General features: G+C 69.2%; 56 protein-coding genes (2 of these 56 only partly in view). 37 read left to right on the top strand and 19 right to left on the bottom strand.

What is annotated here, in order from left to right:
* The 4 genes in view from ACFVBH_RS04770 to ACFVBH_RS04755 are tightly spaced (at most 60 nt apart) and all read left to right on the top strand, a layout consistent with a single transcriptional unit that may run on beyond the window.
* Positions 1–1,042, top strand: the 3' portion of a protein-coding gene (locus tag ACFVBH_RS04770) for a M24 family metallopeptidase (RefSeq protein WP_378999826.1). It extends 83 nt beyond the left edge of the window; only the last 1,042 of its 1,125 coding nucleotides appear in the window; the start codon falls outside the window, past its left edge; its stop codon occupies positions 1,040–1,042.
* A 60-nt stretch (positions 1,043–1,102) separates the two neighbouring features.
* Complete coding sequence (gene efp, locus ACFVBH_RS04765; protein ID WP_354991739.1) at positions 1,103–1,666, top strand: elongation factor P; 564 nt, start codon at positions 1,103–1,105, stop codon at positions 1,664–1,666.
* A 19-nt stretch (positions 1,667–1,685) separates the two neighbouring features.
* Complete coding sequence (nusB, locus tag ACFVBH_RS04760; RefSeq protein WP_354991738.1) at positions 1,686–2,198, top strand: transcription antitermination factor NusB; 513 nt, start codon at positions 1,686–1,688, stop codon at positions 2,196–2,198.
* A 17-nt stretch (positions 2,199–2,215) separates the two neighbouring features.
* Positions 2,216–2,473, top strand: a complete 258-nt coding sequence (locus tag ACFVBH_RS04755; RefSeq protein ID WP_378999822.1) for a YciI family protein — start codon at positions 2,216–2,218, stop codon at positions 2,471–2,473.
* A gap of 3 nt (positions 2,474–2,476) precedes the next feature.
* Here the strand turns inward: ACFVBH_RS04755 and ACFVBH_RS04750 are convergent, their stop codons facing one another.
* Both ACFVBH_RS04750 and ACFVBH_RS04745 read right to left on the bottom strand, forming a co-directional pair.
* Positions 2,477–3,340, bottom strand: coding sequence for an SDR family oxidoreductase (locus ACFVBH_RS04750; RefSeq protein WP_378999820.1), 864 nt, complete (start codon positions 3,338–3,340; stop codon positions 2,477–2,479).
* Positions 3,341–3,622: 282 nt separating this feature from the next.
* Positions 3,623–4,597 carry a zinc-binding alcohol dehydrogenase family protein gene (locus tag ACFVBH_RS04745; RefSeq protein ID WP_378999818.1) on the bottom strand — a complete coding sequence of 325 codons (975 nt, stop codon included), beginning with the start codon at positions 4,595–4,597 and terminating at the stop codon, positions 3,623–3,625.
* Between the two features lie 217 nt (positions 4,598–4,814).
* Here ACFVBH_RS04745 and ACFVBH_RS04740 point away from each other — a divergent pair, with 217 nt between their 5' ends.
* The gene (locus ACFVBH_RS04740; protein ID WP_378999816.1) at positions 4,815–5,399 is read left to right on the top strand and encodes a TetR/AcrR family transcriptional regulator; all 585 of its coding nucleotides are present in this window, start codon (positions 4,815–4,817) and stop codon (positions 5,397–5,399) included.
* Positions 5,400–5,472: 73 nt separating this feature from the next.
* On the opposite strand, the gene ACFVBH_RS04735 is transcribed toward ACFVBH_RS04740, so the two are convergent.
* The 6 genes from ACFVBH_RS04735 to ACFVBH_RS04710 form a co-directional block, all read right to left on the bottom strand.
* Positions 5,473–5,838, bottom strand: coding sequence for a DUF4333 domain-containing protein (locus ACFVBH_RS04735; protein WP_378999814.1), 366 nt, complete (start codon positions 5,836–5,838; stop codon positions 5,473–5,475).
* 112 nt (positions 5,839–5,950) lie between these two features.
* Positions 5,951–6,580, bottom strand: a complete 630-nt coding sequence (locus ACFVBH_RS04730; protein ID WP_378999812.1) for an NUDIX hydrolase — start codon at positions 6,578–6,580, stop codon at positions 5,951–5,953.
* Positions 6,581–6,590: 10 nt separating this feature from the next.
* Positions 6,591–7,844, bottom strand: coding sequence for an adenylosuccinate synthetase (locus ACFVBH_RS04725; RefSeq protein ID WP_378999810.1), 1,254 nt, complete (start codon positions 7,842–7,844; stop codon positions 6,591–6,593).
* A 24-nt stretch (positions 7,845–7,868) separates the two neighbouring features.
* A complete protein-coding gene (locus ACFVBH_RS04720) occupies positions 7,869–8,858 on the bottom strand; it encodes a hypothetical protein (protein WP_379001587.1) in 990 nt (329 codons plus the stop codon).
* Between the two features lie 5 nt (positions 8,859–8,863).
* A complete protein-coding gene (locus ACFVBH_RS04715) occupies positions 8,864–9,883 on the bottom strand; it encodes a hypothetical protein (protein ID WP_378999808.1) in 1,020 nt (339 codons plus the stop codon).
* Between the two features lie 277 nt (positions 9,884–10,160).
* On the bottom strand, positions 10,161–11,387 hold the full coding sequence (locus tag ACFVBH_RS04710) for a serpin family protein (RefSeq protein WP_378999806.1): 1,227 nt from the start codon (positions 11,385–11,387) through the stop codon (positions 10,161–10,163).
* A gap of 84 nt (positions 11,388–11,471) precedes the next feature.
* Here ACFVBH_RS04710 and ACFVBH_RS04705 point away from each other — a divergent pair, with 84 nt between their 5' ends.
* A complete protein-coding gene (locus ACFVBH_RS04705) occupies positions 11,472–12,029 on the top strand; it encodes a DUF4334 domain-containing protein (protein WP_354986341.1) in 558 nt (185 codons plus the stop codon).
* 11 nt (positions 12,030–12,040) lie between these two features.
* Here ACFVBH_RS04705 and ACFVBH_RS04700 read toward each other — a convergent pair whose 3' ends face one another.
* Complete coding sequence (locus ACFVBH_RS04700; RefSeq protein WP_378999804.1) at positions 12,041–12,748, bottom strand: GntR family transcriptional regulator; 708 nt, start codon at positions 12,746–12,748, stop codon at positions 12,041–12,043.
* A gap of 259 nt (positions 12,749–13,007) precedes the next feature.
* Between ACFVBH_RS04700 and ACFVBH_RS04695 the strand changes: the two genes are divergently transcribed.
* The 8 genes from ACFVBH_RS04695 (at position 13,008) to ACFVBH_RS04660 (ending at position 22,490) form a co-directional block, all read left to right on the top strand.
* The gene (locus tag ACFVBH_RS04695; protein WP_378999802.1) at positions 13,008–13,928 is read left to right on the top strand and encodes an ABC transporter permease; all 921 of its coding nucleotides are present in this window, start codon (positions 13,008–13,010) and stop codon (positions 13,926–13,928) included.
* On the top strand, positions 13,925–14,830 hold the full coding sequence (locus ACFVBH_RS04690; RefSeq protein ID WP_354986344.1) for an ABC transporter permease: 906 nt from the start codon (positions 13,925–13,927) through the stop codon (positions 14,828–14,830). The genes ACFVBH_RS04695 and ACFVBH_RS04690 overlap by 4 nt, the downstream gene beginning before the upstream one ends.
* A complete protein-coding gene (locus ACFVBH_RS04685) occupies positions 14,827–15,864 on the top strand; it encodes an ABC transporter ATP-binding protein (RefSeq protein ID WP_378999799.1) in 1,038 nt (345 codons plus the stop codon). Before ACFVBH_RS04690 ends, ACFVBH_RS04685 begins: the two co-directional genes overlap by 4 nt.
* Entirely contained in the window at positions 15,861–16,829 is a 969-nt protein-coding gene (locus ACFVBH_RS04680) for an ABC transporter ATP-binding protein (protein WP_378999797.1), read from the top strand. The genes ACFVBH_RS04685 and ACFVBH_RS04680 overlap by 4 nt, the downstream gene beginning before the upstream one ends.
* A 30-nt stretch (positions 16,830–16,859) precedes the next feature.
* On the top strand, positions 16,860–18,389 hold the full coding sequence (locus ACFVBH_RS04675) for an ABC transporter substrate-binding protein (RefSeq protein ID WP_354986345.1): 1,530 nt from the start codon (positions 16,860–16,862) through the stop codon (positions 18,387–18,389).
* 2 nt (positions 18,390–18,391) lie between these two features.
* A complete protein-coding gene (locus ACFVBH_RS04670; RefSeq protein WP_378999795.1) occupies positions 18,392–19,642 on the top strand; it encodes an amidohydrolase family protein in 1,251 nt (416 codons plus the stop codon).
* Positions 19,639–21,111, top strand: a complete 1,473-nt coding sequence (locus ACFVBH_RS04665; RefSeq protein WP_378999793.1) for a chlorohydrolase family protein — start codon at positions 19,639–19,641, stop codon at positions 21,109–21,111. Before ACFVBH_RS04670 ends, ACFVBH_RS04665 begins: the two co-directional genes overlap by 4 nt.
* A gap of 149 nt (positions 21,112–21,260) precedes the next feature.
* On the top strand, positions 21,261–22,490 hold the full coding sequence (locus ACFVBH_RS04660) for an FAD-dependent oxidoreductase (protein WP_378999791.1): 1,230 nt from the start codon (positions 21,261–21,263) through the stop codon (positions 22,488–22,490).
* 34 nt (positions 22,491–22,524) lie between these two features.
* Here the strand turns inward: ACFVBH_RS04660 and ACFVBH_RS04655 are convergent, their stop codons facing one another.
* Positions 22,525–23,412, bottom strand: a complete 888-nt coding sequence (locus ACFVBH_RS04655) for an aldo/keto reductase (RefSeq protein ID WP_378999789.1) — start codon at positions 23,410–23,412, stop codon at positions 22,525–22,527.
* A gap of 108 nt (positions 23,413–23,520) precedes the next feature.
* Entirely contained in the window at positions 23,521–24,147 is a 627-nt protein-coding gene (locus tag ACFVBH_RS04650; RefSeq protein ID WP_354986350.1) for an alpha-ketoglutarate-dependent dioxygenase AlkB, read from the bottom strand.
* Between the two features lie 165 nt (positions 24,148–24,312).
* On the opposite strand from ACFVBH_RS04650, the gene ACFVBH_RS04645 reads away from it, so the two are divergent.
* A complete protein-coding gene (locus tag ACFVBH_RS04645) occupies positions 24,313–25,884 on the top strand; it encodes a hypothetical protein (protein ID WP_378999787.1) in 1,572 nt (523 codons plus the stop codon).
* A 55-nt stretch (positions 25,885–25,939) separates the two neighbouring features.
* Positions 25,940–26,461, top strand: a complete 522-nt coding sequence (locus ACFVBH_RS04640; protein WP_378999785.1) for an AAA family ATPase — start codon at positions 25,940–25,942, stop codon at positions 26,459–26,461.
* A gap of 17 nt (positions 26,462–26,478) precedes the next feature.
* On the opposite strand, the gene ACFVBH_RS04635 is transcribed toward ACFVBH_RS04640, so the two are convergent.
* Complete coding sequence (locus tag ACFVBH_RS04635) at positions 26,479–27,147, bottom strand: phosphoribosylanthranilate isomerase (protein WP_378999783.1); 669 nt, start codon at positions 27,145–27,147, stop codon at positions 26,479–26,481.
* Between the two features lie 70 nt (positions 27,148–27,217).
* On the bottom strand, positions 27,218–28,090 hold the full coding sequence (locus ACFVBH_RS04630; RefSeq protein WP_378999781.1) for an alpha/beta fold hydrolase: 873 nt from the start codon (positions 28,088–28,090) through the stop codon (positions 27,218–27,220).
* Between the two features lie 488 nt (positions 28,091–28,578).
* On the opposite strand from ACFVBH_RS04630, the gene pyrR reads away from it, so the two are divergent.
* From pyrR to pyrF, 7 genes are read left to right on the top strand one after another with little or no spacing between them, the layout of a single operon-like run.
* Complete coding sequence (gene pyrR / locus ACFVBH_RS04625) at positions 28,579–29,220, top strand: bifunctional pyr operon transcriptional regulator/uracil phosphoribosyltransferase PyrR (RefSeq protein ID WP_354986357.1); 642 nt, start codon at positions 28,579–28,581, stop codon at positions 29,218–29,220.
* Positions 29,217–30,182, top strand: a complete 966-nt coding sequence (locus tag ACFVBH_RS04620) for an aspartate carbamoyltransferase catalytic subunit (RefSeq protein WP_354986358.1) — start codon at positions 29,217–29,219, stop codon at positions 30,180–30,182. The genes pyrR and ACFVBH_RS04620 overlap by 4 nt, the downstream gene beginning before the upstream one ends.
* Positions 30,179–31,534 carry a dihydroorotase gene (locus ACFVBH_RS04615; RefSeq protein ID WP_378999778.1) on the top strand — a complete coding sequence of 452 codons (1,356 nt, stop codon included), beginning with the start codon at positions 30,179–30,181 and terminating at the stop codon, positions 31,532–31,534. Before ACFVBH_RS04620 ends, ACFVBH_RS04615 begins: the two co-directional genes overlap by 4 nt.
* Positions 31,534–32,040, top strand: a complete 507-nt coding sequence (locus tag ACFVBH_RS04610; RefSeq protein WP_378999776.1) for a transporter — start codon at positions 31,534–31,536, stop codon at positions 32,038–32,040. Before ACFVBH_RS04615 ends, ACFVBH_RS04610 begins: the two co-directional genes overlap by 1 nt.
* Positions 32,037–33,155: a glutamine-hydrolyzing carbamoyl-phosphate synthase small subunit gene (gene carA / locus ACFVBH_RS04605; protein ID WP_354986361.1), complete on the top strand. Its 1,119-nt coding sequence runs from the start codon at positions 32,037–32,039 to the stop codon at positions 33,153–33,155. Before ACFVBH_RS04610 ends, carA begins: the two co-directional genes overlap by 4 nt.
* Positions 33,155–36,463: a carbamoyl-phosphate synthase large subunit gene (gene carB, locus ACFVBH_RS04600; RefSeq protein WP_354986362.1), complete on the top strand. Its 3,309-nt coding sequence runs from the start codon at positions 33,155–33,157 to the stop codon at positions 36,461–36,463. Before carA ends, carB begins: the two co-directional genes overlap by 1 nt.
* Before the next feature lie 4 nt (positions 36,464–36,467).
* Positions 36,468–37,292: an orotidine-5'-phosphate decarboxylase gene (gene pyrF, locus ACFVBH_RS04595; protein WP_378999773.1), complete on the top strand. Its 825-nt coding sequence runs from the start codon at positions 36,468–36,470 to the stop codon at positions 37,290–37,292.
* Between the two features lie 85 nt (positions 37,293–37,377).
* On the opposite strand, the gene ACFVBH_RS04590 is transcribed toward pyrF, so the two are convergent.
* From ACFVBH_RS04590 to ACFVBH_RS04575, 4 genes are all read right to left on the bottom strand, one after another.
* Positions 37,378–37,566 carry a hypothetical protein gene (locus tag ACFVBH_RS04590; protein WP_378999771.1) on the bottom strand — a complete coding sequence of 63 codons (189 nt, stop codon included), beginning with the start codon at positions 37,564–37,566 and terminating at the stop codon, positions 37,378–37,380.
* A 336-nt stretch (positions 37,567–37,902) separates the two neighbouring features.
* Complete coding sequence (locus ACFVBH_RS04585; RefSeq protein ID WP_378999769.1) at positions 37,903–39,018, bottom strand: DUF6973 domain-containing protein; 1,116 nt, start codon at positions 39,016–39,018, stop codon at positions 37,903–37,905.
* Positions 39,015–39,206, bottom strand: coding sequence for a hypothetical protein (locus ACFVBH_RS04580; RefSeq protein ID WP_378999767.1), 192 nt, complete (start codon positions 39,204–39,206; stop codon positions 39,015–39,017). The genes ACFVBH_RS04585 and ACFVBH_RS04580 overlap by 4 nt, the downstream gene beginning before the upstream one ends.
* On the bottom strand, positions 39,203–39,409 hold the full coding sequence (locus ACFVBH_RS04575) for a hypothetical protein (protein ID WP_378999765.1): 207 nt from the start codon (positions 39,407–39,409) through the stop codon (positions 39,203–39,205). Before ACFVBH_RS04575 ends, ACFVBH_RS04580 begins: the two co-directional genes overlap by 4 nt.
* A gap of 138 nt (positions 39,410–39,547) precedes the next feature.
* Here ACFVBH_RS04575 and ACFVBH_RS04570 point away from each other — a divergent pair, with 138 nt between their 5' ends.
* The 7 genes from ACFVBH_RS04570 (at position 39,548) to ACFVBH_RS04540 (ending at position 48,019) form a co-directional block, all read left to right on the top strand.
* Entirely contained in the window at positions 39,548–40,390 is an 843-nt protein-coding gene (locus tag ACFVBH_RS04570; protein WP_378999763.1) for a patatin-like phospholipase family protein, read from the top strand.
* Between the two features lie 601 nt (positions 40,391–40,991).
* The gene (gene mihF / locus ACFVBH_RS04565; RefSeq protein WP_067521651.1) at positions 40,992–41,315 is read left to right on the top strand and encodes an integration host factor, actinobacterial type; all 324 of its coding nucleotides are present in this window, start codon (positions 40,992–40,994) and stop codon (positions 41,313–41,315) included.
* A 7-nt stretch (positions 41,316–41,322) separates the two neighbouring features.
* Positions 41,323–41,904 carry a guanylate kinase gene (gmk, locus tag ACFVBH_RS04560; RefSeq protein ID WP_354986370.1) on the top strand — a complete coding sequence of 194 codons (582 nt, stop codon included), beginning with the start codon at positions 41,323–41,325 and terminating at the stop codon, positions 41,902–41,904.
* Positions 41,905–41,992: 88 nt separating this feature from the next.
* The gene (rpoZ, locus tag ACFVBH_RS04555) at positions 41,993–42,271 is read left to right on the top strand and encodes a DNA-directed RNA polymerase subunit omega (RefSeq protein ID WP_354986371.1); all 279 of its coding nucleotides are present in this window, start codon (positions 41,993–41,995) and stop codon (positions 42,269–42,271) included.
* A gap of 80 nt (positions 42,272–42,351) precedes the next feature.
* Entirely contained in the window at positions 42,352–43,572 is a 1,221-nt protein-coding gene (coaBC, locus tag ACFVBH_RS04550) for a bifunctional phosphopantothenoylcysteine decarboxylase/phosphopantothenate--cysteine ligase CoaBC (protein WP_378999760.1), read from the top strand.
* 202 nt (positions 43,573–43,774) lie between these two features.
* A complete protein-coding gene (gene metK / locus ACFVBH_RS04545; RefSeq protein WP_354986373.1) occupies positions 43,775–44,989 on the top strand; it encodes a methionine adenosyltransferase in 1,215 nt (404 codons plus the stop codon).
* Positions 44,990–48,019: a hypothetical protein gene (locus ACFVBH_RS04540; protein WP_378999757.1), complete on the top strand. Its 3,030-nt coding sequence runs from the start codon at positions 44,990–44,992 to the stop codon at positions 48,017–48,019.
* A gap of 255 nt (positions 48,020–48,274) precedes the next feature.
* Here the strand turns inward: ACFVBH_RS04540 and ACFVBH_RS04535 are convergent, their stop codons facing one another.
* Positions 48,275–49,120: an SDR family oxidoreductase gene (locus ACFVBH_RS04535; RefSeq protein ID WP_378999755.1), complete on the bottom strand. Its 846-nt coding sequence runs from the start codon at positions 49,118–49,120 to the stop codon at positions 48,275–48,277.
* 78 nt (positions 49,121–49,198) lie between these two features.
* Between ACFVBH_RS04535 and ACFVBH_RS04530 the strand changes: the two genes are divergently transcribed.
* Positions 49,199–49,795, top strand: coding sequence for a TetR/AcrR family transcriptional regulator (locus ACFVBH_RS04530; protein WP_354986375.1), 597 nt, complete (start codon positions 49,199–49,201; stop codon positions 49,793–49,795).
* Between the two features lie 162 nt (positions 49,796–49,957).
* Here the strand turns inward: ACFVBH_RS04530 and ACFVBH_RS04525 are convergent, their stop codons facing one another.
* Entirely contained in the window at positions 49,958–50,758 is an 801-nt protein-coding gene (locus ACFVBH_RS04525; RefSeq protein ID WP_378999752.1) for an ABC transporter ATP-binding protein, read from the bottom strand.
* A gap of 87 nt (positions 50,759–50,845) precedes the next feature.
* On the opposite strand from ACFVBH_RS04525, the gene ACFVBH_RS04520 reads away from it, so the two are divergent.
* The 6 genes from ACFVBH_RS04520 to ACFVBH_RS04495 form a co-directional block, all read left to right on the top strand.
* Complete coding sequence (locus ACFVBH_RS04520) at positions 50,846–51,541, top strand: HAD family hydrolase (RefSeq protein ID WP_378999750.1); 696 nt, start codon at positions 50,846–50,848, stop codon at positions 51,539–51,541.
* Between the two features lie 117 nt (positions 51,542–51,658).
* Positions 51,659–52,351, top strand: a complete 693-nt coding sequence (locus ACFVBH_RS04515) for a PadR family transcriptional regulator (RefSeq protein WP_378999747.1) — start codon at positions 51,659–51,661, stop codon at positions 52,349–52,351.
* Positions 52,352–52,417: 66 nt separating this feature from the next.
* Entirely contained in the window at positions 52,418–53,428 is a 1,011-nt protein-coding gene (locus ACFVBH_RS04510; protein ID WP_379001585.1) for an esterase/lipase family protein, read from the top strand.
* A gap of 85 nt (positions 53,429–53,513) precedes the next feature.
* Entirely contained in the window at positions 53,514–54,074 is a 561-nt protein-coding gene (def, locus tag ACFVBH_RS04505) for a peptide deformylase (protein ID WP_378999744.1), read from the top strand.
* Positions 54,074–54,997, top strand: a complete 924-nt coding sequence (gene fmt / locus ACFVBH_RS04500; protein ID WP_378999742.1) for a methionyl-tRNA formyltransferase — start codon at positions 54,074–54,076, stop codon at positions 54,995–54,997. The genes def and fmt overlap by 1 nt, the downstream gene beginning before the upstream one ends.
* Before the next feature lie 980 nt (positions 54,998–55,977).
* Positions 55,978–56,269, top strand: partial view of an RsmB/NOP family class I SAM-dependent RNA methyltransferase gene (locus ACFVBH_RS04495; RefSeq protein WP_379001583.1) — the beginning only. The gene runs 1,124 nt beyond the window's last position; the window shows 292 of its 1,416 coding nt (coding positions 1–292); it begins with the start codon at positions 55,978–55,980; its stop codon lies beyond the right edge, outside the window.

Below are 56,269 nucleotides of genomic sequence, written 5' to 3'. Positions count from 1 at the left end.
CGTCGACGCTCTGCTGGTGACCGATCTGATCAATATCAGGTACCTCACCGGATTCACCGGTTCCAATGCCGCGCTGCTGGTGTACGCCTGGGACAGCGGCGAGGACCGCACCGTGCTGTGCACCGACGGCCGGTACATCACCCAGGTCGGCGAGCAGGCCCCGGATCTGCGCGCGGAGATCAATCGCGCCAGCGCCCGCCGGGTCATCGAGATCGCGGGGGAGTGGCAGACCGGACGGGTCGGGTTCGAGAGTCACGTCGTGACCGTCGACCAGCATCGCGGTTTCGTGAATCAGGGCTGCGGCCTGGATCTGGTTCCGGTCGCGGGTCTGGTGGAACAGCTGCGCATGGTCAAGGACGCGGTCGAGGTGGAGTTGCTGCGCCGGGCCTGCGACGCCGCCGATGCGGCGCTGGCGGTATTGCTGGAACGTGGCGGCATCCGTCCCGGCCGCACCGAACGCCAGGTCGCCCGGGACCTGGAATGGCTGATGTTCGAGCACGGCGCGGACGCGGTCTCCTTCGAGACCATCGTGGCCGCGGGCGCGAATTCGGCCGTGCCGCATCATCGTCCGACCGAGGCCGTACTGGCCGCCGGCGACTTCGTGAAACTCGATTTCGGCGCGACGGTCGCCGGGTATCACTCCGACATGACCCGCACCTATGTCCTCGGGCAGCCCTCGGACTGGCAGCGAGAGATCTACGATCTGGTTCACGCTGCTCAGCGGGCCGGATGCGATGCACTCGCGCCGGGCGCGTCGACCCGGGCGGTGGATCGGGCCGCGCGGTCGGTGATCGAGGCGGCGGGCCACGGGGCGCTGTTCGTGCACGGCCTCGGACACGGGGTCGGACTGCAGATCCATGAAGCGCCCGGACTCGCCAAAACGGGCACGGGTACACTTCTCGATGGCGTGGCGGTGACCGTCGAGCCAGGTGTGTATTTCCCCGGCCGTGGCGGAGTCCGGATCGAGGATACGCTCGTGGTTCGCCAAGGGGGCCCGGAGCTGCTCACCCGCACCAGCAAAGACCTTACCGTCGTCGAATGACGTCGGTTTGCCAGCACGGCGAGCCGTGAATGGAAAACGAGAACAGGAGATCCGAGGACAGTGGCGGATACCAGCGACTTCAAGAACGGCCTCGTGCTGAAGATCGACAATCAGCTGCAGCAGATCGTCGAGTTCCAGCATGTGAAGCCCGGTAAGGGTCCCGCCTTCGTGCGCACCAAGCTGAAGAACGTCGTGTCCGGCAAGGTCGTCGACAAGACCTTCAACGCCGGCGTCAAGGTGGAGACCGCGACCGTCGATCGTCGCGACATGACCTTCCTGTACCACGACGGCTCGGACTACATCTTCATGGACGGCGACACCTACGACCAGATTCATCTGGGCGAGCAGTTGCTGGGCAAGAGCGCGGGCTTCCTGCTGGAGAACATGGGCGTGCAGATCGCGATGCACGAGGGCGAGGCGCTGTTCGTCGAGCTCCCGGTCTCCATCGAGGCCGTCGTCACCCACACCGAGCCGGGCCTGCAGGGCGACCGCTCGAGCGCGGGCACCAAGCCCGCCACCATCGAGACCGGCGCCGAGATCCAGGTCCCGCTGTTCATCAACGTGGGCGACAAGCTCAAGGTCGATACGCGCGACGCCTCCTACATCTCCCGCGTCAACTCCTGACGCGCGGAGAATGGTGACCGTGGCCAATCAGCCCCAGGACAAGAAGCCGGGCTTCAAGAAGCTCGGTGCACGGCACAAGGCGCGCCGCCGTGCCGTGGATCTGCTCTTCGAGGCCGAAGCTCGGGATATCGATCCCGCCGAGCTGCTCGCCGAACGCGTGTCGCTCTCGGTGCGTGACGATTCGGTGGCCCCGGTGAATCCGTACACCCGGGTGCTGGTCGAAGGCGTCGCCGACGATCTGGACCGGGTGGACGGCACCATCGAGTCCTATCTGCAGGATTGGACGCTGCCCCGGCTCCCCGCCGTGGACCGCGCCATTCTGCGGGTGGCGGTGTGGGAGTTGTTCCACGCCAACGACGTCCCGCCCGTGGTGGCCGTGGACGAGGCGGTGGAGCTGGCCAAGGAGCTGTCCACCGACGATTCCCCCTCGTTCATCAACGGGGTGCTCGGCCAGGTGGTGACGGTGGCTCCGCAGGTGCGGGCCGCGGCCGCCGCCACGCGCGCACCGCGCGCGGGCGACGAACAGCAGTAGCGAAGGAGAAGCGCAGGGTGCGCAAGTATTTGGTTCTGGCCATGCGCACCCCGCGCTTCGATTCGTCCGTGGCGCAGCCGCATCGCGAATGGCTCGAGGTCGTTCGCGCCAACGGCCAATTGGTCGAGACCGGCAAGTTCACCGACGGGTCCGGTGGCGCGTACGTCATTCTCGCCGAATCGCTAGACGCCGCACGGGATCTGGTTTTCACCGATCCCATTCACACGACCGGCGCGTCCGAACTCACCGTGTACGAGTGGGAGATCACCGGCTGATTCTCAGTGGTGGTGCTGGTGTTCCTCCACCCAGCCCGCGGTGACCATCTGCACCGCCGAGCCGTCCAGGTCGGCGAGTTTCACCCCGGTGAATCCGCGTGCCCAGGACGAGGTTTGCACCCGGAACGCGGGTTCTTCCGCGGTCAGGGTCGCGATGATGGGCGCGGCCGCCTCCTCGGAGGTCTGAGCGTTCCGGAACGCCCCCACGGTGCGTTCGACATAGTGCTTCAGCGCCGGCGCGTACGGGCCCGCCGCGGCGATCATCGCCGGGATGTCGAGTTGCTGGCCCGCGATGAATTCGCTTGCCACCGCGCCGGGTTCGACCACCGAGATCTGGACGCCGACCGTGGCCGCCACCGGAGCGAGGGATTCCATGAACCCCTCCACGGCGAACTTGGCCGCGCAGTACGCCTCGTTGAACGGCTGCCCGATCACGCCGCCGACGCTGGTCACGGTGATGATCCGGCCGCCGGATTCACGCAGCAGCGGCATGGCCGCCCGGGTGACCTCCACGACGCCGAAGTAGTTGACCTCCATGGACTTCCGGATGACGTCCATGCCCATCTGCTCGACGGTGCCCACGAAGCCCGCGCCCGCGTTGTTGACCACCGCGTCGAGCCGCCCGTGCTCGGCGACGACCTTCTTCAAGCAGCTCGCGATCGAATCCGGTTCGGTCACATCGAGTTCCTCGATCTGTAAGCGCTCGGTGACCCCGGCCCGCTCGGCCGCCGCCCGTAAGTCGTCACCGCGCCCGGTGTCGCGCATGGTCGCCACCGTGTGCCATCCGGCATCGGCCGCCGCGACCGCGGCGGCCAGCCCGATACCCGAGGAGGTGCCGGTAATGAGAACGATCTTCGAGCTGCCCATCGGGGCCTCGCTTCCGGACTCGTGATTCGACACTGCTGTCGCTGGTACGCACTCTATGCGCGGCCGGCGGGATATTCGGGCATTCCGTCCGGCACGACCGATATCCCCCGACTCGGGTGCCCGGGAGCGGGTCGGGTCTGCGCGCTGTGTGCCCGGGCCGGGTTCGGCAAGCTTGGACTGTCCGGGTCCCGAGGCGGGTGTGCCCCGGTCCCGGGTTCGCGCGCGGCGGGGCCGCACGGGCCGGAAGACCCGTGCGGCCCCGAGCTGGTCCCCGGAAAGGGGCTAACCGCGGGGGTGAAGGACGATGGTTCCCTTGACGGCTCGGTCGGCGATCAGCTGATGGGCGCGGGCCGCCTGATCGAGGGGCAGCACGCGGTCCACCAGGGGAGTGAGGGCGCCGGTCGCGGCGCGGGCGAGGACGGCGGTGCGGGCCGCGGCGACCCCGGCCAGCCAGGCCGGGCCGGAGCAGCCGGTGAGGGTCAGGCCGCGCATGATCAGGTCCATGGCGGTGACCTGGGCGGGTGCGCCGCTGAGCCAGCCGTAGCTGAGCAGGTGGCCGCGCAGGGGGGTCATGAGATCGAGTAGGGCCGTGGCGGATTCGCCGCCGATCGAGTCGAAGACCACGTCGAGGGTGGTGTCGCCGAGGAGCTCGCGCAGGCGGCGGGGCCACTCGGGGTCGTTGTGATCGATCACTTCGTCCGCGCCGTTCGCGCGGGCGAGGTCGGCCTTGGCCGGGCCGCCCGCCGTGGCGATGATCCGGGCCGCGCCGAACTCCTTGGCGAGCTGGGTGAGATAGGCGCCGACGCCGGTCGCGGCGGCTTCGATGAGGACGGTTTCGGTGCCGGTCAGGCGGGCGGTCTCGAGCAGCGGCAGGGCCACCGAGCCGCTCATGGACACCGCGGCCGCGGCCTCGGCGGTCAGGCCGTCCGGAATGAGCACCGCGGATTCGGCTGGGGCACAGACCTGTTCGGCGTAGGTTCCGAAACTGTTGCTGGCCACCAGTACTCGCCTGCCGAGCAGGGCGGGGTCGGTGTCCGGGCCGAGTTCGGTGACCACGCCCGCGGCCTGGGTGCCGAAGACCAGGGGCAGCGGGGCGGGCATGGGGAACGCGCCCGCGCGCAGCATGGTCTCCGGGAACAGCACGGGGATCGCCTCGGTGCGCACCAGCACTTCTCCGCGCTGCGGCCGGGGCGCGGAGACGTCGCGCACCTCGAGCACCTCGGGTCCACCGGTCGCGGTCATGACGATTGCCTGCATGTGAGATCCTAACTTGACTAGCGGTCAATATACGCAGGAGACGATATGGACCGACGGTCAAGTTGTCAACGGGAGTGTGCTGCCGAGCGGTTCGGTCACGCAGGCCCCGCGCCCATCGGTCGGCGGCATGCGCGAGCCCGGCATAATCCGCGGGACGGTGCGCGCGTGCGAGCCTGTGCGGGCGCCGTCGCGGACCGGTACCGACGAAAGTGGAGAGATGCCCGCTGAAAAGCCGAAAGAGCGTGCCGACGCCGCGCGCAACCGGCGCGCCATCCTCGACGCCACCCGCACGCTGCTCGCCGAGCACGGCGCCGAGGCGCTGACGATGGATCGGGTCGCCGCGGCCGCCGGCGTCGGCAAGGGCACGATCTTCCACCGCTTCGGCAGCCGCTCGGGCCTGCTCTACGCCCTGGTGGCCGAGCCCGCCGAAACCCTCATGGCCGCAATAGCTTCCGGCCCGCCGCCGCTGGGTCCCGGCGCCCCCGCTCCCGATCGTCTGCTCGCCTTTTTCGACGCGATGACACTCATGATGGCCGACAATGTCGAGCTGATGGCCGCCTACACCGGGTCTGCGATGCCACCCCATCCCCGCACGGCAGAGTTCCATGCCACCTGGGACGACCACATCACCGTTCTTCTGGGTGAGGCGCGGCCCGACCTCGACGCCCAGGCTGCCGGCCGTCTCCTGTTCAGCTCCGTCGGCTCGGAAGTGGCCCGGGCCATGGTCCGGGCGGACGAGGTCGACCGCCTGCGGACGGCGATCCGTCAGCTGGTGGAATCGGTTCTGCGCCAACCTCTCTGACGGCGAGCGTGATCCGGTCACGGCCATCCCGGCGAGAGTTCGGCCGGGCGTGGGCCGCCCCGAATGAAAACGCCTACTCGGGTCGCCCGACCTCGTAGGTTCCGTCCAGGTCCACGATCCGGATCGTGACATTCTTCGGCGCACCCGCGACGTTCACCGTGCACAGGTATTCGGAGCCGGGCGTGACCAGCATCCGTTCGGGGCAAGCAATATCGGTGACGTCGTCGATGCCGTAGCTGTCCCGCAGGATCAGGGTGATTCCCCGGCCGACGCTGTCGTTGTCCAGCCTGTCGGGCGCCCCGATGGACCCCAGATCGATTCCGCCCCCGATCGATTCGTTCGCCGCGGCGTGCGCCTGCCCCGGCAGCAGGCAGGCGGCGATCACCCCGGCCGAAGCGAGTGCACTGACGGTGGCGGTACGAACGGCGTTCTTGCGCACGGTCTCCCCCTGCTCGAATCCAGCTGCTATCGCGGTGGACGCTATCGGGTAACCGCCGTGGTGGACAGTCGTGCTGGTGACGACGGTCCACCGTGCGAGCGCACCCCCGCCGTCACTCCCGGTCGAAAGCCCAGAGCGCGGCGGGCCGGCCGGTAGCCTTCACGCGCACGCGTTCGCCGGTGCGGGACAGGCCGGGGAGGGCGGCGAGGGTGCGGTTCAGATTCCCGGGGTCGGGGCGGTCGCCGGTGAGGGCGGCGGTCAGGTCCACCGCGCGGGTCGCTGGGAAGTGTTCGCCGATCAGGGGGCGGGTGAATGTCAGGTTCTTCCAGAGCATGTCGGCGAAGAGGGAGCGGGCCGTGCCGAGGATGCGGTTGTGATCGAACGCCAGGGGCGGGACGTCGTCGAAGGACGGCCATCGGGCATCGTCGGCGTCGTGGTCGCCGATGACCGCCCACATCGCGATCGACAGGGTCGGGCCGCGGGGATCGCGGTTCGGCTCGTCGAAGGTCGCGAGCTGGCCGACCGCCAGGATCGCCTCCGCCGGCACCCCGAGTTTGGTGTGGACCGCGCGGCGCGCTGCCGCGTCCAGGCGCTCGCCGCGGCCGAGCAGCACGCCGGGCAGGGCCAGCTCACCGGCGAACGGCTCCCACGCCCGGGGGGCCACCCCGAGGGTGGGGACGGGGTCATCGGGCCCGTAGCGCAGGGCGATGACATCGATGGATACCGCGGACTGTTGCTCCACAAGTGGACAATCATGCCTCAGCGGGCACCCGTAGCGTGCGATCGGATCGCTTCGGGCCGTGCGCGGTGAGCACCACCGGCACGCCGAGGACGGTTTCGAGATAGGCGGGCACGTCCGCGGGCAGGTCGGTGAGGGCGGGAACGGCCTCGCAGAGCAGCTCGGTGAGCCGCTCCTGATGGCCGAGGTCGCGCCACGGCCCGCAGTCGAGCCGGTCGAGGAACCCGGTGCGGGTGAGATAGCCGGTGGCGGTGCGGATCTCGCCGAGTACGTCGAGGTGATTGACGGCCAGGCCGTCGATGCCCGCGCAGGCGTCCACGGCATAGCGCAGCAGCAGCGGATCCAGGTGCCCGATGCGAAACTCGCCCTGATAGCGCCCGGTTCCGTTGTGCCGCTCCGGAATCGACAGCGCGGCATCCTCGGTGGGAAACGGTCCCGCGCCGTGCCGGGTGAGGTAACCGCGCGTGACGCCCAGGACGTAGCCGGGCGCTCCGATCCGCGACAGCATGGCCCTGGCGTTGCGCGGCTCCACCGTCGACCAGGTCGTGTACGGGTGCAGCCCGCGCCATTCATCGAGCAGCACGCCCTGCGCGCCCTCGAAGACCAGTCGCCCGTGCGCGGCGAACCCGGCCAGCTGATCGCCGGGCAGAATGCGCACCGCCCGGGCGAATTCGGCGTACACCGCGACCAGATCGTCGATCGAGTCGTAGCGATGCGCTCCCGTGCCCAGCAACGGCCGGTAGTGCTCCTCGAGCGCGATCAGCTTGCGCCGCAACACCTCCGGCCGCCGGCAGTCCGCGACCCGGGGCGCGTCGTTGGTCAGCGCGTAACTCGCGGTCTCCCCGATGCCGACGCCGCACGAACCGTGCCGGGCGGCACCCCGCGTATCCTCCCGGCAACGATTGGCGGCCCCGTGAATCGGGGTGGTGAGCAGTGCGCGCTCGTCCACGTACAGCAGCGACAGCGGTTCGGGCACACCGAGTTCGGCGAGCGCCCGCGCCTCGGCCGCCAGCGCGAGGGGTTCGACCAGCATGTGCTTCGACAGCAGGGTCGGCACCCCGGAGAAGGTGCCGGACCCGAACTGCTGGAAGGTGTGATGCCGCCCGTCGGCGATCACATTGTGGGCGGCCTGTGCCCCGCCGTTGAAGCGCACCACCGCCGACACGTCCAGGCCCGCCGCGGGCGAGCACAGCCAGTCGACCGTGGCGCCCTTGCCCGCGTCGCCGAACCCGAGGTCGACGACGATCAGATGCCGGTCGCCGAACATCACAGTCTCCCTTGCTCGCCGGAACTACTTCGCGAAATCGACATCGTCGTCATCGGCGCCGGGCGCGGGCAGCGCACCGGTGCTGCGCGGGCGACGCACCGCGCCGACCGGAGCCAGTGCCCTGCCGACCGCGTCCGCCGCGGTCCCGGATCCGATGTCGCGCAGATCCGCCAGTCCCGCACCGAGATCGACGCGATCCTCGCCGATGCCGATGGTCAGCGCGATGAGCTCGCACACGGCCGCCGGATCGTCCAGTCGCAGGAAGCGCTCACCGAGCAGCCGCTGCCAGTGCTCGCCGATCTCGGGATCGTTGTAGTAGCTGGACTGATTGGGCAGGATGTAGTGCACATGCCAGCGGTCGGTGAGCTCGCGATAGACGGACTCGACGGAGATGTCCTGGTTCACCCTGTCCCCGATGACCTTCCGAATGTGCTTGCTCGCCAGGCGCGGCTTGTTCAGCTCGTCGCCGACGATGAACAGGTAACCCTTCTGCCCGCGCTTGTCCCAGGCGTCGGTGGCGGTGTGCCGGGCGATGAAATACGCCGCCAGCTCGTAGCTTTCGGACTTCTGCCCGCCGCCACCGCCCTCGAGCAGGATCAGCCGCAGCTGCTCGTCCATGCGGTTGTCGGACTCGAACTGACCGACCTGCAACGGAACCCGGTCGGTGTCGGCGTCGCCGATGCCGCCGAACAGGATCTGCGGATCCTCGGCATAGCCCTTGCGCTGCAACAGCCCGTGCAGCTTGCCGAGCTTCTCCTGCATGATGCGCGGTACCAGGCCCATCGAGCCGGTCACGTCGAACAGCACCGCGATGGGCAGCGAGTTCCCGTGATCGTCGGAGTCGCGGCACTCGCGCATCGCCACACCCTTGGGATCCAGCTCCGGGTGCGCCTTCCATTTGTCCCACGGCACCGAGGCCATGTCGGCGGTGTAGCCGAAGTCGTCGATGCCGCGCGCGGCGCGGAAGGTGCGGGCCGCGTCGTACGCGCTGTCGTCCCAACTGCCGTAACCCATGGTGATCACTGTCCTTTCGGTAGCTCGAAGGGCCGGAAGCGGCGCTGTCCGTAGAGCCGGTCGAGCAGGTCGTCGAATTCGCCGAGCAGGTCGGCGGCGTCGGGGCGCAATCGCGGATCGGACCGGCGGCACCCGGCGGCGAAGGTGCGCATGGGCGCGGGCGCGCGGTCACCGAGCATGGTGAGCAGCAGCCCGTGCGCGAGGTGCACGTCGGTGGCGGGGGAGACCGCGTCGCGGATCTCCGGGGGATAGTCGAGCGCGCCGAGGGTGGCGGCGGCGGGTGCGCCGGGCCGGGTGGCGAAGGACCAACCGGCCAGCACCACCCCGTGCTGCCGGGGATGGATGAGCACGTTCGCCGGGCTGATGGCGGTGTGCACCCAGCCGGCCAGCGCCGCGCCGGCCAGGCAGCGCAGCAGCCGCCGATGCATCCAGGCGTAGTCGCGCGGGTCGAGCCCGTCCGGGTAGGCGGCGCGAACCTGTTCCAGGGTCACGAAGCCCGTGGTGCGCGCGCCGAGTACGTTGATGGCCCGGTGCTCACCGGTCGCGGCGTCGCGATGGTCGACGGTGTCGATCAGTTCGGGGAAGTACGGCCGCAGCCACGCGTGCTCGGCTGCCACGGCGGCGATGTCCCGCAGGGCATTTCGCTCACCGGCGAGTAGGCGATTGGCCTGCGTGCGGCGCGGAATCTTCACGATCGAATCGGTTCCGCTGCGGTACAGATCGGCGACCGACCCGCGCGCGTGCAGTTCCCCGACCGCGTAGCTGCCGTACTTCCCGGCGAGCTCGATCGTCGCCGGAGCCACCGCCAGCCACTGCCGATACAGCTGCGCGAGCCGGATGAACGCGTCCCCGGCGACGGCGGCCTCACCCGCGCCCGCCCGGTCCGGATGCACGGCCGCCGCCAGCCGGTGATACCGCCGCCGCCCGGCCTGCCGCCCCGCGGAATCGGTTGCGGCACTGCCGAAGAGGTCTTCGGGCCGCCGCGCCGCCCGAATCGCCTCCGCTGTGTCCCGAACCGTCGTCATACGTTTTAGGCTAGATGACTAAAACTAGAAGCGCCATCGATTTCGACAATTAATTGTCTATCGGACTAAAACGCCTGTGTCGGAGGTGGGCGATCATGCTCGGCAGGTGAAGTGGCCGGTGGTTGTCGCCGTGGCGTGCGGTGCACGGCGGTGCCGCCTCGCCGGAGACCGCGATCGGCCGCCGGAAACACTCGAATCCGGTGGCCGACACGGGCGTTGCGGAACCGGATCCACCGTCGTGGTCGACAGCCCCGCTTCCGGCCCCGCTGCGGGATGGCTACGAGTCCTCGTGCTCGGCTCGGTTCACGTAGTGGGTGTACAGCGCCCGGAGGAATCTGCTGACCAGGTATTTCCTGGTGGTCGGGGGCTGTGCCACCCATCCCGCCACGACCACGAGCCCGGTCGGGCGATGTACCGCCAGGAACCCGAACGGGCGATCGAAGATCGCGGCGGTGACGCGGCTGCGGTGGGGTGGCACCTCCGGCTGGCCTGTCGCGAGCGCTCCCTCCAGAGCGCTGACGGCGGCCGCTTCGAATCCCCTGGCGTCGAACCGGACGCGGACGTCCTGTGCGGCCCGGGACAGGTGGATGGGCTCCGGTGAGATGCCGGGAAAGTGGCCGCGGTCCCAGTTCGTCGCGGTCCGCAGCCCGAAGACGCCGGTGTGGTCGATCAGGTCGTGCGTGGCATGAATCTCGAAGGGAGGCAGCCAAATATCCAGCATGTCGCCGGGGGACCAGCTCCGCCTCTCGAACACGGCGAGTCCGGGGCCCTGGTCGGGCTGCGGGTTCGAGAGGATCCGAATCGAGCCTTCGAGTGCGGCGATTCCGGCCGCCAATGCGTCGCCGGGCGAGCCTTTGCTCAGCAGTAGGTGCACGTCCATGTCCCGGGTTCCGTTGACGATCACGCGTGTGACCGGGTTCGTGCCCGCGAGCACGCCGACCACCGAGGTGTCGGTGCTCGTGCGTCGCAGCGCCGGACCGTTGTGACCGCGCCAGGGACCGTCCGTGACCAGCATGCCGTCCGGCCGGAAGGGCTGCTGCCACGTCGTCTCGGCGAGCAGCGTCGTGGCGAGCAGCATGACGGTGGTGGGCTCGATCCGCAGCGGGAACGTGTCGATGGCGCCGTGGGTTCGCTCTTTTGCCCAGGTGTCCAGGGCCGCCTGGTCGGGGAGCGGGCCCGCGGTGCCCGCGGGCAGGCTGTGCAGCCAATCCTGATGCAGCGGAAGGTCTCCCCGGAACCACGCGCCCACCGCGGACGAGACGGTTTCGGTGGAATCCAGATCGCGAAGCATGCGCAGCGCGGCCGCGTGTGCGTCCGCGGCGGGAATGCCTACGGCTCCGGCCAATTCGGAGCGTGCGGGCTCGTTGGCGGCCGCGGCGAGCACGGCCAGCAGCGGCCAGACGGCGCATCCCGACACCGCGAAGTCATCCGTGCCCGCCGCGGCGCACCAGCGGGCGGTGAGGCGGTTGGAGCCGTGGACGTGTGCGGACAGGGCGGTGAGCATCGGGTCAGCGTAGGGGGTATGCCGCATTCCGGCACTGAGATATTGTCTGGGAAATTGTGTCATCGACTCGGCTGGGAGGCTTGTATGGTCGCGGGTGAAGTGGAGTCGAAGGGCGCCGCGCGGTTGCGGGAGTTGCGGGGCGGGTGTACGCCCGAGCAGGCTTGGCAGCTCTTCGACAGTCTGCCCGCGGCGCGGGTGTCGGAGGTGACCACCGGGCGCTGGCGCGGCGACGAGCTCGACACCGGGCATCCGTGGGCCGGGGTATTGGTCGAATCCGGCTGGTACGGTAAGCAATTCGATGACGCCGACAGCGTGCAGCCGCTGTTGTTCGCGGGGCCGGACGGCCGGATCTTCCCGGTCGATCCGCGTAAGGCGCCGCTGTTCCTGGCGGGCAAGGTCCCGCTCGCCGCGCTGCGCCCGGTGCGCAAGTCCCTGAACGTCCTGCGTCCGTTGCTGGCCACCCGCACCCCGCGCGCCCGGCTGCGCGATCTGGAGTTCCGTGGAAAGTCGAGTGCGGCGATGATCTACGACCACCTGCCGATCATCGACATCTTCCGCAAGATCGATGCCGACACCCTGCTGGGCGTCATGGACATGCGCGGGATGCGCGATCCCTACTTCTTCGTGCTCTACCGCGACTAGCTCGGAAAGCTTTACGCCCCGGGTGATTCCGCCCCGGGGTGCCGCAGCGCGGTGACGATCGCCAGCGAGGGCGCGCGACCGCCTTCGGTATGGGTGAGCATGGCGTACTCCGCCATGCGCTCCGCACCGGAGCAGATCGCCTCGATGAGGTGCCGGTGCTCGTCGAACTGGGCGCCGTCGTCCGTGCGCTGCGCGGTGATGTAGAAGAGCCAGGTCATACGGGCGAGAATGGTCCGCATGAGCTGGGTCAGCAGGGTGCTGCCCGCCACCTCCACGATCGCGCGGTGCAGATCGACATTGGTTTCGGCGATGCGCAGCCGGTCGCCGGCCGCGCCCGCCGCTTCGGATTCGCGCAGCGCGGCCAGCAGCGGTGTCGGGTCGTGCCCCTGCCGGATCCGAGCGGCGGCGAGCCGGGCGGCCAGCGGTTCCAGCCCGATCCGGACGTCGAAGAGTTCCTCGACCGCGGTCCTGTCCCACGAATGCACGACGGCGCTGCGCCGCGGCCGCGTGCTGACCATGCCGTCGAATTCCAGCAGGGCCAGCGCCTCGCGCACCGGAAGCCTTGAAGCGCCGAGGTTTTCGGCCAGCCGCGCCTCGGGCAATTTCTGCCCCTCGCCGTACGCGCCGGTGATGATGCCGCGGCGCAGATCCTCGTAGATCCGCCGGGTCTGGGTCGTGTCGTCGGCGACCGGCGGTACGGGGTTCAGATCACGGTGCACGGGTCCAGCCTAGCGTCGATCGCATTCGGTATGCCGAAAGATATATTCTTCGGCTCGAATCCACGGTATTGACAGGGTGGCCGACCACTCGCTAACGCGCGCACGCGGGCGCGGTTTCTATCCAAACGTTATTTGGCCAGCACTCTTTCGATAGTTCACGCCCCGCGATCGTTCACCGTTCCGAAACACCCGGATCATGGTCCGGATACGGCTCGAACCAATTCTGTATACCGAATCGCAGATTTGAGGAGAGTCGAGCTTGGCCGTCTACCTAACGCGCCGCCTGATCCAGGCGGTGATCACCGTCTACGTCGTCGTTTCACTGGCCTTCGTGCTCGGACGGCTCACGGGCAGCCCGGCCGCGTCGCTCCTGCCCGAGACCGCGAGCCAGGCCGACATCGCCGCGCTCGACGCGAAACTCGGCTTCGACAAACCCCCGCTGACCCAGTACCTGGACTATCTGCGCGGGGTGTTCACCGGCGGATTCGGTGACTCCTATCGGCAGGAGGGCACCTCCTCGATGGCGCTGGTCCTGCAGCGGCTGCCCGCCTCGCTGCAACTGGGCGTGGCCGGGTTCGTGCTCGGCATCGCACTGGCCTTCTGCGCGGTGCTGGCGGTGCACCTGAGCGGATTCTGGTCGCTGCGCGGCGTGCTGCTCGCCCTGGGCGCGGCCCGGCTCGCGGTGCCGGACTTCCTGTTCGGGCTGCTGCTGGTGCTGGTGTTCTCGGTGTCGCTGGGCTGGCTGCCGTCGCTGGCGGGTCCGAATCCACTCTCGATCGTCATGCCGGCGGTGACCATCGCGACCGCGCAGTTCGTGGTTTACGCACGGCTGCTGGACAATTCGCTGACCACCGAGAGCTCGCAGGACTACGTCCGCACCGCCTACGCGCGCGGCGAACGCCGCTCGACGGTCATTCTCCGCGAAGTGCTGCCCAACGCGCTGCTGCCCGTGCTCACGGTCTCCGGCATCAACTTCGGCACCCTGCTGGGCGGATTGGTGATCGTCGAAACCGTCTTTGCCTGGCCGGGTCTCGGGCAACTGATGCTCGGTTCGGTGTTCAGCCGCGACTTCCCGGTGGTGCAGTCCGGGCTGATCGTCATCGCGACCATCTTCGTCGTCGTCAACCTCTGCGTCGACATCCTGTACGGCTTCCTCGATCCGAGAGCGAGAGTTCGATGATCCCCACGTCCGCCCGAGTCGGGCGCCTGCGCTCGGGGCGCACCATCACTGCGGGCATCGGCGGCGTGATGCTGCTGTCGGTCGTACTGTTCGCGCTGCTGTATCCACTCACGCCCGGGTACGACCCCTACGCCCAAGAGCTTTCGGACGCCTTCACAAGACCCTTCGTCACCGCGCACTACCCCCTCGGCACCGATTCGCTCGGCCGTGATCTGGCCAGCAGGCTGGCGCTCGCCGGGCGTATCACCCTCGGCCTGGTCGTGGTGATCGTGCTGGTGAACGCGGTGATCGGCGTTCTCATCGGCACCGTTTCGGGCTACTTCCGCGGGCCGCTGGACAACCTGCTCATGGGCATCGCCGATGTGCAGCTCGCGGTGCCGATCAGCCTGATCATCATGGCGCTCTCGGCGATTCGCGGTCCGAGCGTCCTGCTCATGGCCACGATCCTCGGGGTGACCTTCTGGGTGGGATACGCCCGGGTGAGTCGATCGGTGGCCCTCGGCCTGGCCGCGCGGGACTTCGTCATCGCGCCGCGGCTACTCGGCGCGCGGCCGGGGTGGGTGATGCGCAAGCACATCCTGCCGCACGCGCTGGTGCCCGCCGGAATTCTGGCGACGGCCGACCTGGGCAACGTGATGATCATGATCTCGTCCTTCGACTATCTGGGTCTCGGGGTCCAGCCACCAACGCCCAGTTGGGGACTCATGATCACCGACGGCCAGAAGTACGTGCGGCAGGCGCCGTATCTGACGATCGTCCCCGCCGTCGCGCTGCTGCTGGTGATCGCCGGAACCCTGCTGATCAGCCAGCGTTTCACCGCACAGGAGCCGGGACTGCGCCGCACCACGCGCGCACCGCGAGCCCGGCGGACGACCCCGCGCGCGAAGGCGGTGGCGGCGTGAGGTTGTCGACACCGGTCGAGAAGACCGCGCCGCTACTCGAGATCACCGATCTCACCGTCGGCTATACCGGCGCGGACGGGAATCGGGTGGTCCTGGTGGACTCGGTCAGCCTGCGTGTGGACCCGGGCGAAGTCCTCTGCCTGGTAGGCGAATCCGGGTCCGGCAAGTCCGTGACCATGCTCGCGGTGCTGGGCCTGCTCGCGCCGCCACTGACGGTGTTCTCCGGCAGCGTGCGCTATCGCGGGCGCGAACTCGTGGGCGCGGATGACGAGAGCCTGCGGCGGCTGCGCGGGTCGGAGCTGGGCATGATCTTCCAGGACCCGATGACCTCCCTCAACCCGGTGCGCCGCGTCGGCGTCCAGATCGAGCGGGCGCTGGCGGTCCATCAGCGGATGGACGCGCGCTCGCGCCGGCGCAAGGTGATCGAACTGCTTGCGGCGGTAGGGATTCCCCAGCCGCAGGAGCGCTCCCGGGCGTACCCGCACGAATGGTCCGGCGGGATGCGCCAGCGCGCGATGATCGCCATGGCGATGGCCAACGATCCGGACGTCCTGATCGCCGACGAACCGACCACCGCGCTCGATGTCACCATTCAGGCTCAGCTGATGGAGGTGCTCGCCGCCGCGCGCGAACGCAGCGGGGCCGCCATGGTGCTGATCACGCACGATCTGGGGCTCGTCGCCCAGCACGCGGATCGCGTCGCCATCATGTACGCGGGCCGCGTGGTCGAAACCGGCACGGTCCGGCAGATATTCGATGACGCCGCGCACCCGTACACGCGCGGACTACAGCGCGGCCTGCTGGGACAGCACGCGACCGAGCCCGGCGCGCGCGCCTACGCCATTCCCGGATCGCCCCCGCCGCCGACCGCCCGGCCCGCGGGCTGCGGCTTCGCGCCGCGCTGTGAGTTCTCCGGCAAGGAGCACGCGTGCGCCGCGGCGCCCCCGGCCCTCGTGCCGTTCGGGGCGAACCGCTCGCTGGCCTGCCCGCCCGCGGTCGCGGCGAGCCTGACCGGACAGGACGTACCGGCATGACCGCCACCGGCTATGACGAGGTGATCCAGGTCGAAGACCTGGCGGTGACCTTCACCAGCCGCCGGGGACTGCGGGCCAAGCGCACACTGCGCGCACTCGACGGAATCACTTTCGGGGTGCGGCGCGGCGAAACCTTCGGTCTCGTAGGCGAATCCGGCGGCGGAAAGTCCACGCTGGTACGCACGCTCTTCGGCATCAACACACCCGACGCCGGACGAATCCGGATTCTGGGGCAGGACCCGGGGACGTTGCGGGCGCGAGATCGCCGCGCCCTGCGGAACCGGGTGCAGCTGGTGTTCCAGGACCCGTATTCGGCCCTCGATCCGCGCATGACCGCGCACGACATCGTCGCCGAACCGCTGCGCATCGCCGGTGGTTACACCCCGGCGCGGGTCCTCGAGCTGCTGGATCAGGTCGGCCTCACCGCGGACGCGCTGACCCGCCGCCCGGCCGAGTTCTCCGGCGGTCAGCGCCAGCGGCTCGGGATCGCCCGGGCGCTGGCGCTGGAGCCGGAGGTGCTGGTGCTCGACGAACCGGTCTCCGCGCTCGACGCCTCGGTCCAGGCGCAGGTGATCAATCTGCTCCAGGACCTGCAGGAGCGGCTGGGCCTGTCCTACCTCTTCATCGCACACGACCTGTCGGTGGTGCGGCATCTGGCCGACCGGGTCGCGGTCATGCACCTGGGCAAGCTGGTGGAGATCGGGGCGACCGAGGACGTCTTCACCACGCCCCGGCATCCCTACACGCGCGCACTCATCGCCTCGGCTCCGGTGCCCGATCCGCATGTGCGCGAACGGACCTCGGTCCTGGTACGCGGTGAGATGCCCGACGCGGCGAATCCGCCGAGCGGGTGTTCGTTCCGCACCCGCTGCCCCCTGGCCCGGCCGCACTGCGCGCACGCCGCGCCGCCCCTCACTCCCGTCGGGGCCGCCGAGCACACGGTGGCCTGCCACTTTCCCCTCTGACACCGGTAAGCCCCCATCCGAAGGAAATCAATGAGAGTCACCAGATCCACCGTCATAGCGGGCGTAACCGCGCTCACCGCAGCGACTTTCGTACTGAGCGGGTGTTCGCCCGCCGGTCTCGAGGGCGACTCGGCCAATGCCATCGTCGTCGGCGCCGTCGCCGAGCCCGAGAAGGTTCCGGACCCGATCGTGGACGGCTCACTCGCGGGCTACAACTACTACTTCGCCACCTTCGACCAACTCGCCCGGTTCGACGCGGCCGGCCGGATCACCCCGCTGCTGGCCACGAAGTGGGAGGCCAACGCCGATTTCACGCGGTGGACCTTCACCATTCGCGACGACGCGAAGTTCCAGAACGGCGAACCGGTGCGGGCCTCGGACGTGGCCTTCACCTACAACACCATCAAGGCGACGCCGACCGGTGACCCGGCCTCCTACATGGAGATGTTCGAGAAGGCCGCCGTCGGGCCGGGGAACACCGTCGAGTTCACCCTCAATGCCGCCTACTCCGCGTGGCCGACCATTGTCACCGGCGTCTCGATCGTGCCCGAAAGCGTCTACACCGCACTGGGTTCCGCCGGCTTCGCGGCGGCGCCGGTCGGATCCGGGCCGTTCATGTTCGACCATTACACGCGCGGCGTCGAATACGTGGTCACGCGCAATCCGAACTACTGGGGCACCCCAGCGACCGTGGACAAGGTGACCTTCAAGACCGTGGGCGACGCCGACGCCCGCCTCAACGGCGTGCAGTCGGGCAGCCTGGACGTGGCACTCATCGCGCCGAATCAGGTGGCGGCGGTGTCGGGCGCGTCGAATGTCTCCGTGCAGTCCGGGGTGTCGAACGGGGTCACCTTCCTGGGCATGAACTCGAGCGCCGGGCCGCTGGCGAATCCGAAGGTGCGCCAGGCGATCGCGCTGGCGATCGATCGCGGCAGCCTGGTGCAGAACGTGCTCGCCGGCAAGGCCAAGGTCGACAATCAACTGGTCGCCGAGAACGTCGGCGGCTACAACCCGGCCTATCCGCAGGCGGTCCACGATCCGGCCAGGGCCAAACAGCTGCTCGCCGAATCCGGGTACACCGGTCAGCCGATTTCCTTCCAGTACGCGAACAACGGCCGCATCCCGCTCAGTTCCGAAATCGCGCAGGCGATTCAGGGCGACCTCGCGAAAGTGGGCATCACCGTCACGCTCAACGGCACCGACCAGGGCAGCTTCTCCCAGATCATCTACGGCACCAAATCCGCCGCCGGACTGTATCTGAACACCTACGCCCCCTCCACCATGGACGGCGACGCACCCGTGTCCTCCATGTTCGGCGGTCAGCAGAACGACTACGCCATGCTGCCGGCCACCAAGGCGCTCGTCGCCAAGACCCGCACCGTGGGCGGTCAGGCCCGAATCGACGCCTACAGCGAACTTTTCGCGATGAACGACGCCCAGGCGCTGCTGATCGGGCTGTACACCCCGGACACCAGTTACGCGGTCGATCCCGAGCTGAACTGGACGCCGCGGGCCGACGGCATGATCACCGTGGACGCCGCGACCTTCGGAAAGGACTGACGGTGAGCACCCTGCGCATCGCCAATGTGCGGCCCTGGGGCGGGGACGCGGTGGATGTCCTCGTCGAGAACGGCGTGGTCGTCAAGGTTTCCGCGGTGGAACCCTTCGGCGCGGCCGACGCCCCGGAAGATCGGCTCGCGGGCGACGGGCGACTGATACTGCCCGCGCTCTCGGACGCGCACCTGCATCTGGACTCCAGCTGTCTCGGTCTCCCGTTCCGGGCCGCCACCGGCGAGCCGGGACGCTGGGGCCGGATCATGAACGATCGCGAGAACTGGCGTTCGGCCGATCGTTCGGTCGCCGAGCGCGCCACTTTCACCCTGGCGACGGCGATTGCCAACGGGGCCACACGAATTCGCTCGCACGCGCAGATCGACGCCGATTCCGGGCTCGAGAAGTTCGAGGGCGTGCTGGCGGCGCGGGAGCGGTACGCCGATGTCGCCGATGTGCAGATCGTGGCCTTCCCGCAGGTCGGGATTCTGCTGGAACCCGGTGTGGTGGATCTGCTGGACGCCGCGCTGCGCTCGGGGGCCGATCTCATCGGCGGCATCGACCCGTGCGAAATCGACCGCGATCCGGTGCGGCACCTGGACGCGGTGTTCGCGCTCGCCGAACGGCATCGGGCCGGGGTCGATATTCATCTCCATGAAGCCGGTGAACTCGGTTTGTTCACCCTGTCGCTCATCCTGGAACGGGTCGAGGCGCTGGGAATGCAGGGGCAGGTGACCATTTCGCACGCCCGCTGCCTGGCGAGCGGACTGCCCGCGGTGCCCGCCGCGATCGCCCGGCTCGCGGCGAACGAGGTGGCGATCACCCATGCGGCGGGCTCGAAGGGCTGGGAGCTGCCGCTGCTGGACCTGGCGGCGGCCGGGGTGCGGGTCGGGGTCGGCATGGACGGGCAACGGGACTACTGGTCGCCGTACGGCAACGGCGACATGCTGGACCGCGCCTGGCAATTGGCGTTCGTCCAGGGCTACGCCGCCGACCGGGAGGTGGAACACGCACTCGCCGTGGCCACCTGGGGCAGCGCCGGTGTCATCGACCGCGGTCTGCGCGCCCTCGACGGGCTCGGCGCGCATCCCGGTTTCGAGCCGGGCGATCCCGCCGAGTTCGTGCTCATGGATTCGATCAGTCCCACCGCCGCGGTCATGGACCGCCCGCGCGAGCGCACGGTGATCCACCGGGGCGCGATCGTGTCGGTCGACACGGCGCTGGACGGGTTCGAGATTCCGGGCAGATGGGGATCGAAGTGACTGTGCGACGGGGTATTCGCGCACGGCACGTGCTCGGCCACGAGGCGGGCGGGCACGTGCTGCTCCGGGACGCGGAGGTGGTCGTCGAGGGGGCGCGCATCGTGTCGGTGGGTCCGCCCGGCGCGGCCGGAGCCGACGAGATCATCGACCTCGGCGCGGCCGTGCTCGTGCCCGGACTCGTCGATCTCGACGCGCTGACCGACATCGACCACACGATTCTCGATTCCTGGCAGTCCCCGGAACTCGGTCTGGGGCTGCAGTGGTCGCGCGACTACGCCGCACACCGGCGGCGCGCGGTCTTCGACGCCGAGGAGCGCGCCTTCATCCGCGAGTACGGGTTCGTGCAACTGCTGCTGCACGGGGTGACCACCGCCATGCCCATCGCCTCGGAGGTGCACAGCGACTGGGCCGAGACCTTCGAGGACGCGGTCGCCATGGCGGAAGCGGCCGAGCGGCTCGGGATCCGGGTGTACCTGGGGCCGAGTTACCGGTCCGGGGTGAATGTCGTGGACGCCGACGGCGCTCGGACCGTCTATTGGGACGAGGCGCTGGGGCTCGACGGATTCGACGGCGCCGCAAAGTTTCTCGGCTGGGCCGCAGATCGGGAATCGGATCTCGTGCATGGGGTGCTGCTGCCGTGCCGCATCGAGACCCTGAGCGAGGATCTCCTGCGCAGGACCGCGGCCCTGGCCGCCGAATCCGAGGTGCTCGTGCGACTGCACGCGTTGCAGGGGTTGCACGAGCGTGCGCTGGTGCTCGAGCGGTTCGGCGCGCCGCCGCTGCGGGTGCTACGCGACACCGGGCTGCTGGGGCCCAACCTGCTGATACCGCACGGGATCTACGTCGATTCGAACCCGCACGTCGACTCCGACCTCGACGAAGACGTGGCGGCGCTGGCCGCGTCCGGGGCGACCGTCATCCACTGTCCCCTCACCCTGGCCAGGCACGGTTCGGCCCTGGACAGTTTCGGGCGATACCTGGCGGCGGGCGTCGCCCTGGCGCTGGGCACCGACTCGTTCCCGCCGGATCTGGTGCGCGGCATGGACATCGGCGTCACCGTGGCCAAAATCCTGGCGCACCGCCCGGACGCCGCCACCTACGGCGACTACTTCTCGGCCGCGACGCTGGGCGGTGCGGCGGCCCTGGGCCGCGCCGATCTGGGCCGAATCGAGCCCGGAGCCACCGCCGATCTGGTCGCCTTCGAGCTCGGCGACCCGCTCGACGGCGTCCATGACGACCCGATCCGCACCCTGTGTATGAACAGCACCGCTCGCGCGGCCCGGTTCTCGATGATCGCCGGCCGGGTTGTCATGCGGGACGGCGTGATTCCGGGAATCGATCTGCCCGCCATGACCCGGCGGGCCCAGCAGCTGTTCGAGCGAATGCGGGCGGCCTACTCGGAACGGGACTACCTGCGCCGCAGCGCCGACGAGCTGTTCCCCGCGTCGTTCCCGATCCGGAGGGTCTAGGCCATGATCGTCCAGGACGGATCCGATTCATCGGCTCGCGCCGCGCACAGCGACCGGCGTGCGCCGCCCCCGAACCGGCTCGGCGCCGGGGGGATTCGGCCTACCATCGACAGTGGTCGAAGCCCGATAATCGCGCGGGAGGTTGCCCGATGGAAGAAACGACCTGTCTCGTCGCCGGTGGGGGTCCGGCGGGGATGATCCTGGGGCTGCTGCTGGCCCGCGCCGGGGTCGAGGTCACCGTGCTGGAGAAGCACGGCGACTTCCTGCGGGACTTCCGGGGCGACACCGTGCATCCCACCACGCTCGACCTGCTCGACGAACTCGGTCTCATGGACGAATTCGCCAAACTGCCGCAGCGGCGCATGAATTCGGTGCAGCTGCCCATCGGCGGAAAGATGCAGACCCTGGCCACCTTCGACCGCATCCCCGGGCGGCGCAAGTACATCGCCATGGTGCCGCAGTGGGATCTGCTGGACCTGCTCGCCCGCGCGGGCGATCTCGAACCCACCTTCCGGCTTCGAATGAACACCGAGGTCACCGCGCCCCTGCGGGAGAACGGCCGCATCGCGGGCGTGCACTACCGCACGAAAGACGGTGCCACCGGCGAGATTCGAGCCGACCTGGTGGTCGCGTGCGACGGCCGCGGCTCGATCCTGCGCGCGGCGGCCGGTCTGGGTACCCGGCGCTGGGCAACGCCGTTCGACGTGTGGTGGTTCGCGATCCCGCGCAACGGCACCGATCCGGCGGGTGCGGTACCGGTGCTGACCGCCGATCGCGTCGCGATCATGCTCGACCGCGGCGACTACTGGCAGTGCGCGGTGCTGCTGGCCAAGGGCGCCGACGCGACACTGCGGGAACGGCCGGTGGGGGAGGTCCTGCGCGATATGGCCGCGGTCGTGCCGTGGCTGCTGGACCGGGTCGACGCCGTGCGGGACTGGGACGAGGTGAAACTACTCGACGTGCAATTGGATCGCCTCGACCGCTGGTACACCGACGGCCTGCTCTGCATAGGCGATGCGGCACATGCCATGTCGCCGGTCGGCGGAGTCGGGATCAACCTCGCGGTCCAGGACGCGGTGGCTGCGGCGCGCATCCTCGCACCGCAACTGCTGGCCCGCCGGGTGCGGCCCGCCGATCTGGCCCGGGTGCAGCGCCGCCGGACGCTGCCGACGGTCCTGACCCAGACCATGCAGCGCACCGCGCACGCCCGGATCATCGGCCCGGCGGTGCGCGGCGAACTCAATGTCTCCAACGCCGAGCGCGCGAATCTGGCGCTGCGCGTGTTCCGCCGGATTCCGATTCTGCGGAGCCTGCCGCCGTTCCTGGTGGCGCGCGGGGTGCTGCCCGAGCACGCTCCGGAATTCGCGCGCCGCCCCTGAACCCCGGAGCGGTGCGCGACATGGACTGCGCCGCTCAGGCGGGAACCGCCGCCGCGCCCACCGCGGACAGGCGGTCGAACTGCTCGGCGGAGAGTCGAACCTGCGCCGCGGCCGTGTTCTCGGCCAGATGCTCGATCGAGGTGGTGCCCGGAATAGGCAGGATGACGGGGGAGCGGTGCAGCAGCCAGGCCAGGGCGGTCTGCGCCGGGGTCGCGCCGATCTCGGCCGCCACCTCCGCCAGCGGACTGTCCGCGGCGGCGTGCGAACCCCCGGCCACCGGGAAGAACGGTATGAACGCGATGCCTTGGGCCGCAGCGTAATCCACGACGTCTTCGTGCTGACGCGCGCCGAGATTGTAGAGATTCTGCACGGCGGCGATCGGGGTGACCTCCGCCGCTTCGCGCAACTGCCCGACCGAGACCTCGGACAGGCCGATGTGCCGGACCTTGCCCTCCTCGACCAGTTGCCGCAGCGCGCCGATCTGATCGGCCAGTGGCACAGCGGGATCGACGCGATGCAGCTGCAGCAGGTCGATGCGGTCCACCCGCAGTCGCCGCAGGCTCAGTTCGGCCTGCTGGCGCAGATACGCGGGATGCCCGATCGGGACCCATTCGGTCGGCGACGGGCGGGCCACGCCCACCTTGGTCGCGATCACCACGTCGTCGCGGTAGGGGTGCAGGGCCTCGGCCACCAGGGCCTCGTTCTCACCGAGCGCGTACGAGTCGGCCGTGTCGAACAGGGTGATTCCCAGCTCGGCCGCGCGCCGCAGCACCGCGATCGCCGCGTCCCGATCGCGCGGGGCGCGCCAGATGTGTCCCGCGCCCGCGTCGAAACCGGGTTCGGGAGCCGCCGCCAATCGCATGGTGCCGTAACCGATCCGGCCTACGGGAAGATCGCCACCGAGCTCGAAAGTTGAAGCCATTGCCCATCACTCCTCACGCACCGCGTATCGACTGTAGCGATTCGGGGGAACTGCGGGGCAGTGGCATTCATTCCCGGGTGCGTGCCGGCCGGCGGGCGGGCGGTGCGGTCACCACACGCCGCGGGCGCGGAACTGGATGCTGATCCGGGGTCCTACGGGGCGGCGCGTTTTCGGGATCGCGTGCTCCCAGGTGCGCTGGCAGGAGCCGCCCATGACCACCAGATCGCCGTGGCCCAAGGCGAATCGCAGACTCTCCCCACCGCCGCGCGGGCGCAGCGCCAGCGCGCGGGCCGCGCCCACCGACACGATCGCCACCATCGTGTCCTCGGTGGCGCCGCGCCCGAAGGTGTCGCCGTGCCAGGCCACACTGTCGTTGCCGTCGCGGTAGTAGCAGAGACCGGCCGAGACGAAGGGCTCGCCCAGTTCGTCGCGATAGTGCGTGCTCAGCGCCTGCCGGGCCTCGACCAGCACCGGGTCCGGGAGCGGATCGCCCTCGCGGTACGAGAACAGCAGGCGGGGGACGTCGACCACGCGGTCGTACATGGTGCGCCGGTCGGTGCGCCAGGGCACCGCGGCGGCGAGCTGTTCGAAGAGCTGATCGGCGCCGGTGAGCCAGCCGGGCAGCACGTCCACCCAGGCCCCGGCGGTCAGTTCGGTGCGGCGCACGCCGGTCAGCGGGCCGACGCCCATCTCCCCGAATCCATCGAGCAGGGAACCCTGCAGCGGCAGCGACATGCGATCAACGTAGCAGAGATCGAACAACTGTTCGAGGCGGGTTCGCTGCCGTGTCGCTATGGTTCGCCACTGTGTCGCTGAACCGAATCGCGGTGCCGGCGGGGATAGGCTCCGGCGGGCGTGCCGGGGGCCGGGCGCGGACATTCGATCGGAGTCGGGAGTTTCATGATGGGTCACTCGGTGCGCACGTCGCTGCTGATCGCCGTCGCCTGTGCCGCGGCCGGGGTGTCCGGTGTTCCGGCGGCGTCGGCGGACGAGCCGTTGAGCTGTGTGCCCGCGATCGGGACGCTGCAGATCCTGCCGCCGCTGCCGGAGCTGTTCCTGCCGCTGCCCACGCCCGGCGGGCTCGCGGAGTTCGACACGCTCGCACTCGCCCCGGCCGGGATGAGCTTCCCGCCCGCCGTCGAATTCCGGGACTACACGCAGGGATTCAACGACTATGTCGACGTGGTGCTGCGCGACGGCGCGCTGTACGTGCGGCCCCGGGCCTCGAACGACCCGTGGCGCAAGGTGACAACGCCCGGTTGCCTCGACGGCGGGATCGAGGCGATCTCGGTGAACGGAAACATGCTCGTCGCGATCGACGCGCGGGGGTGGATCTACTCGCTGGACAACCTGCTGTCCGGGCCGCTGCTGTGGAATTGGACGCACTCCTACGGCGGGCCGATCTGGCTGTGGCCGGGGATGAAAATCCCCGGCTCGGAATCGGATTCGATCTCCTCGAACCGGTGGGCGCTGAGTCATCGGATGTCCGGCAGCTTCGTCGACGCCGCGGGGTACAGGCACCCGCTCACCGCGGGGCTGGTGCAGATCGTCAGTCTGACCGGCGACGGTTCGCGGATCACCTATCAGGATCCCTGGCTCCCGGCCGATCTCAGCTACGAGATCGGCGGGCCCGTGGGCGGGCGTTTCATCGGCGAATCGCTGTCGGTCTCCGGATCGGTCACGGTGGTCATGAATCGCCACGGCGACATCTACTCCCGCGAATACGATCTGGATCTGGCCGGGGCGAACCACATTCCGGGCCGCTACACCTGGCAACCGCAGGGCGACAAGCCTTCCGCGCCGAACCAGCTGGCCGAACGCCTCGATCCTCGGTTCGCCGCGATCTCCCTGCCCGCCGCCGACTGGCGGCATCAGCCGAAGGTGCCCGGCGAGATCACCTCCCGGCTGTCCATCCACGACAGCGGTCCCGCCGTGGAAGACCGGGTCCTGGTGGTGGAGGGCCGATCCGGGGGCAGCACCGGCTTCTGGTCCAAGCCGCTCTACGCCGACTCCTGGCAGTTCACCGCCACGGGTCTGCCCCTCCAGCAGGCCCTGCTCCCCGCCGACCCCCGCGTCGACCAATCCGCCCTGACCCTGGCCCCCGAGGTGGACCTCTCCTTCGAGGGCTCCCTGCCCGCCGGCTGGACCCTGACCCTCGACCACTTCGACTGGGCCCAAACCGAACACGCCGCGACCCTGACCTCCCCCTCGAATCGCACCTACCCCCTGCGCCTCTACACGACCGACGAGCTCCGCCTCCTCCCGCGCGCCCCCGGCCTCGACGACAGTCCCCGCGGCCTCGAAAGCGCCCTGGACCTGCGCCCCGCGAACCCCTTCGCCCCCGAGAACACCGAACTGGCCGACTACATCCGCACCCACCTGAACAACCAGCAGATCTACGAACTGAAAATCCAAGCGACCCAATCCCGCCTGTACCTGGAGACCCTGAACGCAACCCTGCCCCGGAGCTGATCCACCATCGGGCATGCTCGGTCACACTGCCCACGTGCCCGTAGGAGATTCTCCGGTGGACAAACTTCTGGTCCTGGTGAACGGCCTGCCCGGCTCGGGCAAGTCGACACTGTCCCGGGCGCTGGCGGCGCGGTTGCGCGCGGACCTGCTGTCCAAGGACGCCATCAAGGAGGCACTGGCGTCCTGCGTCGACGACGAGGCGATGTTCCCCGCCCTCGGCGGAATAGCGATGGACACCCTCTGGTCGCTGGCCGCCTCCACCCCGCGGCACGTCGTGGCCGACTCCTGGTGGTTCGCCCCCCGCGACCGCGCCCCCGCGGCGGCAGGCATAGCCCGAGTCGCCGCGCCCCACACCCTCGAACTCTGGTGCGCCGTCCCACCCGAGGTGGCAAGGACCCGATACGCCACCCGGGTCCGGCCGCCGCTACACCGGGATGCCGACCGCTTGCTCACCGACTGGCCCCGATGGTCCCGCGAGGCCGAGCCCCTGTCCCTGACCCCGGTGCTCGAGGTCGACACCACCGGTCCCGTCGACATCGCGGCGTTGTCGGCGCGGATCATCGCGTACTGTCCGTGACCGGATTCGATGCGCGGCTAGCCGGGTAGTGTGGTCCCGTGCGCCAGCGAGACGAAGCTCGCGCAGGCGTCGAAAAGCTTATCGCCGCTGGATGATTCGACGCCGGTGTTCACATCGACCGCGAACGGCCGAACCGCCAGGATCGCCGCTTCCAGATTGCCGGGGTTGAGCCCGCCCGCAAGGATCACCGGGCAGCCGGAGCCCGCGAGCGCCCGGACGATCGCCGCGCTGATGGACCAGTCGTGCACCTGGCCCGTGCCGCCGAGCCGGTCGCCGGTGCGGGAATCGAGCAGGACGCCATCGCATTCCGAGGCGATTCGGCGGGCCGCCTCGACGGCCTCGGGCCCGGTGACGTGGACGGCGCGCAATATGGCGCGCCCCCGCGCACCGTCACGCACCCGGCGCACGGTGGCATCGGAGACCAGCCCGTGCACTTGAATGGCGTCGACACCGAGAGCGTCGGCGAGCGAAAGGATTTCGGCGGGTTCCTCGAGATGAGTGACCAGGGTCTTGGTTACGAACGGGGGAGTCCGCCGGGCGAGTTCTCGTGCCCGTTCGACGGTGAGCGCGTCCTCACTGACATGGGTGACGCCGCAGATGAACCCCACGGCGTCGGCGCCCGCGGCGACCGCGATGTCGAGGTCCGACTCGGATCGGATTCCGCAGATCTTCGCGCGCACGGTCACCGCACGCAGAGTAGTCGCCGCGGAGGCCGGGCGCGGGACAACCCGCGCCCCGGGATCTCCCGAACGGGGACTAGCTCCGCACCGTCTTCGCGCGGACGAAATCCACTACCGCGTCGGTGAACTCGTCGTTCGCATCGCTGGCGGCGGTGTGGGCGGCGGCGCCTATCTCGGTGTACTCGGCGGCGGGGACCAGGGCGCGGAACGCGGCCACGCCGGTCTCGCTCACTACGTCGGAGAGGGCGCCGCGGACCAGCAGGACCGGGATCGTCAGGCGGCGGGCCGCGTCCTCCAGGACCTCCGAATGCAGGTCGATGTCCTCGCCGCTGCCGGACATCATCGCCGGATCCCAGTGCCAGTACCAGCGGCCGTCCGCGCGCTGACGCAGGTTGCGCAGCAGGCCCTCGGGGCTGCGGGGGCGGCGGCGGTGGGGGAGGTAGGCGGCGACCGCGTCGGCGGCCTCGTCGAGGGTGGCGAAACCTTCGGGGTTGCCGCTGAGGAAGTTCAGGACGCGTTCCACACCCTTGCGCTCGGGGCGCGGGACCACATCCACCAGGACCAGGCCGGTGATCAGTTCGTGGCGGGGATGCACGGTGGCCAGCAGGCCGGTGAGCCCGCCCATGCTCGCGCCCACCACGAACGCCGGCTTGCCGAGCTGCTCCAGCACCGCCATCAGGTCCTGGACCATCGCGTCGCGGCGGTAGTCGCCCTCGGGCGCCCACTCGCTGTCACCGTGTCCGCGCGCGTCCAGCAGGACCGCGTGCATGCCGGCCTTGGCCAGCGCCAGCCCGGAATCCTTCCAGGAATGCCGGGTCTGCCCGCCCCCGTGCAGGAACACCACGAGCGGTCCATCCTGGGGTCCCCAGGAGTCGCCCGCGAGGGTGATGCCGCCGTGGCCGCGGAAGGTGACGCGGGCCGGCTCGGTGAAATCAGCTTCGTTGCTCACACCCCGAGCATCGCACACGTGTGGTTTACGGTGTATGAAGACCGGTCAGTAGCCGGGAATGCCCGCGTCGCGGGGGTGGTCCGCGGCGCGTCGGCGATCTTGCGGCCGGCCCGTGTGTGATCTCGGCCGCCCCGGCAAGACCCCCAGATCAGCGCCGTATTCGCTGTGACCTTCCTCCCAGCCCCCGGCGGCAGGAGGGCGGCCGCCGCAAACCTTCCGGTCTTGATCATTGCTACGAGATTGCTATTCGCCCTCCCGAATTGCGAGGATTGTCGTCGGCGAAACCGCAGGTGCCAGCCCTGTACTGCTCATTCGCGCCGAACCGGCGACTCTGCGGCAATGCCACCCGGACCGCTCCGAACCGCCGCCGCGAACCCCCGGTTGCCACAGGGGTGCGGTGCCCGCCGCGTTCGCCGCCGCTGCTAGGCTCCAAACCCGAAAAGACATCCTTTAACGGACCGTCCGGTGAGGCGGAGAAGGAGGTCGGCATGGCCGTGCCCGAAGACCGGGCGCCCAAGTCGAGCGCTGAGCAGCAACACTCGCAGCGGCACGATCCCGAACAGGTCGACGCCGGTCGCGAACTGCTTTCCGATTCCGATGTCGGCCGCACCATCGCCCGGATGGCGCACCAGATCATCGAGAAGACCGCCCTGGATTCCGGAGACGAGCGGCACGCCCGCGTCGTGCTGGTCGGAATCCCCACGCGCGGAACCACTCTCGCCACCCGCCTGGCCAATCGCATCGAAGAGTTCTCCGGTGTGCGCCCCGCAGTCGGCTCCCTGGACATCACCCTCTACCGCGACGACCTGCGCTCACGCCCGCACCGTCCGCTCGAACGCACCTCGGTGCCCGAGGGCGGGGTCGAGGACGCGCTGGTCGTCCTGGTCGACGACGTGCTCTTCTCCGGTCGCACCGTGCGTTCGGCGCTGGACGGCCTGCGCGATCTGGGCCGCCCCCGCGCCGTGCAGCTCGCGGTGCTCATCGACCGCGGCCACCGCGAACTGCCCATCCGCGCCGACTACGTCGGCAAGAACGTGCCCACCTCCCGCTCGGAGGACATCTCGGTGCTGTTGCGCGAGCACGACGGCCGCGACGGCGTGTACCTGCGTCATCAGGAGGGGGACAAGTGAAGCATCTGCTCTCGGTCACCGATCTGGACCGCGCGAACGCCACCGCGCTGCTCGATGACGCCGAACGCTTTGAACAGGCCCTGCTGGGCCGCGAGGTCAAGAAGCTGCCGACCCTGCGCGGGCGCACGGTCATGACCGTGTTCTTCGAGAACTCCACGCGCACCAGGGTTTCCTTCGAGGTCGCGGGCAAGTGGATGAGCGCGGACGTCATCAACGTCAGTTCCAGTTCCTCCTCGAACTCCAAGGGCGAGTCGCTGCGCGACACCGCGCTGACCCTGCACGCGGCGGGCGCGGACGCGCTCATCGTGCGCCATCCGGCCTCGGGCGCCGCGCATCAGATCGCGCGCTGGTTCGCCCAGATGCAGGACGGCAGTGCGGGTTTCGCCGGACCCGGACCGGCCATCATCAACGCCGGCGACGGCACCCACGAGCACCCCACCCAGGCGCTGCTCGACGCGCTGACCCTGCGCCAGCGCCTCGGCGACCTGGAAGGCAAGCGGGTCGTGCTGGTCGGGGACATCCTGCACAGCCGGGTCGCGCGCTCGAACGCCTTCCTGCTGGCCACCCTCGGCGCCGAGGTGGTGCTGGTCGCCCCGCGCACGCTGCTGCCGGTCGGCGTGGAGGCCTGGCCGGTGCGCGTCGCGCACTCGCTGGACGCGGAACTGCCCGGCGCGGACGCGGTCATGATGCTGCGCGTGCAGGCCGAGCGCATGAACGGCGGCTTCTTCCCGTCGGCGCGCGAGTACTCGATCAACTACGGCCTCAGCGAGCGCCGCCTCGGCCTGCTCGACGAGCACGCCGTGGTGCTGCACCCGGGTCCCATGCTGCGCGGCATGGAAATCGCGTCGGCCGTCGCCGATTCTTCCAAAGCGGCTGTGCTGCAACAGGTCAACAACGGAGTCCATATGCGCATGGCGGTGCTGTTCCGCCTGCTGGTCGGAACCGACGAGGTGGTGGCATGAGCGAGATACTGATCAAGAACGTCCTTCTCTACGGCGAAGGCGACGCGGTCGACGTGCTGCTCGCCGACGGTGAGATTCGCGAGATCGGCCCGGGCCTGAGCGCCGACGACGCCGAGATCATCGACGGCGCCGGGCAATTCCTGCTCCCGGGCTTCATCGACCTGCACACGCATCTGCGCGAGCCGGGCCGCGAGGACACCGAGACCATCGAAACCGGCTCCGCCGCAGCGGCGATCGGCGGTTACACCGCGGTGTTCGCCATGGCCAACACCAGCCCGGTCGCGGACTCCTCGGTCATCACCGACCACGTGTGGCGGCGCGGGCAGGAGGTCGGCCTGGTCGACGTGCACCCGGTCGGCGCGGTCACCGTCGGTCTCGAGGGCAAGCAGCTCGCCGAGATGGGCACCATGGCCGCCGGAATCGGCAACGTGCGCATGTTCTCCGACGACGGCCACTGCGTCTACGACCCGCTGATCATGCGCCGCGCGCTGGAGTACTCCAACTCCCTGGGCGTGCTCATCGCCCAGCACGCCGAAGAGCCCCGCCTGACCAAGGGCGCGGTCGCGCACGAGGGCCCGAACGCCGCCCGGCTGGGGCTGGCCGGCTGGCCGCGCGCCGCCGAGGAGTCCATCGTGGCACGCGACGCGCTGCTGGCCCGCGACGCCGGCGCCCGCGTGCACATCTGCCACGCCTCCACCGCGGGCACCGTCGAACTGCTGAAATGGGCCAAGTCCCAGGGCATTTCGATCACCGCCGAGGTCACCCCGCACCACCTGCTGCTGGACGACTCGCGCCTGGAGACCTACGACGCGGTGAACCGGGTCAACCCGCCGCTGCGCGAGACCTCCGACGTGGCCGCCCTGCGCCAGGCGCTGGCCGAGGGTGTCATCGACTGCGTCGCCACCGACCACGCCCCGCACGCCGAACAGGACAAGTGCTGCGAGTTCGCGGCCGCCCGCCCCGGCATGCTCGGCCTCGAGACCGCGCTGTCGATCATCGTGCGCACCATGGTCGAGACCGGCCTGCTCGACTGGCGCGGCGTCGCCCGCGTCATGAGCGAGAACCCGGCTCGCATCGTGGGCCTGGACGATCAGGGCCGCCCGATCGCGGTCGGCGAACCGGCGAACCTGACGCTGATCGACCCGAATACCGAGTGGACGGTGCGCGCGAAGGAACTCGCCAGCATCGCCCACAACACCCCCTTCGACGAGATGACCCTGCCCGCGAAGGTGACCGCCACCTTCCTGCGCGGCCGGATCACCTCGCGGGACGGGGTCGCGAGCGCCGCGCGCGGCGCCGATGTGGTCTTCGCCGGTGGAGACCGGCGGGTGGGGAACCGAGGAGAACCGTAATGGATCGAACCGTGCAGGTCGTGTTGCTGGTGGTGGCCTTCGTCGCCGGGATCGGGCTCATGTACTGGGCCTGGACCGGTAGGGCCAAGAAGCAGGCGGTCTCGATCGGCGAACTGCCGGCCGTGCCCGCGGACTGCGGCGCGCAGTTGCTGGAGCCGACCACCGGGCTGTACCTGGGCAGCACCCTCTCGCCGAGCTGGATTCAGCGAATCACGGTGGGCGACCTGGGATTCCGGGCCACAGCGGAAATGACCAGGTTCGAGCGCGGCATCCTGCTCGAGCGATCGGGCGCGGGAACCATCTGGATTCCCGAGGAGTCCATCACCGCGGTTCGCACCGAGCGCGGGCACGCGGGCAAGGTGATGACGGAAGGCGGAGTGCTGGTGATTCGCTGGAAGCTGCCGACCGGGACCGAGGTGGATACCGGTTTCCGGGGCGATGACAAGACTGTGTACCCGGCGTGGACCGGGGCGAAGACATCTACGAAGACGGGAGACGAGGCATGAGCAGCGGCGATACCGCGGTGATGGTGCTCGAGGATGGTCGCGTGTTCCGCGGGACGACCTTCGGCGCGGCCGGACAGACTTTGGGTGAGGCGGTGTTCTGCACCGCGATGACCGGCTACCAGGAGACCCTGACCGACCCCAGCTACGCCAAGCAGATCGTGGTGGCCACCGCACCGCAGATCGGCAACACCGGCTGGAACGACGAGGACGACGAGTCGAGCAGGATCTGGGTCGCCGGGTACGCCGTGCGTGACCCCGCGCGCCGCGCCTCCAACTGGCGCTCCAAGCGCACCCTCCAGGAAGAGCTGGAGAACCAGAACATCGTCGGCATCGCGGGCATCGACACCCGTGCCCTGGTGCGGCACCTGCGCACCCGCGGTTCCATGAAAGCCGGCGTCTTCTCCGGTGCGGCCCTGGCCGACTACGAGGAGCTGCTCGCCCGGGTCAACAACCAGCCCTCCATGCTGGGCGCGGACCTGGCCGGTGAGGTCTCCACCGACGAGATGTACACCATCGAGCCGGTCGGCGAACACCGCTTCACGGTCGTCGCGGTCGACCTCGGCATCAAGTCCAACACCCCGCGCATGTTCGCCGAGCGCGGGATGCGGGTGCACGTGGTGCCCTCGAACGTCACCTTCGACCAGATCAAGGAACTGAACCCGAACGGGGTGTTCCTGTCGAACGGTCCCGGTGACCCCGCCACCGCCGACGGCGCGGTCGCGCTGACCCAGCAGGTGCTGCAGGCCGACATCCCGCTGTTCGGCATCTGCTTCGGCAACCAGATCCTGGGCCGCGCCCTGGGGCGCAAGACCTACAAGATGAAGTTCGGCCACCGCGGCATCAACATCCCGGTCATCGAGCACCACACCGGGCGCATCTCGATCACCGCCCAGAACCACGGCTTCGCCCTCGAGGGCGAGCGCGGCGAGGTGTTCGACACCCCGTTCGGTAAGGCCGAGGTCTCCCACGTGTGCGCCAATGACGGTGTCGTGGAAGGCGTTCAGCTGGTCAGCGGCCGCGCCTTCTCGGTGCAGTACCACCCCGAGGCCGCCGCCGGACCGCACGACGCCGCCTACCTGTTCGATCGTTTCTCCAGCCTGATGGAAGGTGCCTGATGCCACGCCGGACCGACCTCAATCACATCCTGGTGATCGGCTCGGGCCCGATCGTCATCGGCCAGGCGTGTGAGTTCGACTATTCGGGAACCCAGGCCTGTCGCGTCCTGCGGTCGGAGGGCCTGCGCGTCTCGCTGGTCAACTCCAACCCGGCCACCATCATGACCGACCCGGAGTTCGCCGACGCCACCTACGTCGAGCCGATCACCTGGCAGTACGTGGAGAAGGTCATCGCCAAGGAGCGCCCCGACGCGATCCTGGCGACCCTGGGCGGTCAGACCGCGCTCAACTGCGCGGTCGACCTGCACGACAACGGCATTCTGGAGAAGTACAACGTCGAGCTGATCGGCGCGGACTTCGAAGCCATCCAGCGCGGCGAGGATCGCCAGAAGTTCAAGGACATCGTCGCCAAGGTCGGCGGCGAGAGCGCGCGCTCCAAGGTCTGCTACACCATGGCCGAAGTCCGCGAGACCGTCGAGGAACTCGGCTTCCCGGTCGTCGTGCGCCCGTCCTTCACCATGGGCGGCCTGGGTTCGGGTATGGCCTACAACCACGAGGATCTCGATCGCATCGCCGGCGGCGGCCTGGCGGCTTCCCCGACCGCGAACGTGCTCATCGAGGAATCCATCCTGGGCTGGAAGGAATTCGAGCTCGAGCTCATGCGTGACCGCAACGACAACGTGGTCATCGTCTGCTCGATCGAGAACGTGGACCCGATGGGCGTGCACACCGGTGACTCGGTCACCGTCGCCCCGGCCATGACCCTCACCGACCGCGAGTACCAGAAGATGCGCGACCTGGGCATCGACATCCTGCGCGAGGTCGGCGTCGACACCGGCGGCTGCAACATCCAGTTCGCGGTGGACCCCGCCGACGGCCGCCTGATCGTCATCGAGATGAACCCGCGCGTCTCGCGCTCGTCCGCATTGGCTTCCAAGGCAACGGGATTCCCGATCGCCAAGATCGCCGCCAAGCTGGCCATCGGCTACACCCTGGACGAGATCGTCAACGACATCACCAAGGAGACCCCGGCCTGCTTCGAGCCCACGCTCGACTACGTCGTGGTCAAGGCCCCGCGCTTCGCGTTCGAGAAGTTCCCGGGCGCCGACCCGACGCTGACCACCACCATGAAGTCGGTCGGCGAGGCGATGTCCATGGGCCGCAACTTCTCCGAGGCCCTGGGCAAGGTGCTGCGCTCGCTCGAGACCAAGGCCGTGGGCTTCTGGACCCAGCCCGATGGCGAGTGGACCGACGTCGAGGCCATACTCGAGGATCTGCGCACCCCCACCGAGGGCCGCATCTACCAGGTGGAGCGGGCGCTGCGCCTGGGCGCGAGCATCGAGGACACCGCCAAGGCCTCGGGCATCGACCCGTGGTTCGTGGCCGAGGTCGCCGCCCTGGTCGAGTTGCGCCAGGAGATCCTGGACGCCGCCGTGCTGGACGAGCCGCTGCTGCGCACCGCCAAGCACTACGGCCTCTCCGATCGCCAGATCGCTTCGCTGCGACCGGAACTCGCTGGTGAGGACGGCGTGCGCGCGCTGCGGCACCGCCTGCACATCCGCCCGGTCTTCAAGACCGTCGACACCTGCGCCGCCGAGTTCGAGGCCAAGACCCCGTACCACTACTCGGCCTACGAGCTCGATCCCGCCGCGGAGTCCGAGGTCGCGCCGCAGCGTGAGCGCGAGAAGGTGCTGATCCTGGGTTCGGGCCCGAACCGCATCGGCCAGGGCATCGAGTTCGACTACTCGTGTGTGCATGCGGCACAGACGCTCTCGGCCGCCGGCTTCGAAACCGTCATGGTCAACTGCAACCCCGAGACCGTCTCCACGGACTACGACACCGCCGACCGCCTCTACTTCGAGCCGCTGACCTTCGAGGACGTCCTCGAGGTCTACCACGCCGAAACCGAGTCCGGCACCGTCGCGGGCGTCATCTGCCAGCTGGGCGGGCAGACCCCGCTGGGCCTGGCGCAGAAGTTGACCGAAGCGGGCGTGCCCGTGGTCGGCACCTCCGCCGCCGCCATCGACCTGGCCGAGGACCGCGCCGAGTTCGGCGATGTCCTTGTCGCGGCGGGCCTTCCGGCTCCCAAGTACGGCACCGCCACCACCTTCCCGCAGGCGAAGAAGATCGCCGCCGAGATCGGCTACCCGGTCCTGGTGCGTCCCTCCTACGTGCTCGGCGGACGCGGCATGGAGATCGTCTACGACGAGGCCACCCTCGAGGGCTACATCTCCCGCGCGACCGAGATCTCCCAGAACCGCCCGGTGCTCATCGACCGGTTCCTGGAAGACGCCATCGAGATCGACGTCGACGCCCTGTGCGACGGCGACGAGGTGTACCTGGGCGGGGTCATGGAGCACATCGAGGAGGCCGGCATCCACTCCGGTGACTCCGCGTGCGCCCTGCCCCCGATCACTTTGGGCCGCAGCGACATCGAGGCCGTGCGCCGTTCGACCGTCGCGCTGGCCAAGGGCATCGGCGTCAAGGGTCTGCTGAACGTGCAGTACGCGCTCAAGGACGACGTGCTCTACGTCCTCGAGGCCAACCCGCGCGCCAGCCGCACCGTGCCGTTCGTGTCCAAGGCCACCGCGGTGCCGCTCGCCAAGGCCGCGGCGCGAATCGCGCTGGGCGCCACCATCGCCGAACTCCGCAAGGAGGGCCTGCTCCCGGCCGAGGGCGACGGCGGGCACACCCCGATCGACGCGCCGGTCGCGGTCAAGGAAGCCGTGCTGCCGTTCCACCGCTTCAAGCGGCCCGACGGCACCGGCATCGATTCGCTGCTCTCGCCGGAGATGAAATCCACCGGTGAGGTCATGGGCATCGACGCCGACTTCGGCACCGCCTTCGCCAAGAGCCAGACCGCGTCCTACGGTTCGCTGCCGACCGAGGGCTCGGCCTTCGTCTCGATCGCCAACCGCGACAAGCGCGCCATGGTGTTCCCGGTCAAGCGGCTGCACGATCTGGGCTTCCGGATCCTGGCGACCGAGGGCACCGCGGAGATGCTGCGGCGCAACGGTATTCCGTGCGAGGTGGTGCGCAAGCATTCGGACGCCGCGTCCGAGGAGCAGGCGAGCATCGTCGACATGATCAAGGACGGGGAGGTCGACATCGTGTTCAACACCCCGTACGGCAACAACGGTCCCCGCGTGGACGGCTACGAGATCCGCACCGCCGCGGTGAGCGCGAACATCCCGTGCATCACCACGGTCCAGGGCGCGGCCGCGGCCGTGCAGGGCATCGAGGCCACCATCAACGGCGGCATCGGCGTGCGGTCCCTGCAGGAACTCCACGCCACCCTCCGGGGCTGATCGCGTGCCGAGTTTCGGTGTGCGGCTGCGGGACGCGATGCGCGCGCACGGACCCGTGTGCGTGGGCATCGACCCGCATCCGCCCCTGCTGCGGTCCTGGGGCCTGACCGAGGACGCCGCCGGGCTGGAGACGTTCGCCGAGATCTGCGTCGAGGCGTTCGTGGGCCGGGTGGCGCTGGTCAAGCCGCAGGTGGCGTTCTTCGAAACCTACGGTTCGGCCGGAATTGCGGTGCTGGAGAACACGATCTCGGTGCTGCGGGCGGCGGGCACCCTGGTGCTCGCCGACGCCAAACGCGGTGACATCGGTTCCACGATGGACGCCTACGCCCACGCCTGGCTCGGCGACGGACCGCTCGGCAGCGATGCCGTGACGGTCTCGCCCTACCTCGGATTCGGTTCCCTGGCACCGGCTCTGGACCTGGCCCGGGCGAACGACCGCGGCGTGTTCGTGCTGTCCGCCACCTCCAATCCGGAGGCGGCGGAACTGCAGACGATCACCGGCCCCGACGGCCGCACGATCGCCCAGCGGATGGTCGACGACGCCGCGGCCGCCAACGCCGGAGCCGAGTTCGGTTCCGTCGGTGTGGTTATCGGCGCGACGCTGACCGCCGCCCCCGACCTGGGCAAGCTCAACGGCCCCATCCTGATGCCGGGCGTCGGCGCGCAGGGCGGGGGAGCGGAGTCGATCCGCGCCCTGGTTCCCGAGTCCGATCTGGGCGCGGTGCTGCCCAACGTGTCCCGCGAGGTGCTGAAACACGGCCCCTCGGTCCAGGCCCTGATCGACCAGGTCGGCGCGCTCGCACAGGACTTCGCCTTCCTGCAGCGCTGAACTACCAGCGGCACGGCCCGCCGGACATCGACCTCGATGTCCGGCGGGCCGTCTCGCACGGTGTTATTTCCTGCCGATCACGCCACTAGGGCTCGGGAACGAGCCGGTTGATCGCGCCGAAATGCTCAGGGACAACGACGGATTCGGCGGTCAAAGCCCGCCGGTTCTGCAACTCCAGGGGCCTGTTCCCCTGCCACGGGACTACCTGTACGACTTTCGTACCCTTGGTGAAGACGTAGTAGCCGTGGCCGCTGCCTTCCTCGGCCTCCGGCATGTTTCCAGCACCCGATAGTTCCCGCGTTCTTGCTGAGTTCGGCACTGGTCATGCCGGGAGTGGCCTCGGCCAGGAGCTCCCAATCGTCTCTCAGACCGGCGGCTCGAGTCACCTCGACGAACTTGACGGGCGAGTTGCCCGCTGCGAAACGTCGGAACTGCTCGATCACCGCGGGGTTCGAACCCAACTTCTGTAGATCTGCCTTCAAGTCGGTGCCTTGCGTGCACGCGTCCCGAGCGCTGGGCTCTTCGCGAGGCGATGAGGTGCATGCGCTCAGTGCCGGAACCAGCAACGCGATAACTACGGCGACGTATCGTTGTTTCATTTTCGCTCTCGCTATTCGGTGTTCGCCGGCAGTGGAATTCCCTTGCCATCGGGCAGCCCGGTCCGGCCGGGATTCACCTGGTCGCTCCACTTGATGACGGGCGCATTCGGATCCTCCTTGCTGACCACGATCAGTTGTCCGTCCGCGATGGCGGCCACTACTTTGGATTTGAGCTCATCGGCCGAGGCTCCGGGGTTCTCCAGAGCTATCTGCCTGCCGATGTTGTTGTTGTACAGATCCATCGCTTCGCGGTTTGCCGGACCACCGATTCCTTCATGTGCCGTCGCGAAATTCTTGGCAAAATCTTCGCCGTACTTGTCCGTCATCAAGGCGTTCCAGTAGGCGTGGCGGAGTGCGTCACCCTGTCCGTCGAACTCCGACAGCTGGAAGTCGCCCGCTTTGCCCGCATCTTCGGCCTGCTGCCTGATCGCTTTGAACTCGGTGAGTGTGTTCCAAGCGGTTAGCGGCCCGCCCTGTCGCCGGATGAGGTCTTCCAGGACCAGTGCCTCCGAAGCTGTCATGGAGGAAGGGGTGAAGTCCGGGTCGAAGAATCGAATCGCGTCCAGCACCGCGCCGTCCGGCCAAGTGACCATCCGGTCTTTGCCGACCTGATTTTCCAGAAGGATTCGGCGTAATTCCGGGTCGGTCGGCTTGGCGGTATTCTCGATCTTCACCGCATCCGAAAGTCCTTCGAGTACCTGACCGATCTTGGGCTCGGTAAGATCTGTGTCGCGAATTTTCGCCAGAGCTTCCTCGAGGTCCAGCGTGTAGTCACCCTGCGCCTCTTCCTTATCGGCTACGGCCTGGAGCGGGTTCCACCAGTGTTCTTTGGATGTCTCCCAATTGGACTTCCGGGACTGCACATTGCCGTTGGAATCGGAGAACAGGTCCCATTTCGAGGAGCTGACATCCTCGAGCACGCTGCGGATCTTCGATATTTCGCTGCGGAACGTCTCGTTGATCTCGGAGACCATGTCCGGCAGGAGCTCGATGACGTCCACGGTCGCGAGCCCGTCGGCCTTCTCGGTGCCGCTTCGTTCGCGCGCGGCATTGCCGGCCGGGCCCTTGAAGAACTCTCCGGACCTGGCGTACTCGCTGTCCGCGGCGGTGAACTCTGCTTCGATCAATCCAGGTTGCAGAGCGTCTCGTCGAGCGTCTTTGCGACCATGCAGGCTTCCATGCTCTTGCGGGCATCCACCCGGCCGGGCCAGCCGAGCGGAACCTTGCTCTGGATTGCCGCGCCACTCTCTCGCATGTAGTTCGCGAGGGCGTTCATCTTCTCGATCTCGTATCCGACCATGACTGTGCGGCTCACATTCCACTGGTAGAAGTACTTCGGACTGCCGGGATCGTCAGATCGAGAAATTGATCCGCGGAGGGCTGTAGGTGTCGTCGACCTCGTTCGCTTCGAGCGGTGTCGCCGTCGCCGGCCGACGTGGCCTCCGCGCGTTCTCGGATGAGCGAGATCGCATCGTCGATGGCGGTGGCGCGCGCACCCGCCCGCTCGTCGTCGTTCATGAATTCCGGACCTCTGCGGCACCGACAGTAATGACACTGAACAGCCGTGATCAATTCGATTCGACACCAAACCGTACTCCCGGTACGGCATTGGGAGTTCGGCGGGGAAATCGGCTGCCGGTTGGGTAGAGTTGTTTCATGTCCGACACGCTGTCGCCCAAGGGAATTGGCAACGCTCTCGTCCTGGGCGGGGGTGGCGCGGTCGGCATCTGCTGGATGGCGGGTCTCGCTATCGGCTTGCGCGAGGCGGGAATCGACCTCGCGCTGGCGGACCGGGTCGTGGGTACCTCCGCGGGCGCGGTCGTCGGGGCCGTGCTGACCACCCATGGCGATCTGCAGCGGTTGATCACGCCGCCGTCCGCGGAAACGCGTGCGACACCGATCAATCCGGCGGGGTTCGGTGAAATTCTGACGATCCTGGCGACACCGGGACTCGGTGCGCGGGACATTCGGAAGCTGGTCGGCGTCCGTGCGCTGGAGATGCGCGTCGGTGAGCCCGCGGACCACATCGCTCGTATCGGCGGGCTGGCCGGTGCACAGGAGTGGCCGGACGCCGATCTGATCATCACCGCGATCGACCTGGAATCCGGTGACCTGCGCGCCTGGACCCGCGACGGCGAAGCCACGCTGGCCGAAGCCCTGGCGTCGAGCACCTCGGTTCCCGGTGTCTTCCCGCCGATTCCCATCGCCGGTCGCATCTATATGGATGGCGGATTGCGCTCGCCCATCAACGCGGATCTGGCTGCCGGCGCCGACGTGATCGTGATCGTCGAACCGCTCGCGCACCTTTTCCCGCACGCACCGTCCGACAGCGAAATCGGTAGCGCCACAACCATTGCCATCGTTCCCGATGCGGCGGCCATCGCCGCGTTCGGCATGGACATGTTCAGCTTCACCGCCCTGGAGCCGGCCTTCGCGGCGGGTCATCGCCAGGCCGAGGAGGCCGCGCCTCGGCTGAAGGCCGTCTGGCCGAACCGCTGATCGGCGCGCCCGAACGAGCCCGGGTCCAGCGCGAACTCCGCTCTCCGCGAACAGCCGGGGGCCGTGCGGCGGCGCCTGAGCGGCTGTCTCAGCCATCGTGACGGGTGAAACGCCCGGGAAGTCGTGTCCGCGAGGTTTCACCCGTCTGCGGCTGCCTCGGGCCGCAAAACACGCCCGTGGGCGGGCGATGGCCGGTCCGACCTGCGGCGTCGCCGAGTGTTCGAATCGTGTTCGAATGTCGGGGGTGATGCGCGACACGCGGTGCTTAATCGCGCGACACGCCGAGAAAATCCAGAAAGTTCCAGGTCGGATGATTACAGGTCGGTCACGTTCTGAATCGGACATCGCGTAGCCGCTTCCATCCACCTCTTGAAAGCTGAAAAACCGCTGGCCACAACGACTTTCGTGGCTACGCGCGAGGGAGGCCGACGGCCGGTGTGAGCGCACCGCCGAGGGTGTGCATCGAACCCGGTCGTGCCCGGAATCACGCGCTGACCTGGGGGGTGGGTTCGCAATCGCCAAGCGTCGTGGGTACGGTCGCTGAGACCGCCGGGTTAGTCCCGGCGGGAGAACATGCAATGAACGATGAGACGGAGGAACCGTGGCCCTTCCCCAGCTGACCGACGAGCAGCGCGCTGCTGCTTTGGAGAAGGCGGCAGCCGCCCGGCGCATCCGGGCGGAGCTCAAGGAGCGCCTGAAGCGTGGCGGTACCGACCTGAAGACGGTCCTTGCTGATGCCGAGAAGGACGAAGTTCTCGGCAAGATGAAGGTGTCGGCTCTGCTCGAGGCTCTGCCGAAGGTAGGCAAGGTCAAAGCTGCCGAAATCATGAGCGAACTGGAAATCGCTCCCACTCGCCGCCTGCGCGGACTCGGTGACCGGCAGCGCAAGGCGCTGCTTGCCCGGTTCGACTTCAGCGCCGAATAATCCGAGGGTGGTCGAACACACTCGGAAGGGTCGACTGGTAGTCCTGGTCGGTCCCTCGGCCGTCGGCAAGTCCACCGTCGTGCGCTGCGTGCGCGAACGACTGCCCGAATTGGTATTCAGTGTGTCGGCCACCACCCGGGCCCCCCGGCCCGGAGAGGTGGACGGTCGCGACTACCGATTCGTCACCCGCGAGGAGTTCGACGCCATGATCGTGGCGGACGAGCTGCTCGAATGGGCCGATATCCACGGTGGACTACAGCGGTCGGGAACCCCCGCCGCACCTGTGCGCGAAGCGCTCGCGACCGGTCACCCGGTCCTGATCGAGGTGGACCTCGAAGGCGCCCGCTCGATCCGCAAGGCCATGCCGGAAGCCCAACTGGTCTTCCTGGCCCCGCCCAGCTGGGAAGAACTGGTATCCCGGCTGACCTCGCGAGGCACCGAATCGCCCGAGGTCATCGAGCGCAGGCTGCTCACCGCCAAGACCGAATTGGCGGCCTGTGACGAGTTCGACATCGTCATAGTGAACGACGAGGTGACGACTGCCTGTGAGCAGTTGGTATCCTTGTTCGTTAGCACAATTTCGAGGTAGTACTCGAAGAACCACGGCTCATCTTCGAAGTGAGCCGTTCGGTTCGAACACCAGCCACCTTCCGAACAACCCCGCAGGAGCCTTCCTAGTGAGTACGGATTTGAAGACCGCGGCCATCTACGACACTCCGATCGGCCTGACCAACCCGCCGATCGATGAACTGCTGGAGCGGACCTCGTCCAAGTACGCGCTGGTCATCTACGCGGCCAAGCGGGCCCGGCAGATCAACGATTACTACAACCAGCTCGGCGACGGCATTCTCGAATACGTCGGCCCGCTGGTCGAGCCGGGTCTGCAGGAGAAGCCGCTCTCGGTGGCCATGCGCGAGATCCACGCCGACCTGCTGGAGCACTCCGAAGGCGAATAAGCCCTCGGTGCGAGCAAAGGCAAGGCAATTCTCTACGGCGCTGGAGGCGTAGTGACGACACAATCCACCCGGGGCATGCGATGACCCGGGTCATCGTCGGTGTCGGCGGCGGTATCGCCGCGTACAAGAGTTGCGCCCTCGTGCGCCGGTTCACCGAAACCGGGCACGAGGTGCGCGTCATTCCCACCGAGTCGGCGCTGAACTTCGTCGGCAAGGCCACGTTCGAGGCGCTGTCCGGACATCCCGTGCACACCGGTGTTTTCGCCGATGTGCCGGAGGTCCCGCACGTGCGACTCGGCCAGGAGGCCGACCTGGTGGTCATCGCCCCCGCGACAGCCGATCTCATGGCGCGCGCCGCATCCGGCCGCGCGGACGATCTGCTCACCGCCACACTTCTGACCGCCCGATGTCCGATCCTGTTCGCGCCCGCGATGCACACCGAAATGTGGGAGCATCCCGCGACGCAGGCGAACGTGGCGACCTTGCGCGCGCACGGGGCCATCGTGCTCGAGCCCGCGCACGGGCGGCTCACCGGTGCCGACACCGGCGCCGGCCGCCTGCCCGAGCCGGAGGAGATCTTCGGTTTCGCGACCCTGCTGCTCGAGCGCACCGACGCCATCCCGCGTGATCTCGTGGGCATACGCGTCGTCGTCTCGGCGGGCGGCACCCGCGAACCGCTGGATCCGGTGCGATTCCTGGGCAACCGCAGTTCCGGCAAACAGGGCTACGCCATCGCGCGGCTCGCCGCTCAGCGCGGCGCGCAGGTCACGCTCATCGCCGGCAACACCGCGGGGCTTGCCGTGCCCGCTGCCGTCGAGGTCGTGAACGTGACCACCGCCGAGCAGCTGAAGGTCGCGGTCGACAAGCATTCGATCGGCGCCGACGCGGTCATCATGGCCGCGGCGGTGGCCGACTTCCGGCCGGTGAACGTGGCCGCGGCGAAGATCAAAAAGGGCGCGAACGAGCCCAATTCGATCGAGCTGGCCAAGACGCCGGACATCCTCGCGGGGCTCGTGCAGTCCCGGCGCGAGGGGCAGCTGGCGGGCACCGCCATCGTCGGCTTCGCGGCCGAGACCGGTGACGAGCACGCCGACGTGCTCACTCACGCGCGGGCCAAACTGGCGCGCAAGGGGTGTGACCTGCTGGTGGTCAACGCGGTCGGCGAGGGCAAAGCCTTCGAGGTCGACCACAACGACGGCTGGCTGCTCGGCGCCGACGGCACCGAGATCGCGCTCGATCACGGCTCCAAGGCGCTGCTGGCGAGCCGGGTGCTCGACGCGCTCGGCCCGCTGCTGCGCTGAGACGGAGACCGCGACACACCGAACGGGCAGGCCGTCGACGCCGACGGTCTACTGTCTGAGCCACAATCCTTGGGGCATCTGGGCGTGCTCGCCCTGTGACCGATGGTTTGGTAATAGTCTGAAACAAGGGGTTGTGCGGTGACGCGAAGCCGTCACCGTCACAGGCCGATACGAGAAACCCGTTGAGGGAGAGGGAATAACTGTGCGCACGACTGGCAGCCGCCTATTCACGAGTGAGTCCGTGACCGAGGGTCATCCGGACAAGATCTGTGATGCCATCAGCGATTCCATCCTCGACGCCTTGCTCGCGGCCGATCCGCGCAGCCGGGTCGCGGTGGAGACCCTGGTGACCACCGGCCAGGTGCACGTGGCCGGTGAGGTCACCACCTCGGCATACGCCGACATCCCGACCATCGTTCGCGAGAAGGTCCTGGAGATCGGATACGACTCCTCCGCAAAGGGTTTCGACGGCGCCTCCTGCGGCGTGAACGTCGCCATCGGCGCGCAGTCGCCCGATATCGCGCAGGGCGTGGACACCTCGCACGAGGCCCGCGTCGGCGGCGAGGACGACGCCATTGCGCGTCAGGGCGCGGGCGATCAGGGCCTGATGTTCGGCTACGCCACCATCGAGACCCCCGAGCTGATGCCGCTGCCGATCTCGCTGGCGCACAAGCTTTCGCGTCGCCTGACCGAGGTTCGCAAGTCCGGCGTGCTGCCGTACCTGCGTCCCGACGGCAAGACCCAGGTCACCATCGAGTACGAGGGCGACATCCCCAAGCGCCTGGACACCGTGGTCATCTCCACCCAGCACGCGGCCGACATCGACCTCGACAACCTGCTGACCCCGGACATCCGGGAGAAGGTCGTCGACTCGGTGCTGTCCGAGCTGCAGCTGCCGAACCCGCTGGACGTGTCCAACGTGCGCCTGCTGGTCAACCCGACCGGCAAGTTCGTGCTGGGCGGCCCGATGGGTGACGCCGGCCTGACCGGTCGGAAGATCATCGTCGACACCTACGGCGGCATGGCCCGTCACGGTGGCGGCGCGTTCTCCGGCAAGGATCCGTCGAAGGTCGACCGCTCGGCCGCCTACGCCATGCGCTGGGTCGCCAAGAACGTCGTCGCGGCCGAGCTGGCCGAGCGCGTCGAGGTGCAGGTCGCCTACGCCATCGGCAAGGCCGCGCCCGTGGGTCTGTTCGTGGAGACCTTCGGCACCGAGCGGGTCGATCCGTCCAAGATCTCCGCAGCCATCGCCGAGGTCTTCGACCTGCGCCCGGGTGCGATCATTCGCGATCTGGACCTGCTGCGCCCGATCTACGCGCCGACCGCCGCGTACGGCCACTTCGGCCGCACCGACGTGGATCTGCCGTGGGAGCGCACCGACCGCGCGGAGAAGTTGCGCGCTGCCGCCGGTCTGTAATTGACCGACACCGGACCGGCGGCGGGACGCCCCATCGCGCGGGTGCTCCCGCTGCTGGAACCGGCCCATCTCGATCGGGACTTCGACTACCTGGTCCCCGCGGAGATGGATGAGATTGCCCAACCGGGCGTTCGCGTTCGAGTCCGATTCTCCGGCCGCGTCATCGACGGCTACATCCTCGAACGCCTCGAAAAGACCGATCACACCGGCCGTCTGGTCCGCCTGGACCGGGTGGTCTCGAGCGAACGCGTCCTCACCCCCGAGATCCTTACCCTGGTAACCGCGGTAGCCGCCCGCTACGCCGGAACCCGGGCCGACGTCCTGCGCCTGGCCATCCCGCCCCGCCACGCGAAGGTGGAATCCGAAGGGCCCGAAGGCTCGACGAAGGTCACCAAGGCCCGCAAGTCCGCCGCGAAACGCGCCCCGTCTGCCCGCGCGCACTTCCAGGGCGACCCCGAACCGGTCCTGCTGGACGAGGAGTTCGAGACCCCCGGCGACGAAACACCAACGGCACAAGGCACATCCGCTGCGCAGAGCGGTGCTCACCCGCCCGCTGCCGCTAACGGTTCGCCGACCTCCGCAGGCACGGAAGGTCCGTCGGCCTCCGCCGCGTTCCAAGGTGTGAATTCTCCCCTCGCGCCGGCCTCCACGACTGCGCCCGGGTCCGTGCCCGGAAGCGAAGCCGCGCAGCAGATCTCGGATGCGGGCACGGTCGGCTCCGGCACCGGCTCTGCGGTATCCGGCGATAGGCCGCCCGGGCCCCGGAAGCCGGGGTCCGCGCATGCTTCGCGGGAGTCGGCAGTGAGCGGAGCCGAGGCCGCGAACGGTGGCGTGGACGACGATGCGGGCTCGCGGACGAGTGTCGGCTCGTCGACGCCGGGCGTGGATGCGACCGATGCCGGTGGCGACGCGGCGGGCAGCGATGTTTCTCGGGCGGATACCGCTCGGGACTCAGGGCGGAGGACCGAATTGGCTGAGACGGAACAATTTTCAGACGGGGAGGAGTCGGTCCGGTCCGAGGGGGTGCGAGGCGGCGCGTCCCCGACGGTCGTAGACGAGACAGCCGATGGTGCGGTATCCGATGTGGAAGTCGACGCACCCGGTGGTGAGTCGGTCCGTGCGGATGCTGGTGCGTCCAAAGGTGAGTCGGCGCGTGTGAGTGTCGAGACATCCGGTGATCAGCGGGTGCGAGCGGAAGCCGCCGCGGCCGATGGGGAGGTGGTCGGGGAGGACAGCGCCGGCGGGGAAGAGCGTGTGGCGGTGGGGGAACCGGGGGTGGACGTCGCCGCGCTGTATCCGGGGTGGGGGCGGTACGTGCACGGGCATTCGTTCCTCGGGGCGTTGGCTGCGGGGCGGGGGCCGCGGGCGGGGTGGCAGGCGTTGCCGGGGGAGGAGTGGGCCACGCGGCTGGCGGAGTTGGCGGCCACGACGGTGGGGAGTGGGCGCAGCGCGATCCTGATGGTGCCGGACCAGCGGGATCTGGAGCGGGTGCTGGCGGAATGTGTTGCGCTGGTGGGGGAGTCGGCGGTGGGGCTGGCGGCTGGGCTGGGTCCTTCGGCACGGTACCGGCGGTGGCTGGCGGCGTTGCGGGGGACCGCGCGGGTGGTGGTGGGGACCCGGAGTTCGGTGTTCGCGCCGGTCAAGGATCTCGGGCTGATCGCGCTGTGGGATGACGGGGACGACACCTATGCTGAGCCGCGGTCGCCGTACCCGCACACGCGCGAGGTTGCCATGCTACGGGCGCACGAGACCGGGGCCGCGTTCGTGGCCGGCGGCTTCGCGCGTACGGCCGAGGTGCAGGCGATCGTCGAATCCGGCTGGGCGCACGACCTGTTGGCGGAGCGTGCACTGCTGCGCCACGTCATGCCGCGCATCATCGCCCCCGGTGACAGCGATGCCGCCCTGGAACGCGATCCCATGGCCAAGGCGATCCGCATTCCCGGCGCGGCCTTCCTCGCCGCCCGCAAGGCCCTCGCCGCCGGTGAAGCGGTGCTCGTCCAGGTGCCCCGCCGCGGCTACATCCCCGCCCTGTCCTGCTCGAAATGCCGCACCCCCGCCCGCTGCCGCCACTGCAACGGCCCCCTGGCCCTGCCCGACAATTCCCCAGCGTCACAGCCGAATCGCGCGGTCCGCCGCGCCGCCGCCCAGTCCGAAGACCGACCGAGTTCACGCTCCGCCGCACGACAGCCCGCACACCTCTCCGACCCGGCGTACGAGCGTGGGTCCGGGTTGACCTCGTCGCGGGACGGGGTGGCGGGGGCGCACAGTCCGGCTTGCCGGTGGTGCGGCATCACCGAGGCCGCGTTCCGGTGTGGCGCTTGCGGTTCGCGGGCGTTGCGGGCCGTGGTGATCGGCGCCGCCCGCACCGCCGAGGAGCTGGGGCGTGCTTTTCCCGGGGTGCCGGTGCGGGGGTCCGGCGGCGCTTCGGTGCTGAACACGGTGCCCGCGGGGGCACAGGTCGTGGTGTCCACCATCGGAGCCGAGCCCACGGTGCCCGGGGGGTACGGGGTGGCCATGCTGCTGGACGGGTGGGCGCTGCTGGGGCGGGCCGACCTGCGAGCCGCCGAGGATGCGTTGCGGCGGTGGATGTTCGCCGCCGCGCTGGTGCGGCCGGGCGGGCAGGCGTTCGTCATGGCGGACGCGGGGTTGCCCACCGTCGCGGCGCTGGTGCGCTGGGATCCGGTGGGGCACGCCCGATTCGAACTCGACGAACGCACCGAGGTGCGGTTCCCGCCGGCGGTGCGCCTGGCCGCCATCGACGGCACCGCCGACTCCATCGCCGAATTGCTCACCCAGGCAAAGCTTCCCGACCAGGTCGAGGTACTGGGCCCGGTCCCGCTCCCGCCCGGCGCCCGTAAACCGTTCTCCTCCGGCGATTCCCCGGCCGAGGTCGAGCGCATGATCCTGCGCGTGGACCGCTCTGGTGGCGCTGCCCTGTCCCGCGCCCTCACCGCCGCCCAGGCGGTCCGCAGCACCCACAAATCCGACGACCCCCTGCGCGTTCAGATCGACCCGATCGACATCGGCTGACGTGCCCGTGCCCGCCACGGCCGTCACATCGTCCGGCGTTGGCGCGGCACCGCAGACCGCGACCTCACGGCCGCCCAGCAAGTCGCCGGCAGCCGGCCCCGGCGTCTATCACCGCCGCGCCGTCGGCCGTCGCAGCGGTCGTGCCCGATGATCGGTTTCTGGGCAACAACACTCGCCCGGCACCGGTGCCGGAGACAGTGCCTGCCGACCTCTCGGTAGATGGCCGGCACCTGACATCCGCCCGGATGAGGGCTCTCAGCGGAACGCGTCGGCCACGTATTTCGCCCAGTCGGCGTAGCCGGTGGCCGGGCGGCCCAGGACCAGTTCGACGTCGGGGCTGACCTGCTGTTCGGCCTCGGTCGGGGAGCCGAGGATCGACAGGGTGTGATCCGCGACCGATTCGGGCATGAACTTCAGCAGTTCGGTCCGTGCCTGCTCGGGGGTGAGCTCGACGAACCGGACCGGCTCGCCGAGTGCGGCGGACAGCGCCTCGGCCTGCTCGCGCGGCGTGACGACCGCCGGCCCGGTCACCGTGTACGCCCGGCCGTGATGACCGTCCGCCCGCAACGCCTCGACCGCGACCGCCGCGATGTCGAACGGCACCACCACCGGCAGCCCGACATCGCCGAACGGCGCCGGCACCACGCGCTGCGTGCGCACCGGCTCGATCCAGGCGAAGGAGTTGCTGGCGAAACCGCCGGGGCGCACGACCGTCCACTCCAGATCCGATGCGGCGAGTGCCTTTTCGAAGGCGAGCAGGCGGGCGTACCCCGGGCTGTCCGGCCGTGTCACCGCGCCTTGCGACGACAGCAGCACCACCCGCCGCACACCCTGTGCGGCAACGACTTCGAGCACTTCACGAGGATCGGGCCCGCTCACCAACTGCTCACCCGCGATCAGCAGGAACAGCGTGTCCGCCCCCGCGACCGCCGCGGCCAGGCTCGCCGTATCGCCCACATCGCCACGCCGATGCTCCACGCCCTCGGGCAGGTTCACCGGCAGTTCGCCGCGCGAGACCGCCACGACCTTCTCCCCGCCCTGCGCGAGCAGGTTCACCACGATGCCGCCGACGTTTCCGGTTGCTCCGGTTACCACGATCATTGCTTCGGACTCCTGAGTTAGTTGGCTGACTAAACAGAAGATAGACCGTCCGACCGGTCGTTGTCTATAGTCAGTCGCATGACTAACTCAGTCTCGGATGGCGCGACAGCGAAGCCGGCGCCGCGAGCGGGGAAGCGCGAGCGGCTCGCCGACGCCGCGGCCCAGGTGTTCTACGAGCGCGGCGTGGAGAAGACCACGATCGCCGACATCGCCCGGGTCGCGGACGTGCCGGTGGGCAACGTGTACTACTACTTCAAGACCAAGGACCAGCTGATCCAGGCCGCGATCGGCGCGCACGAGCGCACGCTGAAAGACGTCATCGCGGCGCTCGAGCAGCTCGACGCGCCCGCGGAACGCCTCAAGGCCCTGGTCCGCGGCTGGGTCGACCAGCGAGACATGGCGGCCCAATTCGGTTGCCCGTCGGGAACTCTCGCGACGGAGCTGGACAAACGCTCCGACGGCCTGGAACGCGAACTCGCCGCGGTGATGCGGGAACTGCTCACCTGGATCGAGTCACAGTTCACCGCGATGGGACGCGCCGACGCCCGCGAGCTGGCCGTCGCCCTGTTCTCCTCCTACCAGGGAATCTCCCTGCTCACCAATACCTTTCGCGACCCGGACATGATGGCGGCCGAAGGCGAGCGACTCCAGCGCTGGATCGATTCCCTGGTGTGAGAAGCGATGATCGGCCGACCGAGCGCGCTGGACCGCGCCGGCCGGGCGCGGCCGTCGGCCATCCCATCCCTGTGTGGATGACGACCGCGCACACCCGGTAGGGCATGGAATTCCGCGCGCGGCCGGATCCGAACCGGGAACTCGGTTGTGCGCGGCGCGAACTCAGCGGTGAGCAGCCTGCGCCGCGCGCACGCTCCAGCGCCCGTCCTCGCGCACGATCCGCACCGGATGGTCGAACGCCGCGCCGATGTGTTCGGTGGTGATCACCTCATCCACCGGCCCGGCCGTGTGAATCCGCCCCGCGCGCAACAGGACCGCGTGCGTGGTCCCCGGCGGCAGCTCCTCCAGATGATGCGTCACCAGCACGGACGCCAGATCCGGATGTGCGCGCTGCATGGCGTCGACGCGTTCGAGCAACTGTTCGCGGCCCGCGAGATCCAAGCCGGTGGCGGGTTCGTCCAGCAGTAGCAGGCGCGGGCTGGGCATGAGCGCCCGCGCGATGAGTGCGCGCCCGCGCTCACCCTGGGACAGGATGGGCCAGGGCGCGTCCCGGCGGTGTGTCAGGCCGAGCAGATCGACGAGTTCTGCGGCGCGAGCGCGCTGTTCGGCGCTGGGCCGCCAACGCGGCACCGGCTCGGCGGTATTCGTCGCCCCGGTGAGCACCACCTCGTGCACGGTCAGCGGGCTGCGCGGGGTGTGGCGCGGGTCGACGTGCCCGATCGCGGTGCGCAGCTCGCGCATGTCGACGCGGCCGAGCCGGTTGCCGAGTACCTCGACCGTGCCCCGGGTGGGGTGTTCGAAGGCACCGAGCATGCGCAGCAGGGTGGTCTTCCCGGCCCCGTTGGGTCCCAGCAGCGCCCAGTGTTCGCCGCTGCGCACGGTGAGTGAAACACCCTGCAGAAGCGCGTTTCCATCGCGGACGAAATCGACGGCGTCGACCCGGAGCATGGGGAAGTCGGACATGGGACCACCGTAGCAAACTCCTCAGACAAGTAGAGGACTGCCCGTTGCCGAAAAGTTAGCTGAAAGTGTGCTGTGTATCGTGGCGAGATGGCGATCGAAGCAGTGTTATTCGACTTCTCCGGCACGATCTTCCGATTGGAGGACGAGCGCTTTCGCGAGGCGGAACTGACCCACGCCGACGGGCGCGATCTGAGCGCACACGAGGTTGCCGACATAGTGCGGGCCATGACCGCGCCGGTCGAGCAATTCGTCGAGCTCGACGCGGAGGGTCAACACGCTTGGGAGAACCGGGATTTGGATCCCGCCCTGCATCGGGCCGCGTATCTGCAGGTGCTCGAGCGTTCGGGTGTGCCCTCGTTCCCGGCGCGGCAACTCTACGAACTCATTCTCGATCCGCTGGCCTGGACGCCGTATCCCGACACTGGCGAGGTGCTGCGGGCGCTGCACGAGCGCGGCATTCGGATCGCCGTGGTCAGCAATATCGCCTTCGATCTGCGCCCGGCGCTGGCGAGCCGGGGCTGGGACCGATATATCGGCTACTTCGCGCTGTCCTTCGAGCTGGGCGCCATCAAACCCGATCGCCGCATCTTCGACGCCGCGCTGGAGCGCCTCGGCGTCGCCCCGGAGAACGCGCTCATGGTCGGCGACAGCGTCGAGGCCGACGGCGGCGCGACCGCGCTCGGCTGCGAGTTCGAGCTGGTGGAGCCGCTGCCGACCTGGGATCGCCCGACCGCGCTGCGTGAGGTGCTCGCCAAACACGACCTGATCGACCGTCCCGCCTGAAAAGTCCGAACCGGCAGGTTCGTGTCCCGCGACACACTTGCCTTGGATAGATTGGCGATATATCGTCGATAGCGTCAAGAACAACGTTGAAGCCTTAGGAGGCACACCATGGAACACATGGACAACACAGAGCGGGGCCGCGGCCCCTGGCGGCGACTGCGCGCCGAAGAGCAGCAGGGTCCCGAACATCCGCGGATGCGTCGCGGCGGCCCGCGTGGACAAGGTCCGCGTGAGCACGGTCCGCATCGGCACGGCGGCCACGGCCGCGGTGGTTTCGGCCCGGACTTCGGTCCCGGTGGTTTCGGTCCCGGCGGCGGCCCGCACTTCGGTCGCGGTCGCGGCCGCGGTGGACGCGGACGGCGCGGCGATGTGCGCGCGGCCATTCTCCTGCTGCTGCAGGACCGGCCCATGCACGGCTACGAGCTGATCCAGCAGATTCGCGAACGCAGCGAAGATGTTTGGCGCCCGAGCCCGGGATCGATCTACCCCGCGCTGGCGCAGCTCGAGGACGAGGGTCTGGTCCTCATCGAGAAGGTGGCGGGTCGAAAGACGGCCAAGCTCACCGAATCCGGCACCGAGTACCTCGAAGCCAATCGCGCCGAACTGGGCGATCCCTGGCAGGAGGTCAAGGACGGCGTCGGCGATCAGGCACTGGATCTGCGCGGGCTCATCGGCCAGCTGATGGGTGCGGTCGCACAGGTCGCCGCGGTCGGTACGCCGGCCCAAGCGGCAAAGGCCGCAGAGGTTCTCACCGAGGCGCGGCGGTCGCTGTACCGAATCCTCGCCGAAGACGACACCCCCGAAAAGTAGTGCGTAAGAAACACCCCGTTCGACACCGCGTTGTGACACTTCACAAGTCATCATTTCGATATGGGAATGTGGAGGAGCCGGACGCGCAGAGCGCTGCACAGCGTCGCGCCGGTCGGGGTAGTACTACTGGGCGTGCTGGCGGGCGCGGGGGCGCCGCTGCAATCGGGTACGGCCTCGGCCGCGCCCGCCACACGTCCGGCGCTGGTCCCGGTGGGTGCCGGGCCGGTGCAGAGCGATCATCTGGGCGCGGCCCGATATCTGGCCGCGCATCCGAATGCCGCTCCCGCGGGGGCCAATGACTTCGCGTGCAAGCCGACCGCCGACCATCCGCGGCCGGTTGTGCTCGCGCACGGAACCGATTCCTCGGCCTACTCCGACTGGTCCGCCATCGCACCGCAGCTCGCGGGCGCCGGACTGTGCGTCTTCGCGCTCAACTACGGCGGCAAGCCGGACGCGGAGAGCTACGGCACCGAGGACGTGTTCGAAAGTTCGGCGCAGATAGGCGAATTCGTCGATCAGGTGCTCGCCGCGACCGGGGCCGCGCAGGTGGACCTGGTCGGGTTCTCCCAGGGTGCGAGCGTCACCCGCTACTACGTCAACAAGCTCGGTGGAGCGCCGAAGGTCGGTCAGTGGATCGGGCTCGCCTCGCCGAGCTACGGCGGCATCATGTACGGACTGGTGCCGGTCGCGCAGAACGCGCCGGTGCTGTTCGATCTGGCCGAGCTCGCGAGTTCGGAGGCCGCCATTCAGCAGGCGGCCGGATCCCCGTTCATCACCGCGCTCAACGCGGGCGGCGACACCGTGCCGGGTGTGCGCTACACCACCATCGGCAGCACGGTGGATGAAATGATCCAGCCGAACGCCAATATCGCGCTGCAGGGTGCGGGCGCGACCAATCTCGTGCTGCAGCAGATGTGCGCCGACGACCTGACCGGGCATTTCCATATGGTGTACGACCCGTTCGTCCAGCAACTGGTGCTCGCCCTGCTCGATCCGGCGCACGCCGCGACGCCCGTGTGCGTGCCCGTGGCGCTCGGCACCGGCATCAAGGAAGTGGTCCTGGCAGCGCATTCGTGACCGTTGCCGCACGGTGCGCGGCGTGGCGGGTCGGTCGTATCCGTAAAATGGGGCGACCGCATTCGCTCGCGACCGGGAGTTGCACGTGACCATCCAGCCTGTCCGCCTGTTCGGCGATCCGATCCTGCGCGCCCGCGCGGCGGAGGTCTCCACGTTCGATCCCCAGGTGCGGCAGCTGGTCGCGGACCTGCTCGACACCATGTACGAGAGCGGCGGGGTCGGCATGGCCGCCCCGCAGATCGGCGTGGGCCTGCGGGTCTTCGTCTACGACACCGGCGAGGCAAAGGGGCATCTGATCAACCCCGTTTTCGAGGTGATCGGCGAAGAGACCCAGGTCGGCCCCGAGGGCTGCCTGTCGATTCCGGGCGTGCGCGAGGACGTCACCCGCGCGCAGACACTCATCGCGCGCGGGGTCGACATGGACGGCGCGCCGGTGGAGTTCCGGGCCGAAGGGCTGCTGGCGCGCGCGGTGCAGCACGAGACCGATCACCTCGACGGCGTGCTGTTTCTGCAGCGACTGGATCCGGCCACGCGCAAGGAGGCGATGCGCACACTGCGTGAATCGTCTTGGTTCACACAGGGAATCACGGTGCTGGCGGCCTCGGAAATCGGTGGCGGCCGTCGCACCCGGGAACGGAGTCGTTGATGCGTTTGGTCTTTGCCGGAACCCCCGAGCCGGCGGTGCCGTCGCTGCGGCGGCTCATCGAATCCGCGAACCACGAGGTGGTCGCGGTGGTGACCAGGCCGGACGCGGTGGCCGGGCGCGGGCGCAAGGTCACCCGGTCGCCGATCGGACTGCTCGCCGACGAACACGGCATTCCGGTGCTGACCCCGCGCAAGCCGTCCGAGCCCGAATTCATCGACCGGCTCACCGAGCTGGCCCCCGATTGCTGCCCGGTCGTGGCCTACGGGGCGCTGCTGCCGGAGTCGGTTCTGGCGATTCCGCGCCACGGCTGGATCAATCTGCATTTCTCGCTGCTGCCCGCCTGGCGCGGGGCAGCGCCGGTGCAGTCGGCGGTACTCGCCGGTGACGAGATCACCGGCGCGTCGACCTTCCTCATCGAGAAGGGGCTGGACACCGGCCCGGTCTTCGGCACCGTCACCGAAAAGGTCCGCGTCACCGACACCTCGGGTGAGCTGCTGGCGCGCCTGGCCGAAAGTGGTGCGCAGCTGCTGGAATCCACCCTCGATGGGGTGGAAGCCGGTGCTCTGCAAGCGGTTCCGCAACCCACCGACGGCGTCTCCTACGCCCCCAAGGTGGAGCCCGAAGCCGGCCACGTGCGCTGGGACGAACCGGCCCTGGCCGTCTCCCGCCGTATCCGGGCAGTGACCCCGAGCCCGGGGGCCTGGACCGAGGTCGACGGCAAGCGCGTCAAACTCGGCCCCGTCGAACTGGTGGAGGAAACCCTCCCCGTGGGCGCTGTCGAGGTCCGCAAGTCGGGCGTCTTCATCGGCACCGCCACCACCGCCGTCCGCCTCACCGAGGTACAACCCCAAGGAAAGCGCATGATGCCTGCCCTCGACTGGGCGCGCGGCGCCCGCCTCCAGCCCGGCGCGGTGGTCGAATGACCCGCTCCGATCGCGGAGAAACCCCCGGCGAGCCGCGCCGCGGCGCCAAACCCCCCAAGCGTGACTGGCGTCCCGGCGCGCAGAACAACAAGTCCCGCAACACAACCGGGGCCGGCGACGGCCGCGACCGCCCGAGCGGCGACACCGACCGTGGGGCGTCCGCCCCGCGCGGCTCCCGCGCCGGCGGCAACTCCGCCGACCGCCCCGCCAAGTCGAACACCGCGGGCGGCAAGCGCACCTCCGCCCAGGGCGATCAGCGCGGCGTGAGCAGTGCGCCCGGCGCGCCCCTGCGCGGCGGCCGCGGTGCGGACGCGCGCGGCAAATGGGACTACAGCCCGGTGGGTGATCGCGCCCGCGGCGGCGCGCCGGCCGGTGCTCGCGGTGATGAGACCCGCCCGCGCTCGGCCGATGGCGGCGCGCGCTACAGCGACGGCGGCTCGCGTTCGGCCGGTAGCACGCGCTCGGCGGCGGGGGAGCAGCGCTCCGGATCGACCGGCTCGCGCGCGGGCGGCCCAGGCCGCCGCGACGACGCCGGATTCACCGCGGGCGGCGCACGCTCGACCGGGCAGGATCGCCGGCGGAACAGCGAGGACGGGCGCGGATCGGCTGCCGCTCAGGGTGATTCGCGGCGTGCCCAGGGCGGCGCGCGCGGTGCCGACGGATCGGAAGGATCGGCCGGAGCGCCGAAGCGATCCGCGAGCACCGGTGCGTCCGAGCGCGACGGATACGGCAGCGGCACATCCCCTCGTGCGGGTGATGACGCTCGATCCGCGCGAGGGAGCGCATCGAAGCCTGCGAGCGGCGCGGCTCGGTCGAACGCACGTGATGAAAGCACCGGTGGGAGTGCGCCGAAGGCCGCCGGCGCCGTGACACGATCGACCGCGCGCGACGGTGGCGCACCGAAGCGTGCGAGCGGGGACAAGAAGTCCGTCGGTGCGGGCAAGGGCGCCGCGCCGGCGCGGGGCAAGCGTGCCGACGGGGTGGGCGGTAAGGGCGCCGACGGTGCGAGCGCCAAGCGGAAGCCGGTGGGGGAGCGGGGATCTGCCGATACTGCCGGGCTGGACCCGGTGCGGGTCGTGGCGCGGGACGTGTTGCGGGCCGTGCGGGAGCGGGACGCGTACGCGAACCTCGTGTTGCCGGGGCTGTTGCGCGAGCGCGGGATCAGTGGGCGGGACGCCGCGCTGGCCACGGAGCTGACCTACGGCACCGCGCGGTCGCTCGGACTGCTCGACGCGGTGATCGAGGCGGGGGCCGGGCGGACGATCGAGGAGA

This window comes from Nocardia sp. NPDC057668 (assembly GCF_042799795.1).
Classification (GTDB): Bacteria; Actinomycetota; Actinomycetes; order Mycobacteriales; family Mycobacteriaceae; genus Nocardia.
The sequence above is the reverse complement of the archived record's forward strand: the minus strand, read 5'-3'. Positions and strand labels throughout refer to the sequence as shown.

Bases quoted from the DNA above. Each gene is read 5' to 3' on its own strand.
- carA (WP_354986361.1), top strand. From the start codon at position 32,037: ATGAGCAGCGGCGATACCGCGGTGATGGTGCTCGAGGATGGTCGCGTG.
- ACFVBH_RS04715 (WP_378999808.1), bottom strand. From the start codon at position 9,883: ATGACGACGGTTCGGGACACAGCGGAGGCGATTCGGGCGGCGCGGCGG.
- ACFVBH_RS04510 (WP_379001585.1), top strand. From the start codon at position 52,418: ATGTGGAGGAGCCGGACGCGCAGAGCGCTGCACAGCGTCGCGCCGGTC.
- ACFVBH_RS04590 (WP_378999771.1), bottom strand. From the start codon at position 37,566: ATGCCGGAGGCCGAGGAAGGCAGCGGCCACGGCTACTACGTCTTCACC.
- ACFVBH_RS04725 (WP_378999810.1), bottom strand. From the start codon at position 7,844: ATGTTCGGCGACCGGCATCTGATCGTCGTCGACCTCGGGTTCGGCGAC.
- ACFVBH_RS04675 (WP_354986345.1), top strand. From the start codon at position 16,860: ATGAGAGTCACCAGATCCACCGTCATAGCGGGCGTAACCGCGCTCACC.
- ACFVBH_RS04525 (WP_378999752.1), bottom strand. From the start codon at position 50,758: ATGTCCGACTTCCCCATGCTCCGGGTCGACGCCGTCGATTTCGTCCGC.
- ACFVBH_RS04750 (WP_378999820.1), bottom strand. From the start codon at position 3,340: ATGGGCAGCTCGAAGATCGTTCTCATTACCGGCACCTCCTCGGGTATC.
- ACFVBH_RS04745 (WP_378999818.1), bottom strand. From the start codon at position 4,597: ATGCAGGCAATCGTCATGACCGCGACCGGTGGACCCGAGGTGCTCGAG.
- ACFVBH_RS04660 (WP_378999791.1), top strand. From the start codon at position 21,261: ATGGAAGAAACGACCTGTCTCGTCGCCGGTGGGGGTCCGGCGGGGATG.
- ACFVBH_RS04645 (WP_378999787.1), top strand. From the start codon at position 24,313: ATGATGGGTCACTCGGTGCGCACGTCGCTGCTGATCGCCGTCGCCTGT.
- ACFVBH_RS04570 (WP_378999763.1), top strand. From the start codon at position 39,548: ATGTCCGACACGCTGTCGCCCAAGGGAATTGGCAACGCTCTCGTCCTG.
- ACFVBH_RS04720 (WP_379001587.1), bottom strand. From the start codon at position 8,858: ATGGGTTACGGCAGTTGGGACGACAGCGCGTACGACGCGGCCCGCACC.
- ACFVBH_RS04705 (WP_354986341.1), top strand. From the start codon at position 11,472: ATGGTCGCGGGTGAAGTGGAGTCGAAGGGCGCCGCGCGGTTGCGGGAG.
- coaBC (WP_378999760.1), top strand. From the start codon at position 42,352: ATGACCCGGGTCATCGTCGGTGTCGGCGGCGGTATCGCCGCGTACAAG.
- ACFVBH_RS04530 (WP_354986375.1), top strand. From the start codon at position 49,199: ATGACTAACTCAGTCTCGGATGGCGCGACAGCGAAGCCGGCGCCGCGA.
- ACFVBH_RS04535 (WP_378999755.1), bottom strand. From the start codon at position 49,120: ATGATCGTGGTAACCGGAGCAACCGGAAACGTCGGCGGCATCGTGGTG.
- ACFVBH_RS04655 (WP_378999789.1), bottom strand. From the start codon at position 23,412: ATGGCTTCAACTTTCGAGCTCGGTGGCGATCTTCCCGTAGGCCGGATC.
- ACFVBH_RS04520 (WP_378999750.1), top strand. From the start codon at position 50,846: ATGGCGATCGAAGCAGTGTTATTCGACTTCTCCGGCACGATCTTCCGA.
- fmt (WP_378999742.1), top strand. From the start codon at position 54,074: ATGCGTTTGGTCTTTGCCGGAACCCCCGAGCCGGCGGTGCCGTCGCTG.
- ACFVBH_RS04515 (WP_378999747.1), top strand. From the start codon at position 51,659: ATGGACAACACAGAGCGGGGCCGCGGCCCCTGGCGGCGACTGCGCGCC.
- ACFVBH_RS04680 (WP_378999797.1), top strand. From the start codon at position 15,861: ATGACCGCCACCGGCTATGACGAGGTGATCCAGGTCGAAGACCTGGCG.
- ACFVBH_RS04650 (WP_354986350.1), bottom strand. From the start codon at position 24,147: ATGTCGCTGCCGCTGCAGGGTTCCCTGCTCGATGGATTCGGGGAGATG.
- ACFVBH_RS04610 (WP_378999776.1), top strand. From the start codon at position 31,534: ATGGATCGAACCGTGCAGGTCGTGTTGCTGGTGGTGGCCTTCGTCGCC.
- ACFVBH_RS04710 (WP_378999806.1), bottom strand. From the start codon at position 11,387: ATGCTCACCGCCCTGTCCGCACACGTCCACGGCTCCAACCGCCTCACC.
- ACFVBH_RS04615 (WP_378999778.1), top strand. From the start codon at position 30,179: ATGAGCGAGATACTGATCAAGAACGTCCTTCTCTACGGCGAAGGCGAC.
- pyrR (WP_354986357.1), top strand. From the start codon at position 28,579: ATGGCCGTGCCCGAAGACCGGGCGCCCAAGTCGAGCGCTGAGCAGCAA.
- ACFVBH_RS04740 (WP_378999816.1), top strand. From the start codon at position 4,815: ATGCCCGCTGAAAAGCCGAAAGAGCGTGCCGACGCCGCGCGCAACCGG.
- ACFVBH_RS04575 (WP_378999765.1), bottom strand. From the start codon at position 39,409: ATGAACGACGACGAGCGGGCGGGTGCGCGCGCCACCGCCATCGACGAT.
- carB (WP_354986362.1), top strand. From the start codon at position 33,155: ATGCCACGCCGGACCGACCTCAATCACATCCTGGTGATCGGCTCGGGC.
- ACFVBH_RS04690 (WP_354986344.1), top strand. From the start codon at position 13,925: ATGATCCCCACGTCCGCCCGAGTCGGGCGCCTGCGCTCGGGGCGCACC.